Raw genomic sequence first — 57671 nt, 5'->3', positions numbered from 1 at the left:
GAGAATAGCCGGGTCCGGTGACCTGCGATTTTGAAGTGGAGTGTCGCCATGAACCTCCTGATCGTGCTGGCCGCTCTTGTCTTTCTGATGTTTGTCGCCTATCGCGGCTACAGCGTGATCCTGTTTGCGCCGGTTGCCGCTTTGGGCGCCGTGTTCCTGACCGATCCCTCACTGGTCCCGCCGATGTTCTCCAGCGTTTTCATGGAGAAGATGGTCGGCTTCATCAAGAACTACTTTCCTGTGTTCATGCTCGGCGCCGTCTTTGGCAAGGTCATCGAACTATCGGGCTTCTCGAAGTCGATCGTGGCCGCGGTCATCGGGGTACTTGGCCGGGAGCGCGCTGTCCTGTCCATTGTCGTGGTCTGCGCGATCCTGACCTACGGCGGCGTGTCGCTGTTCGTCGTGGTGTTCGCGGTCTATCCGTTCGCAGCCGAGATGTTCCGCCAAGGCAATATTCCCAAGCGGCTCATTCCGTGCACGATCGCGCTCGGCGCTTTCAGCTTCACGATGGACGCCCTGCCGGGAACGCCGCAGATCCAGAACATCATTCCGACCACGTTTTTCAACACGACGACATGGGCCGCGCCCATACTTGGGCTGGTCGGCAGCGTTTTCGTCTTCGGGGTCGGTCTTGCCTATATCGAAAACCGCCGCCGCGCCGCGCAAAAGCGCGGCGAAGGATACGGCACCGAGCTTGTGAACGAGCCCGAGCCGTTCGAAGAAAAGGAGTTGCCGAACCCGTGGATCGCCCTTGCGCCGCTGGTCGTGGTGGGCGTCATGAACTTCGTATTCACGCAGCTGGTGCCTCGCGCCTATGGCGCAGTTCATGAGGTCAACCTCGGCGGCCACGCGATCGTGACGAAGGTCGGTCCGCTGGCAGCCATATGGGCCGTCGAGGGCGCGCTATTGCTCGGCATCCTGACGGTGTTCATCTTTGCCTGGCGTCCCGTGTTGGCGAAGTTCGCGGATGGCAGCAAGGCGGCGGTAGCCGGCGCCCTGCTGGCCTCGCTCAACACCGCCTCCGAATACGGGTTCGGCGGCGTGATTGCGCTGTTGCCGGGCTTCGAGATGGTGGCCGCCGCGCTCCGGGCAATTCCCAATCCGCTCGTGAACGAGGCCGTTACGGTGACGGTGCTCGCCGGCATCACCGGCTCCGCATCCGGGGGCATGAGCATTGCCCTCGCCGCGATGTCCAATGAATTCATTGCCGCCGCGCAGGCCGCCAACATTCCGCTTGAGGTTTTTCATCGGATCGCGGCGATGGCGAGCGGTGGTATGGACACGTTGCCCCACAATGGCGCCGTCATCACGCTGCTTGCCGTGACGGGTCTCACCCACAGGCAGGCCTACGGAGACGTGTTCGTGATCACGCTAACGAAAACCGCCGCGGTGTTTGTTGCGATCGGGTTCTTCTATCTCACCGGGTTGTACTGAACTTGCCACAAACACTGACCTCATCCTGAAAGATTGTGAAGCTATCTGCCCGTCATTGCGAGCGCAGCGAAGCAATCCATCTATCCCTGCGCCGAGATGTGGATTGCTTCGCTGCGCTGGCAATGACGAGGAGGAGCTAACTTCACTCTTCCCCGTCATCCTGAAGAGACCGCGCAGCGGTCGTCTCGAAGGATGGCCGCGAGTGAGATCGGGGCCTCATGGTTCTCCGAGCGACGCGAAGCATCGTCCGGAGACGCACGAAGACGCGCTCCTCACCGTGAGGATTCCACTCAATCCACCATATCGGCCACGGCCTTGCCGCACGCCGTGGTGTCCGCGTTGCCGCCGAGGTCGCGCGTGCGGAGCGTACGTTCGCCGAGGGTGCGCTCGATGGCGCCGACGATGGATTCGGCCGCGGCCTTCTCGCCGAGATGCTCCATCATCATCGCGCCGGACCAGATCATGCCGATCGGGTTGGCGATGCCCTGCCCCGCGATGTCGGGCGCCGAACCGTGCACCGGCTCGAACACGGATGGGAAATTGCCTTCCGGATTGATGTTGCCCGACGGCGCAATGCCGATGGTGCCGGTGCAGGCCGGTCCGAGATCGGAGAGGATGTCGCCGAACAGATTCGAGCCGACCACGACGTCGAACCAGTCCGGATGCAAGACGAAGTTCGCGGTGAGGATGTCGATGTGGTACTTGTCCCACTTCACTTTCGGGTACTTCTTCGCCATCGCCTCCACGCGCTCGTCCCAGTAGGGCATCGTGATCGAGATGCCGTTGGACTTGGTCGCCGAGGTCAAATGCTTCTTCGGCCGCGATTGCGCCAGCTCAAACGCAAATTTCAGGATGCGGTCGACGCCGGTGCGCGTCATCACCGTCTGCTGGGTAACGAATTCGCGGTCGGTATCGGGGAACATGCGGCCGCCGACGGAGGAATACTCGCCCTCGGTGTTCTCCCGCACCACCCAGAAATCGATATCGCCGGGCTTGCGGTTGGCGAGCGGCGACGGCACGCCGGGCATCAGCCGCACCGGGCGCAAATTGACGTACTGGTCGAACTCACGCCGGAACTTGATCAGCGAGCCCCACAGGGAGACGTGATCGGGGATCTTCGCCGGCCAGCCGACCGCGCCGAAATAGATCGCGTCGTGCTTGCCGATCTGCGCCTTCCAGTCCGCCGGCATCATCTCGCCGTGCTTTTCGTAATAGTCCCAGGAGGCGAAATCGAAATGATCGAATTGCACGGATACCCCGTGCTTTTTCCCTGCCGCCTCCAGCACGCGCAGCCCCTCCGGCATCACTTCCTTGCCGATGCCGTCGCCAGGAATGACGGCGATCCGATATTGTTTCTTGGCGCTGCTCATCGAGAGTTTCCTTGGTTACCTTTGCTGAGCCGGCTAATGCCGCTTATTTGATCGCCTTGCAATGGACCAAACCCGCCGCTTGCGCAACGCTGCACTGCAATGTTGACCGCCGTGGCGCCCCAAGCCTAACAATTTCCCGGCCTCCTCTTCCTGCCTCCCTCACCGAAGCGAGACCCCCCATGGATCTGCACCTGCGCGGCAAGCGCGTCCTGATCACCGGCGCCTCCAAAGGCATTGGCGCGGCCGCGGCCGAAGCCTTTGCCGAGGAAGGGGCCGACATCATGCTGGCCGCCCGCAACGGCGAGCAACTCAAGGCCCTTGCCGAACGGCTACGCTCGGCGCACCAGATCGGCGCGACAACCCATGTCGTCGACCTGCGCAAGGGCGAGGACATCGCGCGGCTGGTCAAGGAAGCCGCCGATATCGACATCCTCGTCAACAACGCCGGCGACATCCCCGGCGGCTCGGTCGACAAGATCGACGAGGCAACCTGGCGGCATGCCTGGGAGCTGAAGGTGTTCGGCTATATCAACCTCACCCGCGCGATCTACGCGCAGATGAAGGCGCGAGGGCACGGCGTCATCGTGAACGACATCGGCGCCGCCGGCGAAAAATTCGATGCCAATTATATCTGCGGCAGCGCTGGCAATGCCGCGCTGATGGCGTTCACCCGCGCACTCGGCGGAAAAAGCCTCGCCGACAACATCCGCGTCGTCGGCATCAATCCGGGGCCGGTCGGCACCGACCGCCATGTGACGCTATTGAAGACGCGGGCCAGGAACCAGTTCGGCGACGAAAACCGATACAGGGAATTCCAGAAAGGCATGCCGCTCGGCCGGCCCGCGCATGCGCGCGAGATCGGCGACCTCATGGCGTTTTTGGCATCGGACCGGTCGGGGTATACGTCGGGCGTGATCTTTACCGTCGACGGCGGGCATACGTCGGGCTGGAGTTAGGCGCAGCAGCCTCCACCGTCATTGCGAGCGAAGCGAAGCAATCCATGGCGCCGCAAGTGGCGGCATGGATTGGTTCGTCGCTTCGCTCCCTTGCGCAAACGCTTCGCGTTTGTCGCAGGCAATGACGGGGTCCGCTAGCCCGTCGTCCGCTCAAACAACTGCCGGATCAGCGTCGTGATCCTGCCCTTCGGCGACATCATCTCGTACATGATGGTGAAATGATCAGCGCCGGTGATTTCCTCATACGTCACCGGCAAGCCATATCGCGCGCGGTGGCCGGCGAAATCGGCGGTCTGCTTGCGCAGCAGCGGCAGCTCGGCGCTGCCGACGACCAGTGAGAGCGGCTTTGGCGACCCGTCCTCCTGCATCATCGGCGAGTTGCGGCGCGAGGTTGCCTCATCCGCCCTGAGCTTCTCATTGAGATAGGAGTGTCGGATCGGTTCGAGATCGTAGATGCCTGATATGGCCATGCCCGCCCTCACCTTCGGATGCGACAACGCCATCGAGGTCAGGTGGCCGCCGGCAGACCAGCCCGATACCACGATGCTTCCAGCAGCGGCGCCAAGCGTCGGCAATTGCCCGGTGAGGTAATCGATACCGGCGTGGATTTCGGCGACGATCTCGTCGAGCGCAGCCTCCGGCGCCAGCGTGTAGCCGATCAGCGCGACATTGATGCCATGCGCCATCGGCCCTTCCGCCACGACAGTGAAGACTTCCTTCGCCCGCGCCTGCCAGTAGCCGCCGTGAATGAACAACAGCGTCGGCGCGTTGTCGGCGGCTTTCAGGAAGTCGATCCGGTTGCGCTCGCGCGGACCAGATCGCAGGTCGATATGCCCGGGAAAACGCTTGCGCATGTCGGCGGAGCGCTGTTCTCAGCCGGCCACCATCTCGACGCTGCCTGATACGGCGACGCCGTTATTGAGGCCGAGGTCGAGCGCCTCCCGGCTCAGGGAGCGCCAGTCCAGCGCGGAAAACAGTGTCGTCATGCAATATCTCCGGTCGGCCACAACGTGGGTGCGTTTCCACTTTGCCGGAAAATGTTCTACAGCACCATCTGCGGTCAAGAAAAACCGAAACGGGAGTTATCGAAGTGGCAGATCAGGGGCTGGTGCGTGAGACGGCGGTTGCCATTGTCGGCAAATTGAAAGCGGGCGAGGTTACGCCCCTCGACCTGCTCGACGTGCTGGAAAAGCGGATCGCCGAGGTCGACGGCAAGGTCAACGCGCTGCCGACGCTGTGTTTCGATCGCGCCCGCAAGCACGCCACCGCGCTGATGAAAAAGCCGGCAGCCGAGCGTGGCTTGCTCGCCGGCCTGCCGATCCCGATCAAGGACCTGACCAATGTCGCTGGTGTCCTGACCACGCAGGGCTCACCGATCTACAAGGATGCGATCCCCACCAAGTCGGACATCCTGGTCGAGCATCTCGAAAACAACGGCGGGGTGATCTACGCCAAGTCGAACACGCCGGAATTCGGCGCCGGCGCCAACACCTTCAACGAGGTGTTCGGCGCAACCCGCAATCCTTTCGACACTTCGCGCTCCGCCGCCGGCTCCTCGGGCGGCGCGGCGGCAGCGCTAGCCACCGGCACGGCATGGCTGGCGCATGGCTCCGATATGGGCGGCAGCTTGCGCAACCCCGCGAGCTTCTGCGGCATCGTCGGGCTGCGTCCGAGCATCGGCCGTGTCGCGCACAGCCTGGCAGCCGCGGTCGACCGCAATCTCGGCGTCCAGGGCCCGATGGCGCGCAACGTCGAAGATCTCGCGCTGCTGCTCGACGCCATGAGCGGCGAGCATCGCGGCGATCCGCTCTCGCTGCCGGTGCTGCCGACGTCATTTCTTTCCGCTGCGCGCTCCGGCAGCAGCAAGCCGAAGCGCGTCGCCTATTCGCCCGATCTCGGCATCACACCGGTCGATCCCGAAGTCGCCGCCGTCACCCGCAAGGCGGCGCAGCGCTTTGCGGAAGCGGGTGTCGTCGTCGAGGAAGCCCATCCGGACCTGCGCGAGGCCCATGAATGCTTCCACGTGCTGCGCGCGTTCGATTTCGCACTCTCCAAGGCAGCACTGCTGCGCTCCAAGCGCGACCTGCTCAAGCCTGAGGTGATCTGGAATATTGAGGAAGGCCTCAAGCTGACGGTCGAGCAGCTCGAACGCGCCGAGGCGCAGCGCGTCGCCATGACCGCACGCACGCTGGAATTTTTCGACAAATACGATCTATTGCTGGCGCCGGCGACCATCGTGCCGCCCTTCCCGGTCGAGAACCGCTACGTCGCCGAATGCGCCGGCAAGAAGTTCGACAATTACGTCGAATGGCTCGGCATCGTCTATGCGATCACATTGGTGTGTTGTCCCGCGCTCTCGCTGCCCTGTGGCTTCACCGCCTCCGGCCTGCCGATCGGCCTGCAGGTGGTGGCGCCGCCGCGCGGCGAAGCGCAATTGCTCGCAGGCAGCAAGGTGCTGGAAGACATTCTGGGCGTGCGCGGCACGACGCCGATCGATCCAAGGGCGCCCAAGTAAGCGCGATGTAAGCGCGATCGTCAGGACGACGTCTCCATCCGGCCCAACGCTCGCCGTTTCGTGATCGGGGAACCCGGCATAGCTCGTCGTCGTTTCCCGCCATTGTGCGGCGAATTGATCCGGGACAAAGGGATCGTGCATCGCCCTTTGGAGACGGATCATGACCGATCAAGCCATCAAATCCGCCGACGATCGTTTCGACATCCAGGATATGGAGCGGCGGATCAAGGCGATCTTCATCGGCTCGATCGGCAATCTCGTCGAATGGTACGACTTCTACGCCTACACGGCGTTCGCGCTGTATTTCGCGCCGGCCTTCTTTCCGAACAGCGATCCCGTGGTGCAGCAGCTCAACGCCGCCGTTCTGTTCGCGGCGACTTTCCTGATGCGGCCGCTCGGCGGCTGGCTGTTCGGCTTCATCGCCGACCGCTACGGCCGGCGGCTATCGCTGACACTTTCCGTCGTCTGCATGTGCTTCGGCTCGCTGATCATTGCGGTGACACCGACCTACGCCACCATCGGCTTCGCCGCCCCCGCCATTCTGGCGCTGGCGCGCATCATCGAGGGCTTGAGCCTCGGCGGCGAATACGGCGCCAGCGCGACCTATCTGACCGAGGTCGCCGATCCCAAGCACCGCGGATTCTATTCAAGCTTCCAGTATGTAACGCTGATCGGCGGCCAACTCACTGCGATCATGGTGCTGTTGCTGCTGCAGAAGGTATTTCTCACGCCGGAGCAGCTCAAGGATTGGGGTTGGCGGATTCCCTTCGTCATCGGCGCGCTGCTTGCGATCTTCGCCGCCGTCATGCGCCGCAATCTGCATGAGACCGAGGCGTTCGAGGAAGCGAAGAAGCTGACAAAGCCGACCGGCTCGATCCGAGGACTTCTGAAGTATCCGCGCGAGCTGTTGCTGGTGGTCGGCCTCACCGCCGGCGGCACGGCTGCGTTCTATACCTTCACCACCTACATGCAGACCTTTGTAAAACTCTCGGTCGGCCTCACCGAGGACCAGACCACGACCGTGATCTTCGGCTCGCTGATCTTCGCGACCCTGCTGCAGCCGATCTATGGCGCCCTGTCCGATCGGATCGGCCGCAAGCCGCTGCTGATCTTCTTCGGGGCCGCCGGCACGCTCGCAACCGTCCCGATCCTGACCATGCTGCAGCAAACCAAATCGCCGTTCACCGCCTTCCTGCTGATCTGCGCCGCCTGGATTTTCGTCGCCGGCTACACCTCGATCAACGCGGTGGTGAAGGCCGAACTGTTCCCGACCAATGTCCGCGCACTCGGCGTCGGCTTGCCCTATGCCATCACGGTGTCGCTGTTCGGCGGTACCGCGCCGGCGGTCGCGCTCTATTTCAAGACAATGGGGCATGAGGACTGGTTCTACTATTATCTCAGCGGCATGATCTTCCTCTCGCTCCTCATCTATGCGACCATGCGCGATACCAAACATGCGTCCGCAATGCATCGCCACGAGTGACTGTTAGACATGGACGACGAAACCGAGCCGCCGCCGGAAAGCAAGCTGACGCGCAGCAAGGCGCGCTGGGCGCGCGAGGGGAAGTTTCTCACGGGCAAGATTTCGCGGCCTGAGGAAATGCGCCTGCCGCCCGGTCAGCATTTGACCAGAGACTGGCCAACGCTCGATCTTGGACTGACGCCGAACATCTCGCGCGAGCGCTGGCGGCTCGACGTCTACGGCGCAGTCGAACATCCGATCTTCTGGGATTTTACCCAGTTCACCGCGCAACCGCAGAGCAAGTTCGTATCAGACATTCACTGCGTCACGACCTGGTCGCGCTACGACAATCAATGGGAGGGATTGGCGACCCGCGATCTCCTCGAGGCCTGCCGGCCGCGCGACGAAGCCCGCTTCGTCGTGCTGCATTCGCATGACGGCTACACCACCAACCTGCCGCTGGAAGATTTCGCCGCCGAGGACGCGCTGCTGGCCCATAGCTGGTCCGGCGCCCCGCTGGAGCAGGAGCATGGCGGCCCGGTGCGCCTCGTGGTGCCGCATCTCTATTTCTGGAAGAGCGCAAAGTGGCTGCAAAGCATCGAGTTTCTCGAACACGACGCGCCCGGCTATTGGGAAGTCCGCGGCTATCACAACCGCGGCGACCCCTGGCTGGAACAGCGATATTCCAGCGACTGACGCAACAACACCAAGCGAGGAGAACGCCTGTGCCGACGGAACGCTTCCAATTCACCGGCGAAGGCGGTCATCAGCTTGCCGCCGCGCTGGATACGCCGGATGGACCGGTGCACGCCTACGCGCTGTTCGCGCATTGCTTCACCTGCGGCAAGGACGTGCTGGCCGCCAAGCGCATTGCGACCGCGCTGGCCGCACGGGGCATCGCGGTGCTGCGGTTCGATTTTACGGGCCTCGGCTCCAGCGAAGGCGATTTCGCCAACTCGACCTTCTCTTCCAACGTCGCCGACCTCGTCCGCGCCGCCGCCCATCTGCGGGAAACCCGCGGCGCGCCCACGCTCCTGATCGGCCACAGCCTCGGTGGCGCAGCGATCCTCGCCGCCGCCGGACAGATCCCGGAGGCAAAGGCGGTCGTGACGATCGCAGCCCCTTCCGATCCCGTGCACGTCACGCATCTGTTCAAAGATCGCATCGAGGACATCCGCGCGCAGGGCAAGGTGGAGGTCCAGCTTGCCGGGCGGCCGTTCCACATCAAGCGCGAATTCCTCGACGACATCGCCGAGCACAGCCTGGCGGTGCGCATCGCAAAACTTCACAAGGCGCTGCTGGTCATGCATTCGCCAGCCGATGATACGGTCGGCATCGACAATGCGACAAAGATCTTCGTCATGGCCAAGCATCCCAAGAGTTTTGTGTCGTTGTCGGGCGCGGATCATCTGCTGAGCGGCAAGCGCGATGCCGCCTATGTCGCCGGTGTCATCGCCGCCTGGGCCGAACGCTATATCGAGCCCATTGCCGCTCAGCCTGCAGCGGCCGCAAGCGAGGCGCCGCGCAACGTTGTGGTGCGCGAAACCCGCAACGGCAAATTCCAGCAGATCGTGACCACAGGTCCACATAAGATGCTGGCGGACGAGCCGGTGGCCGCCGGCGGCCAGGACGCCGGACCGGGCCCCTATGATTTCCTGCTCACCGGCCTTGGCGCCTGCACATCGATGACGATGCGGATGTATGCCGACCGCAAATCGCTGCCGCTGGATCGCGTCACCGTGACGCTGAAGCACAGCAAGATCCACGCAAGGGATTGCGAGGAATGCGAAACGCGGGAGGGCATGCTGGATCAGATCGACCGCGTGATCACGATCGAAGGCGCGCTCGATGCCGACCAGCGCGCGCGGCTGATGGAAATCGCCGACAAGTGCCCGGTGCACCGGACGCTGAAATCGGAGATCCGGATCGTGACGAAGGCGGCGGATTAAGCCGCCGCCAGCGGGCGGACGCGCAGTGCGCCGCGCAAGCCCGCGGCAGTGCCGACGAGGATGCCGGCGAAGGCGATCAATGACGCCAGCGCCAGCGTCGAAAATCCGGTCAGGCCCTGCCCGATCGAGCAGCCGAATGCCATCACGCCGCCTGCGCCCATCAGCGCGGCGCCGCCGCCCGAGCGCAGCATGTGGCGCGGCGACTGAAAGCCTTCGAGCTGGAAGCGGCCGGTCAACAGTGCCGTTGCGAGACTGCCGGCGAACACGCCGAACACCGTGACGATACCGAAATTGAGCGTCGATCCCGTCGAGAGCATGACATATTGCAAGGCATCCGCGATCGGCGCGATGAAGGTGAGCGAAGTCACCGGCACGGGGTTGAAATCATCGGCGCCGAGATAGCCGGTGGCAAACCAGCCTGCGGCCACCAGCAGGCCGATCACGAGGCCGGCGGCGATCTGGCCCGGCGACCGCCGGAACGCCGGATGCGCAAAGGCAAAAATGATCAGGGCTGCGGAGATGATCGAAGCGGCCAGCATGCGCGCGGCTGTGGCACTCAGGCCCATGCCGGCGAGCAGTGCCGGCACCGAGTTCTCGGTGGTCGTGGTCTGTGAGGCGCCGACCATCGCGATGCGCGACGGCGCGATCAGGCCTTTCAATGTCATCTGGGCGAAAATCGCCAGCACGACCACCACCACGAAGGAACGGAGATTGCCGCGCCCGAGCAGCACCAGCGCACGCGAGCCACAACCGTTCGACAGCACCATGCCGTAGCCGAACAGCAGCCCGCCGAAGAACATCACCGGCACGGAGAAGGACGGCTGCAGATAGATCGACTTGCCGATATCGACGAACCCGCCCGCGGCCAGCAACTGCGTCATGGCAACCGCCACGCCGATTGCCAGCGCATAACTGCGGACCAATCGTCCGTCGCCTTCGGCCCAAAAACCCCTGAGGCTGCTGAGCAGGCAGAACCCGCTCAACAATCCCACCGATCCATAGACGAGGCCGATCAGCAATCCGCTGATCACGACGATATTGGCACTGTCCAGCACGGGCGTTTTCCTGTTCCCTCGCGGCCGATCCAGCCGTCACCGCTCAAATAGGAAGCAATTTCAGCCGTTGCTAATATGTTGGAAAGCTGCGCGCGTCCACGTACCAACGATCCGGAGAATAAATTGATCGCCGGGATCGACGACAGCAGAACAAAATCCTTGCACGAGATTGGAGGACGGCAGGTTCATTCCCCATGAGAAATTGGCGGAATCCCACGCTTGCAGCGAATGCCTGCCTTCAAGGCCGCAGGATTACCCGATCCCGCGACGAGCCGGCCACGGCGATGAAGGCAGCCTTTGCCTGTTCCAGTGGAAAGATCGCACTCGCCTTGATCGGGAACGGCTTGAGATGGCCGCCGGCGAAGCCGGGAGCGAGTTCGCGCAGCACCGCACCCGTCGCGACCGACGACAGTCCGAGCGTATCGATGCCCACATAGGTGTGCTGGCCGCGATAGAACTCCAGGATGTTGAACTGCACGATGCGATCGACCGCGGCGATCAGGATCTGGCGACCGCGCAAGCCGAGCGACTTGTGCGCGGCCTCAAAATAGGGATCGCCGACCGTATTGAACACGATATCGGCGCCCTTGCCGCCGGCGAGTTCGCGCACGCGCGCCGCGACGTCGGTGGCGGAGGCATCGACGACTTCCACCTTCGAATTGGCGTGGCCTTCGTAAGCCTCGGCCTTGCGCACGACGCCGATCGCGCGCGCCCCGTGCCAGGTCGCGATCTGCACCGCGGCCTGCCCGACCTTGCCGTTGACGCCCATCACCAGCACGGTCTCGCCCGCTTTCGGGATGCCGGCGCGGCGCAGGCCTTCCATCGCGGTAACAAAGGGCACGCCGATGCCGGCGGCCTCCTCCCATGAAATGCTTCTGGGTTTCTCCACCACGGCGTCGGCTTCGACCACGAGATGCGTCGCATGCGTGCCGTCGCGGCGAATGCCGAGATCGCCGGAGGAGCCGAACACCTCGCGCCCGATCCAGCCCTGCGGCCCATCGATCACGACACCCGCATAATCGCGGCCCGGCGTTCGCGGAAAGACGGCGTAAGGCATCAGGCCGGTAGCTGCCTTGACGTCAGACGGGTTGACGGCTGCGGCCTTGATCTCGATCAGCAGATCGTTTTCGCCGCGCGACAGCGCATGCGTCTCGATCACAGGCGTCAGCGAAGCGGCATCGGCAACCTTCGCCGGCAGGCGGACGCAGCGGGCCTGGACCGTGGCCGGTCGAGCATCGGACTTTTCGGTAGCAGACATCAGGCATTCCCGCTGGCTTCCAGGCAGCAGGAGTTACCCTTTCGGCCGCTTGTCGTAAACCCGTTTCGCCTTGCCGAGCGAACGCTCCAGGGTGTTCGGGGCGACGGCCTTGATACGGGCGGTGATGCCGATGGTGTTCTTGATGAAGACCGCGACCTTTTCGGCGTGTGGCAACAGCCCGCTGCCGTCCCAGCTTTCGGGGCGGGCTTCGGCGAGCACGGTCATCTCGTCCATCCGCCCCTCGCGCGTCAGCTCGATGATGAAATGGCCGCCGCACCAGTCGGTGGCGAGCAGCGCTTCCTCGATCTGGGTGGGAAAGACGTTGACTCCGCGCAGGATGATCATGTCGTCGGAGCGTCCCGTCACCTTCTCCATGCGCCGCATGCCGGGGCGCGCAGTGCCGGGCAGCAATCGCGTCAGGTCGCGGGTGCGGTAACGGATGATCGGAAAACCCTGCTTGGTGAGTGAGGTGAAGACCAGTTCGCCCCTCTCGCCGTCGGGCAGCACCGCGCCGGTCTCGGGATCGATGATTTCAGGGTAGAAATGATCCTCCCAGATGTGCAGGCCATCCTTGGTTTCCACGCATTCCTGCGCGACACCGGGACCGATCACTTCCGACAGCCCGTAGATGTCGGTCGCGTCCATGTCAAAAGCCTGCTCGATCTCGGCGCGCATCGCGTTGGTCCAGGGCTCGGCGCCGAAGATGCCGAACTTCAGCGACGATTTTCTGGGGTCGAGGCCCTGCCGCTTGAACTCATCGAGAATGGCCAGCATGTAGCTCGGCGTCACCGTGATGATGTCGGGTCTGAAATCATTGATCAGTTGCACCTGCCGCTCGGTCATGCCGCCGGAAACCGGCACCACCGTGCAACCCAGTTTCTCGGCACCGTAATGCGCGCCGAGGCCGCCGGTGAACAGGCCATAGCCGTAAGCGTTGTGAATGATCATGCCGGTGCGGCCGCCGGCGGCGCGGATCGAGCGCGCCATCACGTCCGACCAGATGTCGATGTCGCCCTGCGTGTAGCCGACCACGATCGGCTTGCCGGTCGTGCCGGAGGACGCGTGAACGCGGACCAGTTTTTCGCGCGGCACCGCGAACATGTTGAAGGGATAATTGTCGCGCAGATCGGTCTTCACCGTGAACGGGAATTTGGCGAGATCGGAAAGCGCTTTGAAATCGGACGGATGCACGCCGCCGGCATCGAACGCTTTTCTGTAATGCGCGACGTTGTCGTAGGCGTGCTTGAGCGACCAGGCGAGACGCCTGGTCTGCAGCGCCATGATCTCGTCGCGCGAGGCGCGTTCGGCCTCGTCCAATTCAGCGCTGTAACCGCTTCCGCTGGATTTCAATCGTGCCATGGCCATGGTGCGTTCCCCTTGGTCTGTACTCTTAACCGGCCTCGTTGCCCGCTACCGGCAGCCATGTGCCGGCGATGGTGCGGGAATGGCCGCGGAATTCGGCGATCACGACATCGCCGGCGGTGACGCGAACGTCATAAATGCCGGATCGGCCGTTGCGCGAAATTTCCCGCGCGGTCGCGATCAGCACGTCGCCGAGCTTGCCCGGCCGGATGAAGGCGATGTCGCATTGCGCGGCGACGGCGCGCTCATTGCGCGAGTTGCAGGCAAAGGCGAAGGTGGAATCGGCGAGGAGGAAAATGAAGCCGCCATGGGCGATGCGCTGACCGTTGACCATGTGCGGCTGCACCGTCATCGTCAGCGTCGCAAAGCCGGGTTTTACCTCGACAATCTTCATGCCGAGGCCCTTGCTGGCGTCGTCTTCCTTCCACATCGCATCCGCGCAGGCGCGGGCGATCTCGTCGGGCGAAAGCGCGACGTTCATAGCGGGTTGTCCGCGCAAGACGGTTTCACGACGTTCTCTCCCTGTTGCCGGGCTCGTTATCAAGCCTCGTTACGTAGTCGTTCAGTCTGCGGACGAAGCACCCAAGGTGTCAACGATCCCTAATCTCTAGCTTCCGTCATTCCGGGATGGTGCGTAAGCACCAGACCCGGAATCTCGAGATTCCGGGTTCGCGTCTGCGACGCGCCCCGGAATGACGTCATGGTCACACATGGTCGTAGTCCACCACGACCCTGTCCGAACATGGCCGGGCCTGACAGGTCAGGATGAATCCTGCCTTCAGCTCCCACGGCTCCAGCGAATAATTGAGCTCCATCTGCGCATCGCCCTCGACCAGCTTGGCGCGGCAGGTCGAGCACATGCCGCCCTTGCAGGCGAACGGCAGGTCCATGCCGGCACGCAGCGCTGCATCGAGGATGGATTCCTCCTCGGCGACCGGCACCTCGCGGCGCTTGCCATCGATGATCAGCGACGCCACAGCCTTGGGCGGAGCAGAAGCTTCAATAATCTTCTTCGGACGCGGCTTGCCGCCGAACTCCGAGACGAAACGCTCGACGTGAATGCGCTCCTCGGCGATCCCGATCTCGCGGCAGGTCGCCTCGATATCCTCGCTCATGCCCAGGGGGCCACAGACGAAGACGTGATCGACGCTTGCCGCAGGCACCAGCGAGCGCAGCAGCACGCGGACCTTCTCGCCATCGAGCCGGCCGTGCAGGATCGGGATGTCCTGCTCCTCACCCGAAATGACGTGGAACAGCGACAGCCGCTGCATGAAGCGGTCCTTCAGTTCCTCCAGCTCTTCGAGGAACAGCATGCTCGTGGTCGAGCGGTTGCCGTAGAACAGGAAGAAGCGGCTGTTCGGCTCGCGCGCCAGCACGCCCTTGACGATCGACAGGATCGGCGTGATGCCGCTTCCGGCAGCGAAGCCCACATACACACGTGCCTCCCCGGGCGCATGCGCGACGCCGAAGCGCCCGGTCGGAGTCATCACGTCGAGTTCGTCACCGGGCTTCAGTTCGTCCGCCGCCCAGTTCGAGAACGCGCCGCCATCGACCTTCTTCACCGCGATGCGGAGCTCGCCGTCGTCGGGGCCGGAACAGATCGAATAGGAACGGCGCACTTCCTCGCCGTCCATCCTCGTGCGCAGGGTAAGGTATTGGCCCGGCGTAAAGCTGTAGTCGTCTTCCAGTTCCTTCGGGATGACGAATGTCATCGATACGGCGTCAGCAGCTTCGCGACGCAGATCGTTGACGGCCAGACGATGAAAGCGCGGTGCTACAGACATGATCAATGACACTTGAAATAATCAAAGGGTTCGCGGCAAGCCTTGCAGCGCCACAGCGCCTTGCAGGAGGTCGAGCCGAATTCGGACAGCAGCTCGGTATTGTCAGAGCCGCATTGCGGACAGGTCACCTGCTGTTCCCCGAACAGCGCGCGACGTGAACTTGACGCTTGCGGCGGCGCGATGCCGTACTCGCGCAGCTTGTTGCGGCCGTCCTCGCTCATCCAGTCGGTGGTCCAGGCCGGCGACAGCACGGTGCGAATGGTCGGCCGCGCGATGCCGGCGCGCTCCAGCGCCAATTCGATCTCGAATGCGATCATGTTCATGGCGGGGCAGCCGGAATAGGTCGGCGTGATCGCGACCTCGACGCGGCCGTCACGGACCTCGATATCGCGCAGCACGCCGAGATCGGCGATGGTGAGCACGGGGATTTCAGGATCGACCACCTGCGCGGCCGCCTCCCAGGCACGCCGGCGCAAATCGGTATCGCTGAGAGCCACTGTCACCATGTCGCCCCCGGAAACGTCCGCTGCATCGATTGCAACTCGCTGAGAAGATGGCCGAGATGCTCACTGTGTCGGCCGCTGCGGCCGCCCTGCTGCATCCAGTCGCTCTTCGGTAGCGCGAGCGTCGCCTCGCTGACGACGCTGGACACCGTTTTGAGCCACTGCGGGCGCAACGCTACCGGATCAACCGCAATACCGGCGTCGATCAGGCCGCGCTCGCTGTCATCAACGGCGAACATCTCGCCGATGAAAGCCCAGAGTTCATCGATGGCCGATTGCGTCCGGTGGTGGCTTTCCTCGGTGCCGTCGCCGAGGCGAACGATCCACTCCGAGGAATGGCGGACGTGATAGGCGCTTTCCTTTTCCGATTTCGCCGCAATCGCCGCCAGCGTAAGATCGCTGGAGCGCATCATCGCGCGCCAGTAGAGATCGGCAAAGGTCGCATAGAAGAACTGCCGCACCATGGTGCGCGCAAAATCGCCGTTGGGCTGTTCGAGCAGCAGGAGATTTCGGTACTGCCTGACATCACGAAGGTAGGCGAACTTGTCCTCGTCGTTGTCCCTGCCCTCAACCTTTGCGGCGTAGGAGTAGAGTTCGCGGGCCTGACCGAGCAGGTCCAGTCCCGTATTGGCGAGTGCCATGTCCTCTTCCAGCATCGGCGCATGGCCGCACCATTCCGACAGGCGGTGGCCGAGGATCAGCGCGTCGTCGGCGCGGCGCAGGGTGTAGAGCACCAGCGGGGTTTCGGAGACGGAGATGTTGGCGACGGTCATAACGGCTTCCACCTGTGTCCACTTGCTCAAACCTCATCCTGAGGAGCGCCGCAGGCGCGTCTCGAAGGATGGGCCGCGGGCCCCATGGTTCTCCCGGCGATGCGAAGCTTCGTCCGGAGACGGCGCTTGCGCGCCTCCTCACCATGAGGGGAGAAAGAGTTACATATGCCCGACTTCATCCGGCACATCGTAAAACGTCGGATGCCGATAGATCTTGGATTCCGCCGGCTCGAACATCATGCCCTTTTCCGACGGATCGGACGCCGTGATCGCGTTCGACGGCACCACCCAGATCGAGAGGCCCTCGCCACGGCGGGTATAGATATCGCGGGCTGCCTGCAGCGCCAGCGTGGCGTCGGTCGCGTGCAGCGATCCGACATGCTTGTGCGCGAGGCCATTGCGGCTGCGGATAAAGACTTCCCAGAGTGGAATGTTCGGCGTCGCCATTGCTGCTCTCCCTACTCTGCGGCCTGCAAGGCGGCGCGCTGCTTGCGCTTCCCGGCATAAGCCATCGCGGCCTCGCGCACCCAGGCGCCATCGTCGTGCGCCTTGCGCCGCGCCGCGAGGCGATCGCGATTGCACGGGCCATTGCCTGATAGCACCTGCTTGAACTCTTCCCAGTCGATCGCGCTGTATTCCCAGTTTCCGTTCGCGTTCTGCTTCATGCCGGGATCGGGAAAGGTCAGCCCCAGGAATTGCGCCTGCGGCACGGTGGCATCGACGAATTTCTGGCGCAGCTCGTCATTGGAGAAGCGCTTGATCTTCCATTTGGTCGAGGTGTCCGAGTGCTGGCTGACCTGGTCGGGCGGACCGAACATCATCAAGACCGGCCACCACCAGCGGTTCAGCGCATCCTGCGCCATTGCCTTCTGCTCGGCGGTGCCGCGGCACAGCGTCAGCATGATCTCAAAGCCCTGGCGCTGGTGGAAGGATTCCTCCTTGCAGACGCGGATCATCGCGCGTGCATACGGACCATAGGAGCAGCGGCACAGCGGGATCTGGTTCATGATCGCCGCGCCGTCGACCAGCCAGCCGATGGTGCCGATATCGGCCCAGGTCAGCGTCGGATAGTTGAAGATCGAGGAATATTTTGCTTTCCCTGCCAGCATCGCATCGACCAGTTCTTCGCGCGATGAGCCGAGCGTTTCGGCGGCGGCGTAGAGATAGAGCCCGTGGCCGCATTCGTCCTGCACTTTTGCGAGCAGCGCGGCCTTGCGGCGCAGCGACGGCGCGCGGGTGATCCAGTTGCCTTCGGGAAGCATGCCGACGATTTCGGAATGCGCGTGCTGGGAAATCTGCCGCGTCAGCGTCTTGCGATAGGCCGCCGGCATCCAGTCGTTCGGCTCGATGCGCTCGTCGGCATCGATGCGCGCCTGAAACTGCGTGGCACGTTCGGCGTCCTCAACGTGGCGTTCGTCGCCGTCGGACGTATTGAGCGCCTGCGTGTACATGGCGGACCTCCCTGAATTTGTTGGGAGGCAATATATAACACAAATTACGATATGCAATATAATTCTGTAACATATTTACGGATCGCCAAAGCGCTTCGAAAGTTCCGCGCCGGGCTTTGGCAAGGGTCCACTTTCGTTGGTGGCATGGCGGTCAAGCCATTGTTCGGATACGGGAAGCAGCGCGCGATAGATCTCGCCGCAGAGCGTCCGGGCCGCCCTGCCCGGCCAGTCCGCGGGCAGCAGCGCGGTCGGCAGTAACGGATCGCGCAGCACGACGCGGCGGTAATGGTGGATCAGCAGCACGCGCGCGGTAAAGGCATCGGCTTCCGTCAGCCGCTCGCCACGGCCGATCCACTCCCGCAATGGCGCGAAGGTTTTCATGAATTTCTGATAGGCGTCCGCGGTGCGATCGAGCGGCCAGCTTTCGCTGAGCAGGCGCCGGCCGCTGTCGTCTTCAGCCGAGACTTCGAGGCGAATGGCGCCAGCGGCTTCTTCCGGCACCGGCACGCCCGATGGCGCGACCCACACGCCCGGCAGCGGACTGCCGAAGCCAGCATTCTTCAGCGCCTCGCGCGAAGCGTCGCGGTCCTCGCCATTGCCGATCAGCAGCAGTTCGAAGCGCCCGGTCCAGTCGGAGGCCGGCGGACCGTAGATGTGTTTTGTCGCGATATCAAAGGTTTGCCGCCCGCTCTGCACCAGGCGATAGAAGCTGTTGCGGCCAATTTTATTTCGCTCGAACCAACCATCGGCAGTGAGCCGCGACATCGCGGTGCGCACCACGCTGGCGTCAATGTCGAGCTGCTCGAAGAATTCCAGCAGCGTGCCGAGCCAGACCGAGCCGCCGCGCGGCACGATGGCGTCACCGAACACGGTGATGACGATGGAGCCGGTGCGCGAGGGTTCGCGCTTCAACTGCTGAATGATGCGGGCAAGCGGCGGCGACATGCGTCAAGGCATAGCGCGTTTTTCGGGATAGCGACAATGTGGGGTGGTCTTCCCTCTCCCCGTCCTTCACGGGGAGAGGGTCGGGGTGAGGGGCTGCTTCCGCAAATTCGATAGAACGGAGTACGCGGAGAGCCCCCTCATCCGCCGCTGCGCGTCGGCCTCTCCCCGCAGGCGGGGCGAGGCTGTCGGAGTTCGCGGCCCGCGCCTCAGCGATGCGGGTTCGGATACACCAACGCGCGCCAGCCGCTTCGATCGAACGGCGCCCACTCGCCTTCCCGCTGCGCCAGGCGATCGGCGACCGCGTAGACGACGGCGGGATGATGGCCCATGCCGCAATGGCTGCTCTCGACCTCGATGCTCTCCGAGGTCGCCGAGGTCTTCTCCATGCAGCCCTGCCAGGCGCAGATGCCGTCGGTGCGGCTGAAGATGGCGGTGGTCGGCACCGGCGGCGTCGAAGACAGCGCGCCGCCGAAACGGTGGTCCTCCTCGTCGGCGCGGCGGCCGCTTGCGATCTCGTAAACACGCCAGGCGTTGGTTGCCTTCGGGCCCGACGCAAACGGGCTGCCGAGCGTGATCACCGAGCGCACGCGCTCCGGCATCATCTTGGCGAGCTGGCGCGCGTAGAGACCGCCGAGGCTCCAGCCGACCAGCGAGACCTTGCGGCCATGGGTATCGTTCAACTCCTGCACCAGATCGACCATCGCGTTCTGCACGCCATGGCGCAGACCGAGATTGCGTCCCTGGCGCCAGCCTGAGACGGCGTAGCCGCGATTGCGCAGGAAAGTCCGCAGCGGCCGCGTCGAGGTATCGGAAGCAACGAGCCCGGGCAGCACCAGCACCGGATGACCGTCACCACGCGGGGCGAGGCTCAGCAGCGGCAACGCGCCGAGAAAAGCACCCAACTCGGAAATGGCACGGCCCTCCAGAAACATCAGGGTCCTGGACGGCGGCGCAAGCGTCTGTGTAGCAACGGACATCATGTCTCCTCTCGGGTCGGCCCCTTACGTCTCGGCAGCCAGGCCACTGGTTCAGTTAGACGCAACGCAGCAGAATCGTTCGCAACGCAACATTGTTCCATAAAAAGCTAGGGAACCGGTTTTGCTCTTGCAAGCGGCCCAGATCACACTTGGGAAAAGTAAAAGCGTTGACGTGATCAATTAGTCACAGCAGCCGCAGCAGGTATTCGAGCGTGTAGAGCGCCAGCCCCGCAAGCCCGCCGATCAGCGAGCCGTTGAAGCGGATGTATTGCAGGTCGCGGCCGATGTTGATCTCGATGAGCGAGATCAGCTGCCCCATGTCCCACGACTTGACCTGGTCGGAGATGAAGGTGGAGACGCCACTCTTCTGTTCGGCAACGACCGTGCGCAGCACCGCGACGAGACCCTGGTTGATTTCGGCGCGCAGTTCGGCGTCGCTGGCCAAGGCCTCGCCTGCTGTTACGAACATGCGCACGAGATACTGTTCCAGTACCTGCGTTTCGCCGGAGGCGCTGCGCTCGAAGAAGGAGCGCACGTTCGCCCAGATGTGGCGTGCAAGACCGGTCAGTTCGGGACGCGCCAGCAGGTCGCGCTTCAGGCCGGCGATCTTCTCGGCATATACCGGATCGGTGCCGAGGCGATCGACGAAGGTCAGCACCATCCGGTCGAACTCGCCGCGGAACGGATGCGCGGGATCGTTGCGGACTTCCTCGAAGAAGGCGGTGGCGGAAGCCACGATCTTGTTCACCAGAAACTTGTCGGCGCGATAGAGCTTCAAGAGCGTCGGCAATTCGGCGCGGATCTTCTCGCGGATCATCGCCATGGTCTCGGCCTGCGTCATCGTCTCATGCACGCCGCGCAGGAGATCGTCGAGCAGGCCCTGATGGCGGCCCTCCTTCACGAAGGTACGCAAGGTGCCGGCGGCCAGCGGCGCCAGATCGATCGCCATCAGTTGCGCGGTGATGCGGCGGCTGACGAAGGTCATCAGCCCCGAGTTCTCGGTCGCGGCTACCGCTTCGGGCAGCAGCCGCAGCGCAAAGCGCGCGAGATCCTCGCTGCGTTTGCGGTCGCGCAGCCAGTCGGCGATGAACGAACCGAAATCGATCTCCCGCAGCTTGGCTTCGACGGGCGCGGCTTCCAGGAAATGCTGTTCGATGAATTCGCCAAGCTTGTCGGCGATACGGTGCTGGTTGCTCTGGATGATCGCAGTGTGCGGGATCGGCAGGCCCAGCGGCCGTTTGAACAGCGCGACCACGGCGTACCAGTCGGCGAGACCGCCGATGGTCGCCGCCTCGGCAAAAGCTGCGATGAAGCCGAATACCGGATGTACCGGCACCAACGCCTTCGCGCCAAGGAAAACGACAAACGTCGCCGCAAGCACCCCCGTCGCCAGCAACTTCACGCGCCGCAATTCGGCGGCGCGCGCGGCGTCGCCGGGCGTATCGATGACGAAGGTGGCGGGAAGCGTCATGACGGCTTTCGAAGGAGATTCGCGCCTGCGTCAGCCTACTCCGTCATTGCGAGCGCAGCGAAGCAATCCACCTCACCGCGGGCGGAAAGCTGAGGTGGATTGCTTCGTCGCTTCGCTCCCTTGCGCAAACGCTTCGCGTTTGTCGCAGGCAATGACGCAGGAGGATGCAGCATTGATCTATGCCGACCCCCGACAAAAAGAAGGCCCGCTAGGCGGGCCTTCGAATTGGACAGTTGTCAGCGGATCGCGATCAGGCGGTCTTGGAATAGACCTTGGAGAAATTGTCCTGCGCGGTCTTGGCACCGTCGGCGACGAGCTTGCCGAGATACTCGGTGGAGGCCTTCGCCCGCGACACGAGCACTTCGCCACGCGCACGGACCAGGTCCGACTGGATCTGGGCGGCTTCGCTCAGCGACTTGGCCGAAGCGAGCTTGTCGATGCCGGCGAAGAACGCTTCCGCGTCCTGGTACAGCGCCTGCTGGATGTTGCGGCTGATCTTGGCGGCCTCGGCGACCGAACCGGCAACGGCGGTCTCGACGGCAGCAGTGACCTTCTCGGAACCGGCATGGAAGTCGGCAGCGCGAACCTTCGCGGTCTCGGCCTGCTTCTTCACGAACTCACGGGCGGCTTCCGGAACTTCCAGGTTCTGGAGCTTGGTGAACGCCTCGGTGACGGGGGCGAAGGCTTCCTTGACGGTGTTCAGCACGGAATTGGTTTCGGTGGTCATTGGGGGTCTCTCCATCCTCAGGTTTGAGCAACGGGGCTCACCCCGTCCGGTTTGGCCCGGGGCACGAGTGTTGTGCCATAGTTAATGGTGCGACGCAACATCAATGTTGCATCGCGATATCACGAAATCGTGAAGAGCCTGCCAAATGAGCGCTTTGCCGCGCGAACCGGCAAAATTCCACTTTGGTCTAATGCCGGGCCCCCGCCCGGCCTACTTTGCATGGGGTTGTTTTGCGAGTTTTTGTCCGGGCTCTGGCACCGCTAGTGCTGGACCGCCCCGGGGACCCCATAGGCCTCGAGCTGTGCCCGAACCTGCGCCACGTTGTGCCCGAGCACAACGATGTCGTGCTTCTTGCCGTCGATGTCCCGAACATGGTCCCGCAGCAGGGCCTCGGCCTTGAAGCCGAGGCTCTCGAACAGGGCGATCGCCGCCTGCTGGTCGACCGTCATCTGCACCGTCAGCCTTTCCAGCCCGGCACCAAGCGCCAGCGCGAAGGTCTCCTGGGAGAGCGCCCGGCCGACCCCCTGCCCGCGGACATCAAGCGACACCACCATCCTGATCCCGCCGACATGGGGCGACCAGGAATGCGGGTCGCACACCAGCGTGCCGCAACCGACCACCGTCCCGTTCTTCACCGCCAGCAGGCTCGTGATAGCGCCGCGCTCGATCTCGTTGACCCAGGCCGACAGCACTTTGGGCTGGCTGATATTGCGCGGCAGGAACAGCAGATCATGCGTCGGAAGTTTTTGCGCAAACGCCAGCACCGCCGGCTCATCGGCGCGCGCCATCAGTCGAAATTCGATGTCGCCCGCGTCGGTCTTGACGTGGCGCGGATAGGAACGTGTCTCGCTCATGTTGATCTCTTACCTAGCCAGGAATCCAGTTTCGGCCACAGCCGCTTGATGGCGTTGGCGCCGGCGACGACGCTGACGTGACCGCCCTTCAGCACCACCTCTTCCTTGTCCGATGAGCCGATCTTGGCGATCAGATGCTTGGCGGCGTCATAGGGCACGATGTGATCGTGCTCGGCGACCGCATGCAGGATCGGCACCTTGATGTTCGCAAGCTTTGCCTCGCGCCCGCCAACCGTCATGGTGTCGTTGTAGAGCTTGTTGTCCCACATCAGGTCCTTGGTGATGGCGCGAAAGTACTCGCCGGCCAGCGGCAAGGTATCGGTGCCCCAGCGATCCATCATCCGGTAGGCCTTGACGTATTCGTCGTTCCAGATGTTGTCCCAGAGCTGTACCTGGCTCGCGACGCGCGAGCCCGGCCGCAGCATCTCGAACGACTGCAGGATCAGTTCGGGCGGCATGTTGCCGGTGGTGTCGATCAGGCGGTCGACATCGAAATAGCGGCGGTCGGAGAAGTTCGAGAACAGCTTCATTTCGCGGAAATCGATCGGCGTGGTGAAGCAGATCAGGTTCTTCATCGGCCCGTCGTGGAAGATCGAGCCATACAGAAGCGACAGCACGCCGCCGAAGCAATAGCCGATGATGCTGACGTCCTTTTCGCCGGAATCCTGCTGCACGCGGCGGATGCAGTCCGGAATGAAGTCGAGGACGTAGTCCTCCATCCGCAAGCTCTTCTCTTCCGGCTTCGGCGCGGTCCAGTCCAGCATGTAGACGTCGTAGCCGCGCTTCAGCAGAAACTCGATGAAGCTCTGGCCGGGCACCATGTCGAGGATGTAGCCGCGGTTGGTGGTGGCCATCACGATCAGGATCGGGACGCGGTAGATTTCATCCGCAACCGGCCGGTAGTGATAGAGGTTCATGGTGCCGCGGACGGCCAGGATGTCCTTTGGCGTCGAGCCGAGCGAGGGGCCGGACGAGGAAAAATATTCGACGCCCTTGATGCTGCGCTGGATCGCGCGCTGCACCTCGGACTGGACCCGCTCCGAGATGGAGGCGAAATCGAGACCGGTGGGAGCGTTCATTTTTGCTCTCCCTCCGATGGCGGACGCTTGGTGCGCGGCGGCCGTGGCGTGCCGTAGCCGCTGTCCGGCGCCAGCGAGTTGTGGTGCACCTGCTGCAGCAGCGCCTTGATCTCGTTGAGCTGGCCTTCGATCGCCTGGATGCGCTCGGCCATGCCGACCATCTGCGCCCGGCTCGGCAGGTTCATCGCCAGGAGATACTTCTCCATCAGTTCGCCAAGCTGTTTTTGCGCGCCTGCGGTCGCGCCGCCGACCTGGTTCATTACCTTGGAGAACTCCGGCGACGTCATCGCCTGGTTGGCAAAGGAGTTGAACCCCTTCTCCATCTCCCCGATCATGGTCTGCCAGATCACGGCAGGATCGTTGCCTTTGTCGGCCATAGGCGCCCTCTCCCTCACGGTTACGAGCGCTTGCCACGCTTCGCTTGTATTTGGCCCATACCACACCGTTGCGGCGGGCCGGTCAACCGCCGCCAAGCCTTCTGCGGTGCGGGAAACCGTGCCATAGTTACTCCGGTATCACTTGAGGGAAGACACACGCGATGCTTGCCCATCAGCCGCCACAGATCGCCCACGCCAACGGCATCGACATCTGCTACGAGATCTTCGGCGATCCGGCCGCGGAACCGCTGCTCCTGATCATGGGGCTCGGCGCCCAGATGATCCATTGGGATGACGATTTCTGCCGCCAGCTCGCCGGGCGCGGCTTTCGCGTCATCCGCTTCGACAATCGCGACATCGGCAAATCCTCGCACCTCACCGGTGGCAAGCGGCTGACGCCGTTCGAACTACTGAAGCAGCGGTTCCTGAAGATCCCGGTGGCGTCGACCTACAGATTGATCGACATGGCCAAGGATACCGTCGGCCTGATGGACGCGCTCGGCATCCAGTCGGCGCACCTCGTCGGCGCCTCAATGGGCGGGATGATCGCACAGGAGATTGCACTCTCATTCCCGCAGCGGGTGCGCTCGTTGACCTCGATCATGTCGACCACGGGCAATCCCAAGATCCCGGCGCCGACGCGCGAGGCCGCCGCCGTGCTGATGGCGCCGCCGCCGACATCGAAGGAAGAATACTTCGCGCGGTTCGCCAAGACCTGGAAAGTGCTGCGTGTCGGCTCCTTCCCCGAAGACGAGGCACTCGATCCGGCGCGCGCCGCGCGCACCTATGAACGCGGCCTCAACCCTGCCGGCGTCGGCCGGCAATTGCGGGCGGTGCTGGCCTCCGGCAGCCGCAAGGAGCGCCTCGCCCAGGTGAAGACACCGACGCTGGTCATTCACGGCACCGTCGATCCGCTGGTGCGGCCCGAAGGCGGCAAGGACACGGCGGCATCGATACCAGGCGCAAAGCTGCTGATGATCGAGGGCATGGGTCATGCGCTGCCGATCCCGATGTGGCCACAGATCATCGATGCGATCGACAAGCACGCGCATGGCGCGGCGGCGAAGGCGGCGTAGGTTAATCGGTGGAAGTGGTGGGCACGCTGCGCTTTGCCCACCCTACCTTTCTAACTTTTCGTCGCGATCCAGATGATGTGACGCACGCCGCGGCCTTTGCCGGTGGCGCGGATGTTGACTTCGTTGACGTCGAAGCGTGCGCTGCGTAAGCGCTTTGCGAATGCCGCGTTAGGCCCCGAAGACCACACCGCCAGCACGCCGCCCGGCCGCAGCGCCGCGCGCGTCGCGTTCAGCCCGACTGAATCGTAGAGCGCATCGTTGGCCTTGCGGGTGAGCCCTTCGGGGCCGTTGTCGACATCGAGGAGAATGGCGTCGAATGCGCCGCGATGCGATCGGATGATCTCGGCGACATCGCCTTCGCGAATGTTCACGCGAGGATCGGCGAGACTATCGCCAAAGATCTCCGCCATCGGTCCCCGCGCCCAGGCGACGACCGCCGGAACAAGCTCTGCCTGCACGATCTGCGCCTTGCTTCCGAACACGGCAAGCGCGGCGCGCAACGTAAAGCCCATGCCCAATCCGCCGATAAGCACGCGCGGGCCGGCGACCTTCTCGATCTTCCTCGCCGCAAGGGTTGCCAGCGCCTCCTCGGAGCCCGAGAGGCGGCTGTTCATCAGCTCGTTGGAGCCGAGCTTGATGGAGAACTCCTTGCCGCGGCGCATCAGGCGGAGGTCGTCGTCGGTACCGGGAATGCGGGCGGTGTCGATTTTTTCCCAGGGAATCATGCGGGGGCTTTTAGCATGATCAGCGGCATGCGAAGAGCCGTAGGGTGGGCAAAGGCGCGCAAGCGCCGTGCCCACCATTCTGCCGTCTGGCGCAAGCGATGGCGGGCACGCTTCGCTTTGCCCACCCTACAATTTATCCGCCCGCCCACACGTCCAGCACGTAGCGGTTCTTGGTGCCGAGATCGTCGATCCAGCGCGAACCCGCATCGGCATCCGCACCCGACTTTTCGCGATAGATCGCAACCAGCGCCGCCTTGACGTCAGGCTCCATCTTGCCGCCGTCGCCACAGACATAGACGATCGCGCCCTGCTCGATCAGGTTCCAGACGCGGTCCTTCTGTGCGGCCACCTGATGCTGCACATAGGTCTTCGGTCCGTCGGCGCGCGAGAAGGCGGTGTGCAGCTCGGTGATGCCGTCGGCGGCGAAGGCCTTCAAATCATTCGCATAGAGGAAATCCTGTTCGGGATGACGGCAGCCAAAGAACAGCATCGCCGGGCCGAGATTGGCGCCCTGCGCCTTGCGATGCGCGCGCTCCTGCAGGAAGCCGCGGAACGGCGCCAGCCCTGTACCGGGGCCGATCATGATCACAGGCACCGACGGATCGTCGGGCAGACGGAAGCCGGCCTTGGTCTCGCGCACGGTCGCATGCACGCTGTCGCCGACGCGACGGCCGGAGAGATAATTGGAGCAGACGCCCTTGTAGACACCGCGTCCCGAGCTCGCCGGCGCTTCCACCACGCCGACGGTGACGCTGCAGCGCGTCGAGTCGAGCGAGGGAGAGGATGAGATCGAGTAATAGCGCGGCGCCAGCAGCGACAGCATTTCGAGATAGGCGTGGAACGGCAATTCGCAGGCCGGATGTTCCTCCAGCAGATCGAACACCGATTTGCGCTTGGCGAGGACATCCGAGCGATAAAGCTCGGTGGACGCGGCATCGTCACCGACATAGGCGAGCAGCTTCGGCTTGGTGACGGGGCAGCGCGTGTGTTCCGACATGATCTGGATCTGCTTGCGGGTCGCGATCTGCTGCAACTCCACGAACTCGGTCAAGAGACGCCCGACCGAGACGGCATCGCCGACCGGCAATTGCGCGCGGCGGCCCTCGGCGACCTGCAGCCGGATCTGATCGGCCGGCAGGAAACCGAAACGGCGCGCAACGGAATCCACCAGCGCCGGATCGTTGCGCGGCACCACGCTGAGATGGTCGCCGACGCGGTAGGCGATGCCGGGCGGCAATTCCACCTCGATATGCCGGGTCGAGCGGTCGGATGGATTGGCGCCGGCCTTGTTCTGCAGCTCGGAATTGACCAGCACCTTCATCGGCGCGACGCCGCCCTGGGTCACGATGGTGTTGACGGCGGAAGGCGCCACCGGCTCGATCGAGTAGAGCGGCGCGTCGTCGGCGCTGCGCGCGAAACTGGAATCGACGCCCAATTCCTTCATCGCCGCGGGCGCTGCCGCCGCGAACCATTTTTCGAACTGGCCGTCGAGATCGCTGCGGGCATCGCCCTCGCCGCGGCCATAGAGGCTGCGCGCGCCATGCGCCGCCAACTGCTCGTCGATGATCCGCGGCACCGACTGATAGGTCGCGGCCCAGTCGCTGTTGCCGCAGCCGAACACGGCGTAGCGCACCTTGGCGAACGCATCCTTCGGCAGGCCGCTGTCCAGCCATTTAACGAACTGCGTGGCGTTATCAGGAGCCGCGCCGTTGTAGGACGCGCAGAAGACCATCAGCGCGCCCTCTTCCGGCAGCTTGCCGATGTAATCGTCGAGCGCGCCGAGCCTGGTCGAGAAGCCGTTGACCTCGGCGAGGTCGGCAACCCGTGTTGCCAGTTCTTCTGCAGTACCGAGGTTGGAGCCGTAGAGCACGAGCAGCGGCGTGTTATGTCCCGGGCGGGTTCGTGCCTGCGGCACCGCTGCGCTCGAGGCGGCCGCCGCTACCGCAGCACGGCCGGCGAAGGCGCCGCGGTCCTTGTCGGCGCGCGGCCGCACCTTGATCTTGAAACCATCCGGCTTGACGGTGAGCGTTTCCTTGAGGTGCATCTGGTAGCGGTGATGGTCGATCAGCTTGAAGCGCTGCAGGATCATGCCGATCGCCAGCGCCGCCTCATGCATCGCAAAGCCACGGCCGATACAGGCGCGCTGGCCGTTGCCGAACGGCTTCCACGCATTGATCGGACGTTTGGCCTCCGCCTCGCGGCTGAAATTCTCGGGATCGAACACATCGGGATTCGGGCCCCAGACGCTGGGGTCGCGGTGCAGCGCCATCACCAGCACGGTGATGAACGTGTTCTTCTTCAGCTTGTACTTGCCGCCGCCAAGGGTCTCGTCCTGCAGCGGCGTGATGCCGTAGGCCGGCGCCGGCGGCCACATCCGCAGCGCTTCCTTCAACACCTGCGTGATGTAGGTGAGCTGGGTGACCTGCTGATAGGTCGGCTTTGCGTCGATGTCGGGGCCGAGCACCCGGTCGACTTCCTCATAGGCCTTCTTGAGGATTTCCGGATGCTTGAGCAACGCGTAAATCGTGCAGGACAACAGGCCGCTGGTGGTCTCGTGGCCCGCGATCAGGAAGGTGTTGATCTGGTAGCGGATGTTGACGTCGTCGAGTTGCTCGCCGGTTGAACGGTCGACGCCGGTCATCATGGCGCCCAGCATGTCCTTCTTGGCATCAGTGGCTTCCGCGTTGCCGCGGCGCTCGGCGATGATCTCGTCGACCATCTTGTTCATGAAGTGGACATCCTGGGCCAGCGTCTTGCGTCGCTTCTGCATCCAGAGATTTTCCAGCGGCAGGCCGCGGGTCATCATGATGGTCTCGAGCGAGCGCACCAGCGATTCCACGAACGGGTGATAGTCGCGGCGGTAGAACGAATTGAAGCGATAGTCGAAACCGCAGAGACCAATGGTGTCGAGCGTCAGCGCCGTCATGTCCTGCACGACGTCGATTTCGTCGTCGGGGTTGAGCCGCTCCCATTTTTTCACGAGCTGCTCGGCGATGTCGACCATGCTCGGGTGATAGGACTGCATCGCGCGGTTGCCGAATGGCTGCAGCAGGATGTTATGCGCTTTGCTCCAGTTCGGCTCGGTCGTATCTGCGGTGAAGAGCCCGTCGCCGCCGACGGCGCGGACGCGGCGCAGCGAGCCGCGCACGGTCTTGTCAAAACGCTTCTCGTCGGAAAGCTCGTCGATCAGGTCGTGGCCGGAGGCGATGACGAGCGGCGCGCCCATCATGTCGAGCCAGAAGATCGGCCCGAGCTCCTTGGAAAGCTTGACCAGGTGCTGCACCGGCGCGTTGGGGTCCAGCGACAGCATGTTGCCGACGACGGGTTTTTTCGGCGGATGCGGGATCGGGTTCAGTTTGTTGCCGGACGCCATTGTCGAAGTTTCTCCTACCCTTCCCACTCACCCGTCATTCCGCGATGGTCCGAAGGACCAGACCTCAGATGCGCAATTGCGCATCGGGGAATCTCGAGATTCCGGGTTCGATGCTTCGCATCGCCCCGGAATGACGTGTCACCCAAACCTTTTTCTACGCCATTCGATCAGCTTGGCGCTGACCTCGTCCGGCTTTTCCTGCTGCGTCCAATGGCCGCTGTCGCGCACGAGATACTTCTCGAGATCGGGCACCAGCTTCTCCATGCCCACGGTGGCCGACGGCGGCAGCACCCCGTCGTTCTCGGCCATGATCATCAGCGAGGGCACGCGCACCGTATGGTCGAGCCCTTCCGAGCGCTGCCAGTTGCGCGAAAAATTGCGATACCAGTTGATGCCGCCGGTGAAGCCCGTTCTGGTGAAAGTATCGACGAACACCTTCTTTTCTTCCGCCGACAGGATCGGCGTGCGCGGATCGTGCCTGGCATCGTAATTCGCGATCATCTGCGGAAACGCCAGATTGAGCCGCGCCGATGCGCCGACGCCGGCAATCGGCTGCTCCTCCGGCGTGCCGGGGGGCCGCGCCACCGGCTTGCGCATGAACGCGTCAAAGGTCTGCTCGACCCGGCTGCCGAAAATCCTGTCCGGCTCGCGGGCAGGATCCTGAAACTGCACGATATACATGCTGTCGCCGAAACGCTTTCGAAACAGCTCGATCGGGTCGGCCGGCGCGCGATCCCAATGCGGGGTGTTGACGCCGACCACGCCGGCGACGCGGTCGATATGGCGCAGCGGCATCTGCCAGACGATGAAGCCGCCCCAGTCGTGGCCGACGAAGATCGCCTTGTCGATCTTGAGATGGTCGAGCAGACCGACGAGATCGCCGGTCAGGTGCTCCATGTCGTAGTCCTCGACCGGCTCGGGCCGGTCGGTCGCGCCATAACCACGCTGGTCCGGCGCAATCACCCGGATGCCGGCTTCGCTCAGCGCCTTGATCTGGTGACGCCAGGAGAAAGCGATTTCCGGCCAGCCGTGGCACAGCACGACCGGCGGCTTGTCGGATGCGGGCCCCGCCTCATAGAAGCCCATGCGAATGCCGTTCACCTCGGCAAATTGCAGCGGCGGCATTTCAATCATGGCGACTTCCTATTCAGCCGCGCTGGTCATGTTCGGCGGCGGTGCGTATGCCGCCTCCAGTGCTTCAAATTCCTGCGGGAGCATGTCGCAGAGAACCTGGACATGCGGAATGATGTTGGCACCGGAGATGAAGCCAAAATCGAGCTGGTCGCGATAGCTCTGCACGGTGATGTTGAGCGCAATGCCATGCGTCGAGATCGAGACCGGGAAGATGTGCAGGAGTTCGGCACCGGCCGCATACAGCGTCTGTCGCGGCCCGGGGACGTTTGAAACGGTGATGTTGGCGGCCGGCGGCAGCACGTCGGAGAGGTTGGAGCGGCTGTAGAGCAGCGCCAATATCTGGGTCACGATCGGCGCGCCCAGCATCGAGAGGTTGGAGACCTGCGGCATTAGCGCCCGCAGCGGATGCGACATCTCCTTCGACTTGGTGGATTGCGCGATGATGGTTTCCAGCCGCCCCTTCGGATCCTCGATATTGGTGGCGATCGAGCAGATCATGCCGAACACCTGGTTATTGGCGTCGGCATTGCCCTCCTCTCGCAGCGAGATCGGCACCGCCGCCGTCAGCGATTTGTTCGGCAGACCGCCCTGGCTGATGAGATAGCGCCGCACCACGCCTGACGATAGCGCCAGCACGACGTCGTTGAGCTTGCCGCCGGACGCTTTCGCCAACGCTTTGGCACGCGACAGCGAGATCGAGACGCCGGCGAAGCTGCGCTCCGACGAGATGGTCTTGTTGAGAATGGTCGGCGGCGAGGCCATGCTGGCCAGGCTGTCGCGCGATTTGGGATCGGCAACCTTGCCGACGACGTCGGAGAGGCTCTTCAGCACCGTCGGCACGCTGCTGGCGAACTTCACCGCGGATTCGATCTGGAACATGGCGTTGTCGAACAGGATCGAACCGAGATCGCTTTTTCCCGTGCGCGGCAGTTCGAGGGTCTTCGGCGCCGCCTTGGCGTCGAACGGCTGCGTCCAGAGCTGCTGGTAGGAATCGATCAGGTTGGCGGCGATGTCGCGCGGCTCCTGCGCTACCTTGGGCGCGGTCGGCGGCTCGACCTGACGCGGCACCGGCGTGATGTCATAGATCATGCTGGTCAGCGCCGCGCCGGCGCCGCCATCAATGCAGGCATGGTGCATCTTGGAATAGAGTCCGATCTCGTTGTCCTTCATACCTTCGAAGACATAGAACTCCCAGAGCGGACGGGCGCGGTTGAGCAGTTTTGCATGCATCCAGCCGACGATACGTTCCAGCGTCGCGCGATCGCGCGGCGCCGGCAAACTGGCGCGGAAGATATGGCGATCGATGTCGAACTGGTCGTCCTCGACCCAGGAGGGATGGTCGATGTCGAGCGGCGCCTTCTCCAGGCGCGCTTTCAGGATCGGCGCGATGTGCAGCCGCGAGGCGATCATCGCCTTGAACTCTTCGAAGAAGTCGCCCTTGTAGCCCTCGGGCAGGCGGAAGATCGCCATGCTGCCGACATGCATCGGCATCTCCGGCGTTTCCAGATACAGAAACGACGCGTCCAGCGAAGACAGTTTCTTGGCGTCCGCCATGCTTTTCCTCCCGCAGTAGATAACGCGGCGCCTTGGCGGCGCTTCTGGCGTCAGGAATGTCTTTATTATTGGAGCATATCCGAAAACCGCTAGCTATCCCGCATCAATTGCAGGGCGGGAAGTTTCGGGATCATGCCCTTTGGCTCAGGGCGTTGACTTACGATTGTGCATTTTCCGGGGGGCCGTAGGCAATGGCAAATGGTCCTGATCGGTCAAAATGCTTAAATTCGCCCTCCGCCTGCGCCAGGCGGTCGGCCACCGCCCATAAGGCCGCGGGATTGACGCCGAGCCCGATATGGCTGGCGAAGTACACCTCGATATTTTCGGCTGATACGGAGGGACGCAACAGGCTGGTGTGCCAGTTCACGATGCCGTCGGTCCGCGAATAGATCGAGGTCGCCGGCACCGGCAGGTCACCGGCGATCGCCTGGAGGATTTCCGGGTTGTCGTCGACGGTCTCCCCCGACAGCGCCTCATACAGACGCGTGGCGTTGGTCGCCCGGATGTCGTTGGCAAACGGGCTGCCGAGCGTAATCACGGAACGCACCATCTCCGGCATCTGCAGCGCAAGATCGCGCGCATAAACACCGCCGAGACTCCAGCCGACCAAACTGACCTTGCGGCCGGTCTGGTCATGAATGCGCTGCAGCAGTTCGCGCAACGCACTGCGCTTGGAAACGACGCCGCCGAAATTGCGGCCCATGTTCCACGCATAGGCGTCGTAGCCGAGTTCTTTCAGGTAGCGCCGCATCGGCGCCATCGAAAGATCGCTGGCAAGAAAGCCCGGCAGCGTCAGCACTGGATGTCCGTCGCCCCGCGGCGCGCGCATCAGGAGCGGCGACAGCAACAGGCTCGAGTTCAGTTCGAACAGCGCCCTCGTCTCGGCCAGCATCAGAAACAGGCTGGGTGGCCGAAGCCTTTGCTCCTCCGTCGCAGCCGCGCTCTCCGCGACCGTCACTTACTTGTCCTTCTTGGTCATGCCGCCAAGACCGGCCATGGTCACGAACATATCCTGGAATCGCTCGGCGATCTTGGGATCGAACGTGAACCAACTCTGGATCAGCGACTCCGGTGAGACCTTTTCGATGTTGGCCATCACCTGCTGCTGCATCTTGTCCATCACGGCGGTCTGCATCGGCGAGACGTCCGGCAATCCGAAGAACTGCCTGGCCTCCAGCGGCGTGCAATCGATTTCGACGTTAACTTTCATGACCGCTCCTCTTGCTGGTTCCTTGCAGTATCGCCACGATGGCCCTGATGACGCAAGGACAAGAGCCGGTCCCCCGGCTCCCTATGCCCGATATGGTCAACCAAACCGTTCGATGGCAAACGGCCTGACATCGGCAAACGGGGTCTCGCCGGTCATCATTTCGGCCAGCAGGCGGCCGGTCGCGGGGCCGAGCGTCAGGCCATGGTGCTGGTGGCCGAAATCGAACCACAGCCCGTCATGGCGGGGGGCCTTGCCGATCACCGGCAGCATATCGGGCAGACAGGGCCGTGCGCCCATCCATGGCTTGGCGTCGACCGGCTCGCCCAGCGGGAACAATCGGTGCGCCCGCGGCAGGGCCCGCTCGACCTGGACCGGCGTCGGCGGTCGATCGCGGTGGGCAAACTCGGCACCGGTGGTCAGGCGAATGCCACGGTTCATCGGCGCCAGCAGATAGCCGAGATCGGTATCCAGCACGGGATGATGCAGGACCGCATTGCCGCGCGGCTTGAGATGCAGGTGATAACCGCGCTTGACCTGCAGCGGGATCGAATAGCCAAGCGGCCGGAGGACCTGATCCGACCACGGCCCCATCGCCACCACGACCTCACGCGCCGTAACAGAGCCTTCCAGTGTCGCCACCCGCCACCTTCCGCCCGATGGTTCGAGCGTTCGGGCATCGCCGATCAGATAGCGCCCGCCCTTGCGGCCGAACAATGCGGAATAGGCCTTGGCCAGCCCGCCGGGGTCGGGCACAAACCCCGGCGTGGGAAAATGGATGGCGCCGGAGAATTCGCCGGTCAGATGCGGCTCGCGCGCGATAATCGCAGGCCCGTCCAGCACCTCGCCGGTGACGCCATGCTGCCCGGCGCGCTTGAGATCCTGCACGGCACCCGCAAACGTCGCCTCAGAGCGAAACAGCTTGATCCAGCCGGTCCGCCGCAACAGTTCCGGCACATTGGCTTCCGTAATCAGCGCCTCATGCTCGATCAGGCTGCGCTGGATCAGCGGCAATTCGGCCATCGCGCTGTGCAGTGCACGCTTGGGTGACGAGGCGAGGAAATACCGCGTCAACCACGGCAGGAAGGACGGCAAGTCCCGGAAATGATAGCTCACTTGGGGCGCGCGAAGGAACGCGTAGCGCAGGATCTGCCCCACGTCCCGCGGAAACATATAGGGAAAAACCGAGGCGCACTCGATCAATCCGCCATTGCCGTAACTGGTCTCCTCGCCGGCAGTGCCGTGCCGGTCGATCAGAACCACGTTCCGGCCGCGCTTCTGCAGGTGCAAGGCGGCGCTGACGCCGACCATGCCCGCACCCAGGACGAGAACGTCGGCCTTCAGTTCCGCCATCCAGCACTCCGAAAGTTTAATGTAACGGGCTTACGCGCACGTCCTATGGTGAACCTACTCATTGCCGCACCGCCGCGCAAACCGGCACGCAGTGCGGGATAATGATGCTTTGCGCGGCGGCTGGACTTTGGCAACATGGCTCGGCAATATCCGCGCTAATTGCAGAAATTGCCGATCAATGCGGGGGAATCGAACAATGTCGGTACGTCACACTTTGCTTGCAGCGGCCACGGCCTCCATCCTCGCCTTTGCAATAGCGCCGGCATCGGCCCAGACCCTGCGCTATGCCAACCAGGGCGACCTCAAGTCGCTCGACCCCTACACGCTGAACGAAAGCACCACCCACGCCCATCTCGGGCACGTCTTCGAAGGCCTCGTCGCCCGCGACAAGGATCTGAAGATCATCCCCGCGCTCGCGGAAAAATGGGAAACGCCGGAGCCCACCCGCTGGCGGTTCCATCTGCGCAAGGGCGTGAAATTCCACAATGGCGACCCCTTCACCGCCGACGACGTGGTCTTCTCGGCGGATCGTGTCCGCAAGAAGGGCTCGAACCTGCAGACCCGCATTCCCACCGACGCCAAGGTCGTGAAGATTGACGACCACACGGTGGATTTCATCCTGACCTCGCCCAATCCCATCCTCAATTCGCAATGGGATACCTGGTACATCATGGACAAGAAGTGGGCCGAGGCGAACAACGCCGTCGAGCCCACACCGGCCGCGGCAACGACACCGAGCTTTGCCTCGCTCAATGCCAACGGCACCGGCCCCTTCACGGTCGAAAGCCATCAGCCGGGCGTCAAGACCGTCTACAAGGCCAATCCGAACTGGTGGCGCAAGCCCGAGCATAACCTCAAGGAAATCGTCTTCACCCCGATCGGCTCGGACGCCACGCGCGTCGCCGCACTGCTGTCGGGCGAAGTCGACGTCATCGAGCCAGTTCCGATCCAGGACATCACGCGGGTCGATTCCAGCCCGAACGCCCAGGTGCTGAAGGGACCGGAACTTCGCACCATTTTCCTCGGCATGGATCAGGTGCGCGACGAGTTGCTCTACTCCAACGTCAAGGGCAAGAATCCGTTCAAGGACATCAAGGTGCGCGAGGCCTTCTTCAAGGCCGTCGACATCGAATTGATCAAGACCCGCGTCATGCGCGGCCTGTCGACGCCCTCGCCGCTGATGATCGCACCGCAATTGTTCAAGCTGTCCGGCGACTTCACGCGCCCGAAATTCGATCCTGATGGCGCCAAGAAGCTCCTGACCGAAGCCGGCTACCCCGACGGCTTCGAAGTCACGATGGACTGCCCGAACGACCGTTATGTCAACGACGCCGCGATCTGTCAGGCGGTCGTCGGCATGCTGGCGCGCATCGGCGTCAAGGTGACGCTGCTGGCCCAGCCCAAGGCGCAGTATTTCGCCAAGGTGCTGAAGCCCGGCGGTTACCAGACCTCGTTCTATCTGCTCGGCTGGACGCCCGGCACGCTCGATTCGCACAACGTCCTGTTCGACATCATGGGTTGCCGCGACGATCCGAAATCGGCGCGCGGCGAGGGCAATCTCGGCGGCTACTGCAACAAGAAGCTCGACGAACTCACCGACAAGGTGTTGCAGGAGTCCGACATGAGCAAGCGTGATCTCCTGATCAAGGACGCCTACGCGATCGGCGCCAAGGACTTCGGATACATCCCGCTGCACCAGCAGGCGCTGGCCTGGGGCGTATCGAAGAAGGTCAAGCTGAGCCAGCGCGCCGACAACCAGGTCCTGCTCTACTGGGCAACCAAACAGGACTAATCGGCTTCAACACAGGTCCCGGCGGCTTATGGCTTCCGGGACCTTTCTTTATCGAGGCGACAGCGACGTCCGCCGCCGCATCTAAAGAGCAGTGAAAGGAATTCATGCTCGCTTTCACTCTTCGCCGCGCTATCCAGGCCATCGGCGTCATGATCGCGGTCGGCGTCATTGCCTTCTCGATGTTCCGTTTCGCCGGCGACCCCGTCAATCAGATCGTCTCGCTGGATACGCCGGCCGCCGAGCGCGAGGCGGTGCGCAAGTCGCTCGGGCTCGATGATCCCGTGCCGGTGCAGTTCGTGCGCTATTTTACCAACGCCGTGCAATTCAAGTTCGGGGTCTCCTATCAATTTCGCCAGCCGGTCTCGAACCTTCTGATGGAGCGGATGCCGGCGACGCTGGAACTCGCGGCCTGTGCCACCGTTCTCGCCATGGTGTTCGGCATTCTGATGGGCGTCTATTCGGCGCTGCGGCGCGATACGATTCTCACAAAATTCTTCCAGGCGGTGTCGCTGATCGGCATCTCGCTGCCGACCTTCCTGATCGGCATTCTCCTGATCTATCTGTTCTCGGTGACGCTCGGGTGGCTGCCTTCATTCGGCCGCGGCGATGTGGTGCGGATCGGCTGGTGGACCACCGGCCTGCTCACGCTGTCCGGACTGAAGGCGCTGATCATGCCCTCGATCACGCTCGGTCTGTTTCAGATGACCCTGATCATGCGGCTGGTGCGCGCTGAAATGCTTGAAGTGCTCCGTACCGATTACATCCGCTTCGCCCGCGCCCGCGGCCTGACGACGCGTGCCATCCATTTCGGCCACGCGCTGAAGAACACACTGGTTCCCGTGATCACCGTAGCGGGGCTGCAGTTTGGCTCGGTTATTGCATTTGCCATTATCACCGAGACCGTCTTCCAGTGGCCGGGTATGGGATTGTTGTTCGTGCAGGCCGTGCAAAACGTCGACATCCCGATCATGGCCGCCTACCTGCTGATGGTGTCGCTGATTTTCGTCACCATCAATCTGGTGGTCGATATTCTCTACACCATCGTCGATCCGCGCCTGCGCTCGACCATCAGCCGTCCGGCATAAGCGAGCGACCAGATGTCCGATGCCGTCGTACCACACCGAGTCGAGCCGAACGCAGCGGCGGCGCGTTCCGGGACAAGCTGGCTGAAGCGTGCGCTCGACAGCGATATTTTCTATTCGTTCCGCCGTTCCCGCATGACGATGGTCGCGGCCGCCATCACCGTCCTGTTCTTCCTGCTCGCGATCTTTGCTTCGCAATTGTCGGTGCAGAACCCGTTCGATCCGGCACAGCTGCAACTGATGAACTCCCGGATCTCGCCGCTGTGGACCGCCGAAGGCCAGAGCCCGTTCCTGCTCGGCACCGACGAACAGGGCCGCGACGTGTTTTCGGCCATTCTCTACGGCTTGCGGATATCGCTCGTGGTCGGCGTGCTCGGCGTCATCCTGGCCGGCACGCTCGGCATCACGCTTGGCCTCATCGCGGGCTATGTCGGCGGCGCGGTCGACGGGCTGATCATGCGCATCGCCGACGTGCAGCTCACCTTCCCCGCCATCCTGATTGCGCTATTGGTCAACGGCGTTGCCAAATCCGTGCTCGGCAACCGGCTGGACGCCATGAGCACGCTGGGCGTGCTGGTGATCGCGATCGGCCTGAGCTTCTGGGTGCAATATGCCCGCACCGTGCGCGGCTCGGTCATGGTCGAGAAGAGCAAGGATTATGTCGCCGCCGCGCAACTGATCGGCCTGCCCGCGCCCAAGATCATGCTGCGGCACGTGCTGCCGAATACGATGGGGCCGATCCTCGTGATCGCGACCATCAACCTCGCACTTGCCATCATTACCGAAGCGACGCTGTCGTTCCTCGGCGCCGGCATGCCCGACACCATGCCCTCGCTCGGCACGCTGATCCGGATCGGCAACAACTATTTGTTCGCTGGCGAATGGTGGATCGTCGCCTTCCCCGGCATAGCGCTGGCGGGGCTGATCCTCTCCATCAACCTGCTCGGCGACTGGCTGCGCGACGCGCTCAATCCAAAACTCCGATGACCGCTCCTGTCCTCTCCGTGCGTAACCTCGAGGTGGAATTCCTCACCCGCCGCAGCACGCTGCGCGCGATCAACGGCGTGTCCTTCGACATCGCCAAGGGCGAGGTGCTCGGCGTGGTCGGCGAGTCAGGCGCCGGCAAATCGGTCACGGGACTAGCCGTCATCGGGCTGATCGATCCGCCCGGCCGCATCGCCGGCGGCGAGATCTATCTGTCGGGAACGCGGATCGACCATCTGCCGACCGAAGAAATCCGCCGCATCCGGGGCAAGCGGATCGGCATGATCTTTCAGGATCCGCTGACCAGCCTCAATCCGCTGTACCGGGTCGGCGACCAGATCGTTGAGACGATCAGAACCCACATGAACTTGTCGGAGACCGCGGCGCGCAAGCGTGCGATCGATCTTTTGGCCGAGGTCGGAATTCCCGCACCGGAAAAGCGCATCGACGCCTATCCGCACGAATTCTCCGGCGGCATGCGCCAGCGCGTCGTGATTGCGCTTGCGATCTGCGCCGAGCCGGAACTGATCATCGCCGACGAGCCGACGACGGCGCTCGATGTCTCCGTGCAGGCGCAGATCATCTCGCTGATCAAGCGGCTCGGGCGCGATCACGGCACGGCCGTCATGCTGGTCACCCACGACATGGGCGTGATCGCCGAAACCTCGGACCGCGTCGCGGTGATGTATTCCGGCCGGATCGCCGAAATCGGCCCGGTGCAGGACGTCGTGCAGAACCCGCTGCATCCCTACGCCAAGGGGTTGATGGGCGCGATCCCGACGCTCGCGGGCGAAGAGAAGCGGCTGGTGCAAATTCCAGGCTCGATGCCGCGGCTGTCGGCGATCCCGCCGGGCTGCTCGTTCAATCCGCGTTGCGCCTTTGCGTTCGACCGCTGCCGCGTCGAACGCCCCGAACCGCTCAAGCAGGGGTCGCATGCGGTCGCCTGCCATCTCTATGATCCGGCGCCCAACGAAACCGCGAAGGAGAGCGCGGCATGACGGCCTCCTATGTCGACGTGAGAAATCTGCGCCGCGTATTCGACGTATCAAAACCGTGGCTCAACCGCGTGCTGGAAGGCGGCCATCTGGAGTTTCTGAAGGCCGTCGATGGCGTAACCTTCGACATCAGGAAGGGCGAAACATTCGCGCTCGTCGGCGAGTCCGGTTCGGGCAAGACCACCGTGGCGCGGATGGTGGTGGGATTGCTGCCGCCGAGCTCGGGCGAAGTCGTCATCGACGGCGTGTCGATGACGAATCCGAGGCAGGCCCAGGCACGTCAGCGGCTGCGCCGCCGCATCCAGATGATTTTTCAGGATCCCTATGCGAGCCTCAATCCGCGCTTCCGGGTCGATGCCATCGTCTCCGAGCCGATCCGCGCCTTCGACCTGATCCAGGGCGAGCGCGACATCCGCTCGCGCGTCGGTGAACTATTGAGTCTCGTCGGGCTGCATCCGGACGACGGGCTGAAGTATCCGCATGAATTCTCCGGCGGCCAGCGCCAGCGCATCGCGATTGCGCGCGCGCTGGCATCGGACGCCGAGTTCATCGTCTGCGACGAGCCGACCTCGGCGCTCGACGTATCCGTGCAGGCGCAGATCCTCAATCTGATGCGCGACCTGCAGGACAAGTTCGGCCTGACCTATCTCCTCATCAGCCATAACCTCGCCGTGGTCCGGCACATGGCGACGCGCATCGGCGTGATGTATCTCGGGCGTATTGTCGAGATCGCCGAGGGGCGCGAATTGTTCGCCAATCCGCGGATGCCCTACACCAAGATGCTGCTCGGCGCCGTCCCTGATCTCGCGATGTCCGGCCGCCAGCGGATTCCGGTGAAGGGCGAAATCCCCAACCCGATCGACCCGCCGCCCGGCTGCGCCTTCAACCCGCGCTGCCCGCTGGCGTTCGATCTGTGCCGGAAGGAAGCCCCCGCCCTGATCAACGGCGTCGCCTGCCACGCCGTCAACCATCCGGTTGAGACTGCCGCCGCGGTATGATCACAGGGATGGGTGCAATGCGTGGCATGCCAACGGTTGGCATTCGGCCTCGCCTGTGGTCAAGTGCACCGGCATCGCGATACCAGCACGGCATTGGACTCCCATGAGCAACATCAATCCCGATCCCTTCACCACAAGGCCGGAAATCGAAGGCACCTTTGGCGTCGTCACCTCGACGCACTGGATCGCGACCGCGGTCGGCATGGGCATTCTGGAAAAGGGCGGCAACGCATTCGATGCCGGTGTTGCCACCGCGTTCACGCTGCAGGTGGTGGAGCCGCATCTGAACGGCCCCGGCGGCGACGTGCCGATCATCGTGCATGACGTCAAGCGCGGCCGCACCGAGGTGATCTGCGGCCAAGGCCCTGCACCGGCGAAAGCCACCATCGCACATTACAAGAGCGAAGGGCTGGAGATGGTGCCCGGCACCGGACTTCTAGCGGCCTGCGTCCCCGGCACGTTCGAATCCTGGATGCTGCTCTTGCGCGATTACGGCACGATGCGGCTGCGTGACGTGCTGGAGCCCGCAATCGCCTATGCCGGCAACGGCTACCCGCTGGTCGAGCGCGCCTCCGCAACGATCCAGGTGGTCGAGAAACTATTCCGGCAGCACTGGACGACGTCAGCGGCTGTCTATTTGCCGAACAATGAAGTGCCCCGGCCGGGCACGCTGTTCACCAACACGAAACTCTCGGAAACCTACGCCCGTATTTTGAAAGAGGCCGAGAGCGCAGGCGGCGACCGCGTCGCGCAGATCGAGCGCGCGCGACAATCCTGGTCGCAGGGTTTTGTCGCGGAGGCGATCGATAAATTCTGCCGCACACAGGACGTGATGGACGTCTCCGGCTCACCACATCGCGGTGTGCTCTCCGCCGACGACATGGCGCGCTGGCAGCCGACCGTCGAGGCGCCGCTTACTTATGACTATGGCCGCTATACCGTCTGCAAACCCGGGGTGTGGAGCCAGGGCCCGGTGATGCTGCAGCAGCTCGCGTTGCTGAAAGGCTTTGAACTCGACGGGCTCGATCCGGCCGGTCCGGAGTTCATCCATCTGCAGATCGAATGCGCCAAACTCGCCTTTGCGGACCGCGAGAAGTTTTATGGCGATCCCAAGTTCACGGATATCCCGATCACGACGTTGCTGTCGGACGCCTACAATGATGAGCGCCGCAAACTGATCTCGAGGGACGCGGCCTCGCTGGATTTCATCCCGGGTTCGGTGGAAGGTTTTGGTTCGGTGGTCAAGCTGCGTCGCGCCGAGGGCCACCGCGAGGCGGTCGGCGCCATGGGCGCGGGCGAGCCGACCGTCGGCCGCTTCGGCGAGGTGCGCGGCGACACCGTGCATTTCGACATCATCGACCAGGCCGGCAACATGGTCTCGGCAACGCCGTCCGGCGGCTGGCTGCAATCCTCGCCGGTCATTCCGGAACTCGGCTTCTGCCTCGGCAGCCGCGCGCAGATGTTCTGGCTGGAGGAAGATCATCCGGCAGCACTGGCGCCCGGCAAGCGCCCGCGCACCACGCTTTCGCCGACGATGTGCTATCGCGACGGCGAGCCCTACATGGCCTGGGGATCGCCCGGCGGCGACCAGCAGGACCAATGGACCACGCAATTCTTCCTGCGCCATGTCCACGCCAAGCTGAACCTGCAAGAAGCGATCGACGCGCCGGCCTGGCACTCCGAACATTTCCCGATCTCGTTCTGGCCGCGCACTGCACGCCCCGGCGTGCTCGTGCTCGAAAGCCGCGTGCCGAAGGCGACGGTCGATACGCTGAAGGGTCGCGGCCATGTCGTCGAGATCGGTCCCGAATGGTCGGAAGGCCGCCTCACTGCAGCCTCAAGGGTCGGCCGCCGCCGCCGCGCCGCCGCCAATCCGAGGGGCATGCAGGGCTACGCGGCGGGAAGGTAATTCAGAGGGGACAAGACAAGATGACCTGGTCGATCATCGCCCGTGATCCCCTTACCGGCCAGATTGGCATTGCGGTAGCGACCCGGTTTTTCGCGGTCGGCGCGCGCGTGCCGCATATCGCCCCCGGCATCGGCGGCATCGCAACGCAAGCGCTGGTCAATCCCTATTACGGTATCGACGGCGTCAAGCTGCTGCACGAAGGGCGCAGTCCGCGCGAGGTGATCGATACGCTGATTGCCATTGATGACGGCCGCGAGGCCCGCCAGCTCCACGTCATGGATATCAAGGGCCGCATCGCCACGCATACCGGCCGCGAATGCATCGACTGGTGCGGACATATCCAGGGCGACGGCTTTTCCCTCGCCGGCAACATGCTGGCCGGCGCCGCCGTGCTCGACGACACCGCGAAAGCCTACGCCGCCAACGCCACCCTTCCCTTTGCGCAACGGCTGATCGCCGCGATGAAGGCGGGCGAAGCCGCCGGCGGCGACAAGCGCGGCAAGCAATCGGCGGCACTATTGATCCATAGCGAGGAGGAATGGTCCGATCTCGACCTGCGCGTCGACGACCACACCGATCCGCTGGCCGAACTCGAACGCCTGGAACAAGTGAGCCGCGAGCGTTGGGTGCACTTTCGCCCCTTCCTGCCGACGCGGAAGAACCCGGCGGGGATCACCGACCGCGCGGTCATTGACGCCAGCGTTCAAGCCGCGACGACGGGCAAGGCATGACCGCGGGCCCGCTGATCGAGATCGAGAAACTACGCGTCGTCTTCCATGGCGACGACGGCCGCACCACCCACGCAGTGGACAGTGTCGATCTCAGCGTCGCCAATGGCGCCACGCTCGGCCTTGTCGGCGAATCCGGCTGCGGCAAGAGCGTGACCTCGCTCGCCATCATGGGGCTGCTGTCAAAGCGCTCCGCCGAGGTCTCGGGCTCGATCCGCTTCGACGGTTTTGACCTGCTCGACGTTCCCGACGACACATTGCGCGACCTTCGCGGCAACCGGCTCGCGATGATCTTTCAGGAGCCGATGACCTCGCTCAATCCGAGCTTTACGATCGGCGATCAGATCATCGAGACGATCCTGCGCCATCGCGGCGGTTCGCGGCGGCAGGCGCGGGAGCGTGCCATCGAGCTGTTGCGTCGTGTGCACATCCCCTCGCCCGACAAGCGGATCGATGAATATCCGCACAAGCTCTCCGGCGGCATGCGCCAGCGCGTGATGATCGCGATGGCGTTGGCCTGCGACCCGCGCCTGTTGATTGCGGACGAACCGACCACCGCGCTTGATGTCACGCTGCAGGCGCAGATCCTCGACCTGATGCGCGAGCTGAAGGCTGCCAGCGGCGCTGCGATCATCCTGATAACCCACGATCTCGGCGTGGTCGCCGAAGTCTGCGACGAGGTGGCGGTGATGTATGCCGGCGAAATCGTCGAACGGGCGCCGGTCGACGAGCTCTTTGCCAATCCACAGCATCCCTACACCGTCGGCCTGCTCGGCTCGATCCCGCGGCTCGATCGCCGCGCGTCGCATCTGGCGACGATCGAGGGCATGGTGCCGAACATGGCGAACCCGCCGCCCGGCTGCCGCTTCGCCGCGCGCTGTCCGTTTGTCGTCGACCCCTGCACCGCCGCGCCGCCACCGCTGGCAATCGTGAGTCCGGGCCACGCCTCGCGCTGTATCCGCGCGCCGCTGGAGCGGCTGGTGTCATGACGTCCCTCCTCGAAGTCGAAGGCCTGGTGAAACATTTCGTCGCCGCGCGCTCTGTGTTCGGCCGGCCCACCGCCCATGTGAAGGCGGTCGACGGCGTCAGCTTCACCGTCGAGGCCGGCAAGACGCTGGCGCTGGTCGGCGAATCCGGCTGTGGCAAATCCACCGTGAGCCGGCTGGTGCTGCGGCTGATCGAGCCGGATGCGGGCACTGTTCGCTTTGAAGGCCGCGACCTCGGCGCACTAAACGCCAATGAATTGCGTGCCTTCCGCCGCGATGCGCAGATTATCTTTCAAGATCCTTATGCATCGCTCAACCCGCGTATGACCGTCAGTCAGATCCTGAGCGAGCCGCTGGCGTTGCACGATCTGGTGCCGGCCAAGCGGCGGCGCGAGCGCGTTGGCGAGTTGCTGCGGCTGGTCGGGCTGGAGCCGCGCTTTGCCCGCCGCTATCCGCATGAGTTTTCCGGCGGCCAGCGCCAACGCATCGCGATTGCGCGGGCGCTTGCCGTGGAGCCGAAATTGATCATCTGCGACGAACCGGTGTCGGCGCTCGACGTTTCGATCCGCTCGCAGATCCTCAATCTGTTGCGCGACCTGCAGGACCGGCTCGGCCTCGCCTATATCTTCGTCTCCCACGATCTTGCGGTCGTAAAGCACATCGCCGACCGCGTCGCCGTGATGAATCTCGGTGGCATCGTCGAGACTGCGCAGGCCGATGCGCTGTTTGCCGCGCCCCGGCACCCTTATAGCCGTGCGTTGCTGTCGGCGATCCCCGTACCCAAGCCGCAGGCCAAGCGCAGCCGCATCGTGCTGGAGGGCGAGATGCCGAGCGCGCTTCATCCGCCTTCCGGCTGCCGCTTCCATACCCGCTGCCCCTACGTCATCGCGCGCTGCCGGACCGAAGTTCCGCCGCTGCTCGCGGACGGCACGGGACACGCCACGGCATGTCACCGCACAGCCGAGCTGCCGGCATCCGAATCCATCGTTCCGGCCGATGGCGACTTTTCGCCGGTGCTGGAAAAATTGGTCGCCGCCTTCAGCGGCGGCACGGAAGGCGCAGGCCGCGCCGGGGTTGATCTATCAAGGACACGGCCAATTGATCGTGGATAAGGGGATGGCAGCATGAAAATCATTCGTTACGCAGTTACCGCGGCGGCGCTGCTGCTGTCGCTTCCGGCAAATGTTCAGGCCCAGACGACGCTGCGGATCGGGCTTGCCGAGGACCCTGATATTCTCGACCCGACCATGGCCCGCACTTATGTGGGCCGGATCGTATTCGCCTCGTTCTGCGACAAGCTGTTCGACATTGATGACAAGCTCAACATCGTGCCGCAGCTTGCGTTGAGCCATGAGACCTCGGCCGACGGCAAGGAAGTCACCATCAAACTGCGGCCCGGCGTCAAGTTTCACGATGGCGAGGAATTCAACGCGGAAGCCGCCAAGTTTTCGCTGGAGCGCCATTTGACATTCCCGGGCTCGTTCCGGAAGCCGGAGCTGGCAGCGGTCGAACGCATCGACGTGGTCGATCCCCTCACCATCAAGCTGGCATTGAAGGCGCCCTACTCGCCGCTGGTCGCGCAGCTCACCGATCGTGCCGGGATGATGGTTTCTCCCAAGGCAGCGAAAGAGGCCGGCGACAAGTTCGGCCTGCGCCCGGTTTGCGCCGGTCCCTACAAATTCGTCGAACGCGTGCAGCAGGACCGCATGGTGTTCGAGAAGTTCGCCGATTACTGGAACAAGGATAACATCCATATCGACCGCATCGTCTATCTGCCGTTGGTGGACGCGACGGTTCGTCTTGCCAATCTGAAATCCGGCGGCCTCGATTTGATCGAGCGTCTGCTTGCGACCGACATCAAGGAAGTCAAGGGTGACGCAAAACTCAAACTGTCGAGCGCCATCGAGCTCGGCTATCAGGGCGTGACGCTGAACGTCGGCAAGGACAAGGCCAAGGGACCGCTCAGCCAGTCCGCCAAGGTGCGCCAGGCGCTCGACCTCTCGCTCGACCGCGATGCGATCAGCGAGGTGGTGTCCAACGGTGAGTTCAAGCCCGGCAACCAGTGGGTCAATCCGGATCATCCCTATTATCAAAAGGCCTTTCCGGTGCCGAAGCGCGACGTCGCCAAGGCCAAGGCGCTGTTGAAGGAGGCTGGCGTCACGACGCCGGTCAGCGTCGACTTCATGGTGTCGAAGGGCGCCGAAACCGAAGCGGCCGCGCAGGTGATCCAGTCGATGGCGGCGGAGACCGGCTTCGACATGAAGCTCCGGGTCACCGAGTTCGCGACGTCGCTGAAGCAGGCCGAGGCCGGCGAATACCAGGCCTATCTGCTGGCCTGGAGCGGCCGGATCGATCCGGACGGCAATTCCTACATCTTCCAGAAGACCGACGCGCCGCAGAACTACAGTGCCTGGTCCAACAAGGACGCCGACAAGGCGCTCGATGAAGGCCGCCTGGTCACCGATCAAGCGCAGCGCAAGGCGATCTATGAGAAGCTGGCCAAGATCGTGCTCGACGAGAAGCCGCTGCTCTACATCTATCACCGCCGCATCCTGATCGCGCATACGACCAAGCTCGAAGGCTACAAGCAGATGCCGGACGGGCTGGTGCGCGTGGTCGGGTTGAAGTTGAAGTGAGCGAAGGACGACACGGGTAGCGCCATGCTGAACTTCCTCGCGCGGCGTCTCGTCCAGCTCATCCCGACGCTGTTCTTCGTATCGGTCCTGATCTTCTCGCTGCAGCAATTGCTGCCGGGCGATCCGGCGCTGGTCATGGCGGGCGAGGAACGCGACCCCGATGTCATCGCGCAGATCCGCGCGCAGTATCGGCTCGATCAGCCGGTGCCGGTACAATATGTCTACTGGGTCAAGGGCGTGCTGTCAGGCGATTTCGGCGAGTCGCTGCGCAACAAGGTGCCGGTGCGCGAACTGATCGCGCAAAAACTACCGGTGACGATGCAGCTGGCGTCGATGGCGATCGTCATTGCCTTCCTGATCGGCATTCCCGCCGGCATCGTCTCGGCGGTGAAGAAAGGCACGGCCTGGGACTATGGCGCCAACTTCTTCGCGCTGTGGGGGATCTCGACGCCGAATTTCTGGCTCGGCATCATGTTGATCTTTCTGTTCTCGATCCAGCTCGGCTGGCTGCCGGCGTCGGGCTATGTGCCGCTGACCGAGAACTGGCGCGCCAGCATCGCCTCCACCATCATGCCGGCATTCGTGCTGGGCAACGCGATCGCCGCGATCCTGATGCGCCATACCCGCAGCGCCATGCTGCAGGTGCTCGAAAGCGACTACGTCCGCACCGCCCGCGCCAAGGGCCTTCTGGAACGCTCGGTCATTCTCAAGCACGCCATGCGCAACGCGCTGACGCCGGTGATCACGCTCGGCGCGCTCGAACTCGGCACGCTGCTGTCAGGCGCAGTGCTGACCGAGCAGATTTTTTCGATTCCCGGCTTCGGCAAGCTGATCGTCGACGCCGTGTTCAACCGCGATTATGCCGTCGTGCAAGGCGTGGTGCTGACGACGGCGACGATTTACATCACGCTCAATCTCATTGCAGATATCGCCTATGTGCTCGTCAATCCGCGGCTGAGGGCCTAGGCCATGGCCGACGCGACGCTCAATGCACTGCCAATTGCCGCTTCCGATGAACTCGAGAGCCCGGCGCGACGCGCGCTGCGCCGGCTGTTCAAGCGCAAGGGCGCGGTAGCGGGCCTCGTCGTGATCGGCGCTTTCGTATTGCTCGCGCTGTTTGCGCCGCTGATCTCGCCTTACGAACCGATCGCGACGAGCTGGTCGCTGGTGCGCAAACCGCCTTCCGCACTGCACTGGTTCGGGACCGACGAGCTCGGCCGCGACATTCTTGCGCGAGTGATCTACGGCGCGCGGGCGTCGCTGCTGGCCGGCGCGATCTCGGTCGGCATCGCGTTGTCGATCGGCGTACCGCTCGGCCTGTTGTCGGGCTATCGCGGCGGCTTCATCGACGCCCTGATCAGCCGCATCACGGATGCGATGCTGGCCTGCCCGTTCCTGATCCTCGCGATTGCACTGGCCGCGTTCCTGGGTCCCAGCCTCGGCAACGCCATGATCGCGATCGGCATATCGGCGACGCCGATCTTCGTGCGGCTGACCCGCGGCCAGGTGATGAGCGTCAAGGTCGAGGATTATGTCGAGGCCGCGCGCGCGATGGGCAACCCGCGCTGGCGCATCGCTCTGTTTCACATCCTGCCGAACATCATGCCGGCGCTGCTGGTGCAGGCGACGCTGTCGATCGCCGCCGCCATCATCGCGGAGGCCGCGCTATCCTTCCTCGGCCTCGGCCAGCAGCCGCCCGCCCCCTCCTGGGGCAGCATGCTCAACGCCGCGCAGCGCTTCCTCACCAATGCGCCATGGATGGCGATCTGGCCGGGACTGGCGATTTTCCTTGTCGTGCTGTCGTTCAACCTGGTCGGCGACGGGCTGCGCGACGCGCTGGATCCGAGGGAGAGGTAGGCGCATCGGTCAAATCGCAACCTCGAAGTGCATGATTTGTTTACGGAAAGCGGCGACCTTCTGCATGGCCGGTTGCAGCTTTCCGTGGGGCATCTCATGCGCATCGTCATAGCGTCGATCCTGATCTGGGGATCGGCCGTGCTTGCCCACGCCGCGGAGCTGGACCTTCCCAACAGCAAGCTAATCACGACTAGTGATCCTTGCCGGGTGAAAATCTCCGCAAAGCCAGTTGCGCCGCTTCAGATCAGCCGCCGCGGTGCGGTCTATGTGATCAAGCATGTTCACAACGCCTGCCGCCTCCTGGCCAGTGCTGGCGATGAAGGCTCGCGATCCGACTCTATTCGTGCCGATCTCTACGACAGCATCATCGGCCCGATCTATCGCGCCCATCCGAACATTGCGCTTGCCTCGCAGCGGCAGGCCATTGCGAAGACATTCCACGCGACACCACGCGATATCGAACGAATACCCGCCATCCGACTCAACGACGAGATAGCTCGCCTTCAGAAAGACATCGCCAAACTCGGTGGGGACAGGGTTGACCGGTCCGTCGATCAGAGCGCCGCCACGAAAGCACTGGAGCCATTCATCGATGCTGCCGCCGAACTCTCATTCGCAAGCCAGGTCGCGCTCGACGCCTATCCTGACCTGTTTGCGAAGATGCTGGAAGCGGTTCCGGAGCAGCCCCGCGCGGCCGAGAGCGACGCAGCCTTCCGCAAAGGGGCCCCGCCCCAAGGCTCGGTAAGGCTGAGCGATGCTGCGCTCGCGCTGGTTCAGTCGTTCATGCGGGAAGTACGTCGCATACCGGGGAACGAGCAGGTCGCGCACATAGGCTGGACACGGGAACAAAAGTCAAAGCGCCCCGGCGACCGGGAATGGTCCAACAGCGGTGCCGGCTGGTACCTTGGCGCTTTCCGGAAGACCGAGGTCCCTCCCGATGTCATCGACACGGTCCGAGGTATCGAGATCATCTTCACAGCCGAGGACCCGGCAGCGATTGCGGGCAAGACCTTTGATGCAACAAAGCGGGGGCTTTTCGTTCATGACTGAACGGCGGCTGACGCGCTAGCAATAGCCGACGCCCTTGTTCGGCTAAACCACCATCTCCCTCATCACCCTCCGGCAATCCATCTCATACTCAAGATCGATCACCGGCGGCCGGGCAAAATGCCAGCTCAACCCCGAACGCGCGGCGCCGCGGCGAACCAGTGCATCGGCGAAGACGTGATGGAAATCGTGGATGGTATAGGTCTGCACAGCAGTCGCATCCTTCCAGCCGACCCCGAACTCGCCCATGCGCCGCTCCATCACGCCGGCGACGTAGCGGACCTTCTCGGCAATGCCCTCGGGGCTGATGTCGCGGTAACGGACCGTACGCTCGGCGTAGCTGGCGTTGCCCTCCTGCGATTCGCCACTGCCTGCGATCACGAAGCTCGGCGTCGTGCCCTGGCTCGGCCGCGTGAATGAAAAGGCATGGAACGACGGCTCGGCGGGCGGCTCTATCTCCGGGCAGACATTGCTGCGCGCCACCGGGTTGGTCGTGCCGTCGTATATGCCCCACTCCGCCAGCGTCTTGACGTAGTGCAGGTTGAAATTGCGAAAGCCCTCGTCGGTGAAGGCGGCCGGCGATCGGAGCTCGCAGGCGCAGAATGAGGTCAGCGGCCGCCCCGCCGCCTGAATGTATTTTGCGATCTGCGCAAATCCCTCGGCGAGCGGCACCCATTTATCGAAGCGCACCCGCTCGATTTCATACCCGGGATTGGCGGCTACCCCACCGGAGTATTGAAACACGGCTGGAATGAAGCGGTAGTTTCCGGCTGCAAAGTCACTGGTCATGCTGGCTCCCTTTTTTCTAGTTTCCTAGCATGGAGAGCCGACGGCGTCGCCGGAGTTCCATCCCCGACATAAAAAAGCGACGGCAGCGATTTCCGCTGCCGTCGCCCGCGATCGTTCCCGGCGAAAAAGCTCAGGTCGGCTTGAGCCCCTGCGTGCCGAGGTCGAAATCGGCGATCTCCTTGTTCCGCTGCGAGTCGGCACTCGCCTGGTGGTCCGTGGCCATCCAGACATAGACCGCCGGCAGCACGAACAGCGTGAACAGCGTGCCGATCGACATGCCGGATACGACGACAAGGCCGATCGAGAAACGGCTGGCGGCGCCGGCGCCGGTTGCCGTCAGCAGCGGGATCAGGCCGGTGACCATCGCCGCCGTCGTCATCAGGATGGGACGCAGCCGGATGCGGGCCGCCATCTCGATCGCCGAACGCTTGTCGAGGCCTTCCTTGAGCTGCAGTTCGTTGGCGAACTCCACCATCAGGATGCCGTGCTTGGTAATCAGCCCGACCAGCGTCAACAGTCCCACCTGGGTGTAGATGTTGATGGTCGCCACGCCGAAGAACAGCGGGATCAGCGCGCCGACGATCGCCATGGGCACGCTGATCATGATCACCAGCGGATCCCGCAGACTTTCGAACTGCGCCGCCAGCACCAGGAAGATGATGATCAGCGCGAAGCCGAAGGTGATCGCAAGCTGGTTGCCTTCCTGCACATATTGGCGGGAGTCGGCCAGATAGTCGTGACTAAAGCCGGCGGGCAGCTTCTTGGCTTCGCCTTCCAGGAAGTCCACCGCCTGCCCGACCGTCACGCCCGGCATCGGCACCGCCTGGAAGGTCGCGGAATTGAGCTGATTGTAATGCGTCAGCGAGTTCGGATCGGTCGCCGTCTCGATCGACACGATGGTCGACAGCGGCACCAACTGCCCGGTGTTGGTCGGGACATAGTAACCGCCAAGCGATTCCGGCGACAGCCGCATGCCGCGCGGCACCTGCGGGATCACCTGATAGGACCGTCCCTCGAGGTTGAAGCGGTTGACGTAGTTGCCGCCCAGCAGCGTCTGCAGCGTGCTGCCGACCTGCGCCATGTTGATGCCGAGGTCGCTCGCCTTGGAACGGTCGATGGAGACGCGCACCACCGGCTGGTTGAACTCGAGGTCGCTGTCGGAGACGATGAACATGCCGCTCTTGCGCGCGGCCTCCTTCAGCTTCGCCATTTGCTCATAGACAGCCTGGAACCCGGCAGTCGAATTGATCACCATCTGTATCGGCAGGCCGCCCGGCCCGCCCGGAAGCGGCGGCAGGTTGAACGCGAATGCCTGGACGCCTTCGATCTTGCCGATTTCAGCCTGCACCAGCGGCTTCAGCTGGATCGAGGAACGCTTACGCTCGTCCCACGGCTTGAGCAGCATGCCGGCAATGCCGCCCTGCGGCCCGTTGATACCATTGAGGACGAAAGTCAGGTCGGTCTCGGGAAACTTCTGGAACGCCTTGTCGAGCTTGTCGCCATAGAAGTCGACATAGTCGATGTTGGCGTATTTCGGCGCCTTGGTCACCGAGAACACGATGCCCTGATCCTCTTCCGGCGCCAGCTCCTTGGAGGTGTTCATATAGAGGAAGCCGACCAGACCGAGGATCGTCAGCGCGAACAGCCCGGTGATCGGACGATAGTCGAGGGAACGGTCGAGCTGACGGCCGTACCAGCGCGTCATCGCACCGAACACCCGGTTGACGAGCCTGGCGAACCGTCCCTCATCCGCACTCTTGAGAAGCACCGAGCACATCATCGGCGACAGCGTCAGCGCGATCACACCCGACACGATCACCGAACCCGCCAGCGTGAAGGCAAATTCGCGGAACAGCGAACCGGTGAGGCCGCCGAGAAAGCCGATCGGCGCATACACCGCCGCCAGCGTGATCGTCATCGAGATCACGGGACCGACGATTTCGCGCGCGCCCTGCAGCGACGCTTGCACCGGCGTCTTGCCCTCCTCCAGATGTCGATGGATGTTCTCGACCACCACGATGGCGTCGTCGACCACCAGGCCGATCGCCAGCACCATCGCCAGCAGCGTCAGAAGATTGAAGCTGAAGCCCAGCGCCAGCATCAGGCTGCAGACGCCGATCAACGACAGCGGAATCGTGACCACCGGAATGATGACGGAGCGGAACGAGGCCAGGAACAGGAAGATCACGACCACGACGATCAGCACCGCCTCGATCAGCGTGTGCTGCACCTCGTCGATCGACGACTGAATGAACTTGGTGGAGTCATAGGCCACCTTCATCTTCATCGAAGGCGGCAGGTTGCGTTCGATCTCCGGCATCAGCGCGCGCACGCCCTTGACCAGCGTCAGCGGGTTGCCTTGCGGCGTCGCCTGCACGCCGATGAAGATCGCGCGCTCGCCGCTGAAGGCGACGCTCGCATCCGAGCTCTGGGCGGCAAGCTCGACGGTTGCGACATCCTCGATCCGCACGAAGCCGCCGTCCTTGGATTTGACGATCATCTTCTTGAACTGCTCGAGGTTCCGCAGGTCCGTGTTCGTCTGAACGTTCGAGACGATGAAGTAGCCCTTGGCTTGCCCCGCCGCGGCCTGGAAGTTGTTGGCGGCGATCGCCGCCGAGACATCGCTCGGCGAGACGCCGCGGCCCGCCATCTTGACCGGATCGAGCCATAGGCGCATCGCGAATGTCTGCCCGCCGAGAATGTCGGCCGACGCCACGCCGTCGACCGTCGACAGCACCGGCTGCACCACGCGCGTCAGGTAGTCCGAGATCGCCGAACCCGAGAGCTCGTCGCTGGAGAATCCGAGATACATCACGGCCGTGGTCTGACCGGTCGTCTTGACCACGATGGGATCGTTCGATTCCTTCGGGATCAGATATTTGACCGAGTTCACCTTGGCGAGCACTTCGGTCAGCGCCTGGTTCGGGTCAAAATTCAGCTTGACGTAAACCTGGATCGTGCTGGTGCCCTGCACCGACGACGACGTGATGTAGTCGACGCCCTCGGCCGAGGCGACCGCCTGCTCGATCGGCGTGGTGATGAAGCCCTGGATCAGGTTGGCCGATGCGCCCGGGTACACGGTGGTGATGGTGACCACGGTATTCGACAGCTTCGGATACTGCCGGATCGGCAATACGCTGGCGGCCCGCAGACCGATCAGCAGGATCAGCAGGCTGACAACGACCGACAGGATCGGACGCTTGATGAAAATATCGGTGAAGGCCATCTGTGGATCATCCCGCTGAGTTCAGCATTTCGGGCGCGGCCTCATTCGAGAACACCGCTGCCCGTCTTTTGTCCGCGCGCCCCCCCCTGGGCCGCGCGATCGTCGGTTACCAGGCGCGTCAGTAGCGCGGCGGCTTCGCCGGAATCGGCGGCACCGGATCGCTCGAGACCGTCACCGCCGATCCCGATTGCAGCTTGAGCTGGCCCACCGCCACGACGCGGTCGCCGTCCTTCAGCCCTTTCAGGATTTCGGCGCGTCCTTCGATGCGGTTGCCGGTCTGCACGAAGGTCCGCGTCACCGTGAGGCTGGTCTTGCCATCCTCTTCCTTCTTCTCGCTGACGAGGTAGACCGAGTCGCCATAGAGCGTGTAGTCGACCGCGGTTTCGGGCACGGTGACCACCGGCGGCTTGTCGGGCAACACCACGGTGGTCGTCGCGAACATGCCGGGCTTGAGGATCTTGTCCGGATTCTGGATCGTCGCCTGCACGCGAATGTTGCGCGTTTCGGTCGCGATCTGCGGCTCGATGGTGGTGATCTTGCCTTCGAACGGGCGGCCCGGATAGGCATCGACCGCGATACGGACGATCTGGCCGACCTTGAGCTGGCCGGAATCCTTTTCCGTCACGGTGAAGTTCGCAAACAGCACCGACAGATCGGTCAACGAGACGATCTGCGTCCCGGCGGTCAGATATTGTCCGACCTCGACTCTGCGAACGCCGAGTTCACCATCGAAAGGAGCGCGCACCAGCTTTTGCGAGATGATGGCTTCCGTCTTGGCAATACCGGCGCTGGCCTGATCGAACACAGCCTGGGCGTTGTCCACCGTCGCCTGCGGTCCGACCTGGCGCTCGGCCAGTTGCTTGGCGCGGTCCAGCGATATCTGCGCCACGCGCTGCTGTGCCTTGTAGTTGGCGAGGTCGCCCTGCTCGGGGCCGTCGAACAGCTGCACCAGCGGCGTACCCGCCTTCACGCTGGCGCCCGCCTTGAACTGGATGTCGGTGATGCGGCCGTTCACGTCGGAGGTCACGTTGACCTGATGCACGGCGGCGAGATCGCCGACCGCGGTCAGGAGGTTCGGAATGATCTCAGACTTCGCCGTGGCAATATTGACGCTGGTCGGGGGCGGCTTCATGCTGGCGAAGAACTGCGCGATCATCTTGCCGCGGAAGTAGTTGAACCAGACCAGGCCGCCGGCCAGCAGAGCCAGCAGCGTTCCGATGATGATGAACCAGCGCACCATCCGGACCGGCCGCTTGTGCGGTTTGTCGGTGAACGGCTTGCCCGAAAGTTTGGGTTCAGTCGCGATATTCATGTCATGCACTTTCCGCAGTTACCGATTGTCCCGAATTCGGTGACAGCCCGCCGTCCAGATGAGAAGCAATTGCGGCCTCGGTAAGTCCGATGCCGCGCAGGATGAATTGAGAGAGTTGTCGCTCCAGATCGGGAGCGTTGCCGTAGGAGAGACAGGGCACGGCCGGAAGCCGCGTCAGCGCTGCCATCAGCACGGTGTGATGCGCGAACCAGAACAGGTTGAGCGGATCGCTGCCGATCCGCGCAGCGTCGCCAGACGCGATCGCGCTTTCGATCGATGCGGTGAACACCGGCCCGATCAGCCCGCTGATCTTGTCGTAGAGCAGGCGCGCGAACTCGCCATCGTCGAGATGGCTGGTCGTCATCAGCCGCAGCCGCTGCGCTTCTTCCTGATCCGAACCATTGGATACTTCGATGAAATGGCCAACCATGCCCTTGACCAATTCAACCAGTGTGGCAGTTGACGGCTCCTGACCGAGCAGGTGCGCGAAGTCAGGATCAGCCTCGCACTCCTCGGCGAGAATTTCGGCATAGAGCGCAGCCTTGGACGGGAAGTGCTTGAACAACAGCCCTTCCGAAATAGCCGCGGCGGCCGCCACGCTCTTGGTCGTGGTGCCGGCAAAGCCGTTACGGGCAAAGCATCGCTTGGCGGCGCTCAGGATCAATTGGCGCCGCAAGTCACTGGTCATACGCAGGCTGGACATGAGGGCGTGAGTAATCACTCACCTTGATGAAGTCAAGGATCTATTGCAGCGCACCAAGCGGATTCTATTCCGAGGTGGCGTCAAAGGCACAGCCTCATCGCCTTGTTTAACCACGGTTTTCCTCAGAAGTTCAGCACGCATCCTTTCGGCTCATTCCGGATAGGCCGCAACCTCAACGCGCTGCTGACGCGTGAGGCTGGAACCAGCGCTCCGGCTTGACGCCTCCGGGACGGCAACTAAGATAGTTGCACATGCGACTAATTTGCCGACTTATCCCGACTCCCAACGAGCACGGCGAGCCATGAACCCGAATACGCGCGAACTGGCGGCGACCTTCGACCTCGAAAAGCTGACGCCGGATTTCTATGCGGATCCCTACCCTACCTATCGCGCGCTGCGAGAGAACGAGCCGATCAAGCGGATGCCGAACGGCTCATATTTCCTGACCCGCTACGACGATCTGGTCGCAGCCTACAAGAACACCAAGGCGTTCTCGTCGGACAAGAAGAAGGAGTTCTCGCCGAAGTACGGCGACTCCCTGCTCTATGAGCATCACACTACCAGCCTCGTCTTCAACGATCCCCCTGCCCACACCCGCGTGCGCCGCCTCATCATGGGCGCGCTGTCGCCGCGCGCGATTGCCGGCATGGAGCCCGATCTGATCAGGCTGGTGGACCGGCTGCTCGACACCATCGCAGCGAAGGGCAAGGTCGACCTGATCGAGGATTTTGCGACCGCGATCCCGATCGAAGTGATCGGCAATCTGCTCGACGTTCCGCAGGAAGAGCGCGGCCCTTTGCGCGACTGGTCGCTCGCCATCCTCGGCGCACTGGAGCCGGTGATTGGCCCGGAGGCCTTTGCGCGCGGCAACAAGGCGGTGAAGGATTTCCTCGCCTATCTGGAAGTGCTGGTGGCGCGGCGGCGGGCCAAGCCCGGCAACCCCGACCGCGACGTGCTGACCCGGCTCATTCAGGGCGAAGACAATGGCGAGCGGCTGACCGAAAAGGAGCTGCTGCACAATTGCATCTTCCTGCTCAATGCCGGCCACGAGACCACCACCAACCTGATCGGCAACGGGCTGGTGGCGCTGCTGCATCACGCCGGCGAGAAACGGCGGCTGATCGAGGACCCTACGCTGATCAAGACCGCGGTCGAGGAAATGCTGCGGTTCGAGAGCTCTAACCAGCTCGGCAACCGCATGACCGTCGAGCCGTTCGAGCTCGGCGGCATCGCGATGCCGGCAGGCACGCCGGTGACGCTGTGCATCGGCGCGGCCAACCGCGATCCCGCGCAGTTCGCCGATCCGGAACGTCTTGATGTCAGCCGCACGCCGAACCGGCACCTCGCCTTCGGCACCGGCGCGCACCAATGCGCCGGGATGGCGCTGGCGCGTCTGGAAGGCGCGATTGCGATCTCGCGTTTCCTCGCGCGCTTTCCGGATTATGCGCTCGACGGCGAACCGGTCCGCGGCGGCCGGGTGCGATTCCGCGGATTTCTGAACGTACCCTGCGTGGTCAGCTAGGACTGCCGACGAAGGGCACCAGTCCCGCGTCACAAGACCGCAACGCAAGCCATGAATCCTGAGCGAACGATTTTTACACTGGCGCGTTAAAATTTCCGGGCGACGAAGCACGAGGGAGTTGCGATCATGCTTCCGCTCGGCGTTCGCGTTGCAATATTCCTCGTCGGTGTCTCTGCGATCGCGCTGAGCACCGGTTCATTCGCCCAGGATAGAGGAGGCCATGGCCGAGGTGGCATGGCTGCGCCAGCAGCACCGCCGGCAATGGCTCGGCCTGCGGCACCTCCACCGGCGATGGCCCGCCCAGCGGCGCCTCCTCCAGCCATGGCCCGGCCTGCGGCACCTCCGGCAATGGCGCGGCCCGCTGCGCCGGCGATCCGTGCG

51 protein-coding genes (1 of these 51 running past the window's edge) are annotated in these 57671 nt (G+C 63.5%); 22 read left to right on the top strand and 29 right to left on the bottom strand.

Annotated features, from left to right (window positions below; all coding sequences use genetic code 11):
- Together CQ12_RS33425 and CQ12_RS33420 are read left to right on the top strand one after the other, a co-directional pair.
- A protein-coding gene (locus tag CQ12_RS33425; protein ID WP_083519582.1) for a CBS domain-containing protein crosses the window boundary here: on the top strand, window positions 1-2 show a 2-nt sliver of it. Its footprint begins 478 nt before the window's first position; only 2 of the gene's 480 nt are visible here; the start codon falls outside the window, past its left edge; only part of the stop codon is in view: it crosses the left edge, with 2 bases visible at window positions 1-2.
- A 46-nt stretch (window positions 3-48) separates the two neighbouring features.
- The gene (locus CQ12_RS33420; RefSeq protein WP_057839537.1) at window positions 49-1434 is read left to right on the top strand and encodes a GntP family permease; all 1386 of its coding nucleotides are present in this window, start codon (window positions 49-51) and stop codon (window positions 1432-1434) included.
- A gap of 290 nt (window positions 1435-1724) precedes the next feature.
- Here the strand turns inward: CQ12_RS33420 and CQ12_RS33415 are convergent, their stop codons facing one another.
- The gene (locus tag CQ12_RS33415) at window positions 1725-2804 is read right to left on the bottom strand and encodes a tartrate dehydrogenase (RefSeq protein ID WP_057839536.1); all 1080 of its coding nucleotides are present in this window, start codon (window positions 2802-2804) and stop codon (window positions 1725-1727) included.
- A 179-nt stretch (window positions 2805-2983) separates the two neighbouring features.
- On the opposite strand from CQ12_RS33415, the gene CQ12_RS33410 reads away from it, so the two are divergent.
- Window positions 2984-3760 (top strand): SDR family oxidoreductase, encoded by a 777-nt coding sequence (locus tag CQ12_RS33410; protein ID WP_057839535.1) that lies wholly within the window; start codon window positions 2984-2986, stop codon window positions 3758-3760.
- Between the two features lie 134 nt (window positions 3761-3894).
- Here the strand turns inward: CQ12_RS33410 and CQ12_RS33405 are convergent, their stop codons facing one another.
- Complete coding sequence (locus CQ12_RS33405) at window positions 3895-4614, bottom strand: alpha/beta hydrolase (protein WP_245310273.1); 720 nt, start codon at window positions 4612-4614, stop codon at window positions 3895-3897.
- Between the two features lie 236 nt (window positions 4615-4850).
- Between CQ12_RS33405 and CQ12_RS33400 the strand changes: the two genes are divergently transcribed.
- From CQ12_RS33400 to CQ12_RS33385, 4 genes are all read left to right on the top strand, one after another.
- Window positions 4851-6275, top strand: coding sequence for an amidase (locus tag CQ12_RS33400; RefSeq protein WP_057839534.1), 1425 nt, complete (start codon window positions 4851-4853; stop codon window positions 6273-6275).
- 160 nt (window positions 6276-6435) lie between these two features.
- Window positions 6436-7758 carry an MFS transporter gene (locus tag CQ12_RS33395; RefSeq protein WP_057839533.1) on the top strand — a complete coding sequence of 441 codons (1323 nt, stop codon included), beginning with the start codon at window positions 6436-6438 and terminating at the stop codon, window positions 7756-7758.
- A 9-nt stretch (window positions 7759-7767) separates the two neighbouring features.
- Entirely contained in the window at window positions 7768-8433 is a 666-nt protein-coding gene (locus CQ12_RS33390; protein WP_057839532.1) for a sulfite oxidase-like oxidoreductase, read from the top strand.
- A gap of 29 nt (window positions 8434-8462) precedes the next feature.
- Entirely contained in the window at window positions 8463-9686 is a 1224-nt protein-coding gene (locus CQ12_RS33385) for a bifunctional alpha/beta hydrolase/OsmC family protein (RefSeq protein WP_057839531.1), read from the top strand.
- Here the strand turns inward: CQ12_RS33385 and CQ12_RS33380 are convergent.
- The 16 genes from CQ12_RS33380 to CQ12_RS33305 form a co-directional block, all read right to left on the bottom strand.
- A complete protein-coding gene (locus tag CQ12_RS33380) occupies window positions 9683-10741 on the bottom strand; it encodes a YeeE/YedE family protein (protein WP_198164321.1) in 1059 nt (352 codons plus the stop codon). The two genes, CQ12_RS33385 and CQ12_RS33380, sit on opposite strands and share 4 nt — an antisense overlap.
- A 238-nt stretch (window positions 10742-10979) precedes the next feature.
- The gene (locus tag CQ12_RS33375) at window positions 10980-11999 is read right to left on the bottom strand and encodes a quinone oxidoreductase family protein (protein ID WP_057839530.1); all 1020 of its coding nucleotides are present in this window, start codon (window positions 11997-11999) and stop codon (window positions 10980-10982) included.
- Window positions 12000-12032: 33 nt separating this feature from the next.
- Window positions 12033-13364, bottom strand: coding sequence for a phenylacetate--CoA ligase PaaK (gene paaK, locus CQ12_RS33370; RefSeq protein WP_057839529.1), 1332 nt, complete (start codon window positions 13362-13364; stop codon window positions 12033-12035).
- A 25-nt stretch (window positions 13365-13389) separates the two neighbouring features.
- Window positions 13390-13842, bottom strand: a complete 453-nt coding sequence (gene paaI, locus CQ12_RS33365; protein ID WP_057839528.1) for a hydroxyphenylacetyl-CoA thioesterase PaaI — start codon at window positions 13840-13842, stop codon at window positions 13390-13392.
- 223 nt (window positions 13843-14065) lie between these two features.
- Window positions 14066-15145 (bottom strand): 1,2-phenylacetyl-CoA epoxidase subunit PaaE, encoded by a 1080-nt coding sequence (paaE, locus tag CQ12_RS33360; protein WP_057839527.1) that lies wholly within the window; start codon window positions 15143-15145, stop codon window positions 14066-14068.
- 2 nt (window positions 15146-15147) lie between these two features.
- A complete protein-coding gene (gene paaD, locus CQ12_RS33355) occupies window positions 15148-15651 on the bottom strand; it encodes a 1,2-phenylacetyl-CoA epoxidase subunit PaaD (RefSeq protein WP_057839526.1) in 504 nt (167 codons plus the stop codon).
- A complete protein-coding gene (gene paaC / locus CQ12_RS33350) occupies window positions 15645-16421 on the bottom strand; it encodes a 1,2-phenylacetyl-CoA epoxidase subunit PaaC (RefSeq protein WP_057839525.1) in 777 nt (258 codons plus the stop codon). The genes paaD and paaC overlap by 7 nt, the downstream gene beginning before the upstream one ends.
- A 159-nt stretch (window positions 16422-16580) precedes the next feature.
- Window positions 16581-16868 (bottom strand): 1,2-phenylacetyl-CoA epoxidase subunit PaaB, encoded by a 288-nt coding sequence (gene paaB, locus CQ12_RS33345; protein ID WP_027539035.1) that lies wholly within the window; start codon window positions 16866-16868, stop codon window positions 16581-16583.
- Window positions 16869-16879: 11 nt separating this feature from the next.
- Window positions 16880-17872, bottom strand: coding sequence for a 1,2-phenylacetyl-CoA epoxidase subunit PaaA (gene paaA / locus CQ12_RS33340; protein ID WP_057839524.1), 993 nt, complete (start codon window positions 17870-17872; stop codon window positions 16880-16882).
- 75 nt (window positions 17873-17947) lie between these two features.
- Entirely contained in the window at window positions 17948-18817 is an 870-nt protein-coding gene (paaX, locus tag CQ12_RS33335; RefSeq protein ID WP_057839523.1) for a phenylacetic acid degradation operon negative regulatory protein PaaX, read from the bottom strand.
- A gap of 206 nt (window positions 18818-19023) precedes the next feature.
- Window positions 19024-19794 carry an esterase/lipase family protein gene (locus CQ12_RS33330; protein ID WP_057839595.1) on the bottom strand — a complete coding sequence of 257 codons (771 nt, stop codon included), beginning with the start codon at window positions 19792-19794 and terminating at the stop codon, window positions 19024-19026.
- A 184-nt stretch (window positions 19795-19978) separates the two neighbouring features.
- Window positions 19979-21265, bottom strand: a complete 1287-nt coding sequence (locus CQ12_RS33325; protein WP_057839522.1) for a DUF445 domain-containing protein — start codon at window positions 21263-21265, stop codon at window positions 19979-19981.
- Between the two features lie 250 nt (window positions 21266-21515).
- The gene (locus tag CQ12_RS33320; RefSeq protein WP_057839521.1) at window positions 21516-21992 is read right to left on the bottom strand and encodes a phasin; all 477 of its coding nucleotides are present in this window, start codon (window positions 21990-21992) and stop codon (window positions 21516-21518) included.
- Between the two features lie 260 nt (window positions 21993-22252).
- Entirely contained in the window at window positions 22253-22846 is a 594-nt protein-coding gene (locus CQ12_RS33315; protein WP_057839520.1) for a GNAT family N-acetyltransferase, read from the bottom strand.
- The gene (locus CQ12_RS33310; protein WP_057839519.1) at window positions 22843-23925 is read right to left on the bottom strand and encodes an alpha/beta fold hydrolase; all 1083 of its coding nucleotides are present in this window, start codon (window positions 23923-23925) and stop codon (window positions 22843-22845) included. Before CQ12_RS33310 ends, CQ12_RS33315 begins: the two co-directional genes overlap by 4 nt.
- Complete coding sequence (locus CQ12_RS33305) at window positions 23922-24302, bottom strand: hypothetical protein (RefSeq protein WP_057839518.1); 381 nt, start codon at window positions 24300-24302, stop codon at window positions 23922-23924. Before CQ12_RS33305 ends, CQ12_RS33310 begins: the two co-directional genes overlap by 4 nt.
- Window positions 24303-24463: 161 nt before the next feature.
- Between CQ12_RS33305 and CQ12_RS33300 the strand changes: the two genes are divergently transcribed.
- Window positions 24464-25378 carry an alpha/beta fold hydrolase gene (locus CQ12_RS33300; RefSeq protein ID WP_057839517.1) on the top strand — a complete coding sequence of 305 codons (915 nt, stop codon included), beginning with the start codon at window positions 24464-24466 and terminating at the stop codon, window positions 25376-25378.
- Window positions 25379-25428: 50 nt separating this feature from the next.
- Here the strand turns inward: CQ12_RS33300 and CQ12_RS33295 are convergent, their stop codons facing one another.
- The 7 genes from CQ12_RS33295 to CQ12_RS33265 all read right to left on the bottom strand — a co-directional run bounded on the left by CQ12_RS33295 (window position 25429) and on the right by CQ12_RS33265 (window position 34724).
- On the bottom strand, window positions 25429-26103 hold the full coding sequence (locus CQ12_RS33295) for a spermidine synthase (protein WP_057839516.1): 675 nt from the start codon (window positions 26101-26103) through the stop codon (window positions 25429-25431).
- 133 nt (window positions 26104-26236) lie between these two features.
- Window positions 26237-29476, bottom strand: a complete 3240-nt coding sequence (locus tag CQ12_RS33290) for a bifunctional cytochrome P450/NADPH--P450 reductase (RefSeq protein WP_057839515.1) — start codon at window positions 29474-29476, stop codon at window positions 26237-26239.
- A 138-nt stretch (window positions 29477-29614) separates the two neighbouring features.
- Window positions 29615-30610 (bottom strand): alpha/beta fold hydrolase, encoded by a 996-nt coding sequence (locus CQ12_RS33285; RefSeq protein WP_057839514.1) that lies wholly within the window; start codon window positions 30608-30610, stop codon window positions 29615-29617.
- Between the two features lie 9 nt (window positions 30611-30619).
- Window positions 30620-32164, bottom strand: a complete 1545-nt coding sequence (locus CQ12_RS33280; RefSeq protein ID WP_057839513.1) for a WS/DGAT/MGAT family O-acyltransferase — start codon at window positions 32162-32164, stop codon at window positions 30620-30622.
- 157 nt (window positions 32165-32321) lie between these two features.
- Window positions 32322-33056, bottom strand: a complete 735-nt coding sequence (locus CQ12_RS33275; RefSeq protein WP_245310277.1) for an esterase/lipase family protein — start codon at window positions 33054-33056, stop codon at window positions 32322-32324.
- 66 nt (window positions 33057-33122) lie between these two features.
- Window positions 33123-33374: a DUF6489 family protein gene (locus CQ12_RS33270; protein ID WP_057839511.1), complete on the bottom strand. Its 252-nt coding sequence runs from the start codon at window positions 33372-33374 to the stop codon at window positions 33123-33125.
- Window positions 33375-33470: 96 nt separating this feature from the next.
- Window positions 33471-34724 carry an NAD(P)/FAD-dependent oxidoreductase gene (locus CQ12_RS33265; RefSeq protein WP_057839510.1) on the bottom strand — a complete coding sequence of 418 codons (1254 nt, stop codon included), beginning with the start codon at window positions 34722-34724 and terminating at the stop codon, window positions 33471-33473.
- A gap of 196 nt (window positions 34725-34920) precedes the next feature.
- On the opposite strand from CQ12_RS33265, the gene CQ12_RS33260 reads away from it, so the two are divergent.
- From CQ12_RS33260 to CQ12_RS33200, 13 genes are all read left to right on the top strand, one after another.
- Window positions 34921-36516 (top strand): ABC transporter substrate-binding protein, encoded by a 1596-nt coding sequence (locus CQ12_RS33260; protein WP_057839509.1) that lies wholly within the window; start codon window positions 34921-34923, stop codon window positions 36514-36516.
- Between the two features lie 104 nt (window positions 36517-36620).
- Window positions 36621-37601: an ABC transporter permease gene (locus tag CQ12_RS33255; protein ID WP_057839508.1), complete on the top strand. Its 981-nt coding sequence runs from the start codon at window positions 36621-36623 to the stop codon at window positions 37599-37601.
- 12 nt (window positions 37602-37613) lie between these two features.
- Window positions 37614-38585: an ABC transporter permease gene (locus tag CQ12_RS33250; protein WP_057839507.1), complete on the top strand. Its 972-nt coding sequence runs from the start codon at window positions 37614-37616 to the stop codon at window positions 38583-38585.
- Window positions 38582-39580: an ABC transporter ATP-binding protein gene (locus tag CQ12_RS33245; protein ID WP_057839506.1), complete on the top strand. Its 999-nt coding sequence runs from the start codon at window positions 38582-38584 to the stop codon at window positions 39578-39580. The genes CQ12_RS33250 and CQ12_RS33245 overlap by 4 nt, the downstream gene beginning before the upstream one ends.
- Complete coding sequence (locus CQ12_RS33240; RefSeq protein WP_057839505.1) at window positions 39577-40575, top strand: ABC transporter ATP-binding protein; 999 nt, start codon at window positions 39577-39579, stop codon at window positions 40573-40575. The genes CQ12_RS33245 and CQ12_RS33240 overlap by 4 nt, the downstream gene beginning before the upstream one ends.
- Window positions 40576-40678: 103 nt before the next feature.
- Window positions 40679-42484: a gamma-glutamyltransferase family protein gene (locus CQ12_RS33235; RefSeq protein ID WP_057839504.1), complete on the top strand. Its 1806-nt coding sequence runs from the start codon at window positions 40679-40681 to the stop codon at window positions 42482-42484.
- 20 nt (window positions 42485-42504) lie between these two features.
- Window positions 42505-43215: a DUF1028 domain-containing protein gene (locus tag CQ12_RS33230; protein ID WP_057839503.1), complete on the top strand. Its 711-nt coding sequence runs from the start codon at window positions 42505-42507 to the stop codon at window positions 43213-43215.
- Window positions 43212-44201, top strand: coding sequence for an ABC transporter ATP-binding protein (locus tag CQ12_RS33225; RefSeq protein WP_057839502.1), 990 nt, complete (start codon window positions 43212-43214; stop codon window positions 44199-44201). The genes CQ12_RS33230 and CQ12_RS33225 overlap by 4 nt, the downstream gene beginning before the upstream one ends.
- Window positions 44198-45310, top strand: a complete 1113-nt coding sequence (locus tag CQ12_RS33220; protein WP_057839501.1) for an ABC transporter ATP-binding protein — start codon at window positions 44198-44200, stop codon at window positions 45308-45310. The genes CQ12_RS33225 and CQ12_RS33220 overlap by 4 nt, the downstream gene beginning before the upstream one ends.
- A gap of 12 nt (window positions 45311-45322) precedes the next feature.
- On the top strand, window positions 45323-46834 hold the full coding sequence (locus tag CQ12_RS33215) for an ABC transporter substrate-binding protein (protein ID WP_057839500.1): 1512 nt from the start codon (window positions 45323-45325) through the stop codon (window positions 46832-46834).
- A 24-nt stretch (window positions 46835-46858) separates the two neighbouring features.
- Window positions 46859-47800, top strand: a complete 942-nt coding sequence (locus tag CQ12_RS33210) for an ABC transporter permease (protein ID WP_057839499.1) — start codon at window positions 46859-46861, stop codon at window positions 47798-47800.
- A gap of 3 nt (window positions 47801-47803) precedes the next feature.
- Window positions 47804-48691 carry an ABC transporter permease gene (locus tag CQ12_RS33205; protein ID WP_057839498.1) on the top strand — a complete coding sequence of 296 codons (888 nt, stop codon included), beginning with the start codon at window positions 47804-47806 and terminating at the stop codon, window positions 48689-48691.
- A gap of 27 nt (window positions 48692-48718) precedes the next feature.
- Window positions 48719-49741 (top strand): hypothetical protein, encoded by a 1023-nt coding sequence (locus CQ12_RS33200; RefSeq protein ID WP_057839497.1) that lies wholly within the window; start codon window positions 48719-48721, stop codon window positions 49739-49741.
- Window positions 49742-49783: 42 nt separating this feature from the next.
- On the opposite strand, the gene cnbZ is transcribed toward CQ12_RS33200, so the two are convergent.
- From cnbZ to CQ12_RS33180, 4 genes are all read right to left on the bottom strand, one after another.
- Window positions 49784-50527 carry a 2-amino-5-chloromuconate deaminase CnbZ gene (gene cnbZ, locus CQ12_RS33195; protein ID WP_057839496.1) on the bottom strand — a complete coding sequence of 248 codons (744 nt, stop codon included), beginning with the start codon at window positions 50525-50527 and terminating at the stop codon, window positions 49784-49786.
- A 130-nt stretch (window positions 50528-50657) separates the two neighbouring features.
- Window positions 50658-53753: a MexW/MexI family multidrug efflux RND transporter permease subunit gene (locus tag CQ12_RS33190; protein WP_057839495.1), complete on the bottom strand. Its 3096-nt coding sequence runs from the start codon at window positions 53751-53753 to the stop codon at window positions 50658-50660.
- A 118-nt stretch (window positions 53754-53871) separates the two neighbouring features.
- Window positions 53872-55065, bottom strand: coding sequence for an efflux RND transporter periplasmic adaptor subunit (locus CQ12_RS33185; RefSeq protein ID WP_057839494.1), 1194 nt, complete (start codon window positions 55063-55065; stop codon window positions 53872-53874).
- A gap of 1 nt (window position 55066) precedes the next feature.
- On the bottom strand, window positions 55067-55768 hold the full coding sequence (locus CQ12_RS33180) for a TetR/AcrR family transcriptional regulator (protein ID WP_057839493.1): 702 nt from the start codon (window positions 55766-55768) through the stop codon (window positions 55067-55069).
- A gap of 301 nt (window positions 55769-56069) precedes the next feature.
- Here CQ12_RS33180 and CQ12_RS33175 point away from each other — a divergent pair, with 301 nt between their 5' ends.
- Window positions 56070-57290, top strand: a complete 1221-nt coding sequence (locus CQ12_RS33175; protein WP_057839492.1) for a cytochrome P450 — start codon at window positions 56070-56072, stop codon at window positions 57288-57290.
- Window positions 57291-57671 lie beyond the last annotated feature (381 nt).

It is taken from the genome of Bradyrhizobium jicamae (assembly GCF_001440395.1).
In the GTDB taxonomy this organism is placed as follows: Bacteria; Pseudomonadota; Alphaproteobacteria; order Rhizobiales; family Xanthobacteraceae; genus Bradyrhizobium; species Bradyrhizobium jicamae.
The sequence above is the reverse complement of the archived record's forward strand: the minus strand, read 5'-3'. Positions and strand labels throughout refer to the sequence as shown.

Excerpts from the sequence above, each read along its gene's own strand:
- CQ12_RS33420 (WP_057839537.1), top strand. The coding sequence starts at position 49 with ATGAACCTCCTGATCGTGCTGGCCGCTCTTGTCTTTCTGATGTTTGTC.
- CQ12_RS33415 (WP_057839536.1), bottom strand. The coding sequence starts at position 2,804 with ATGAGCAGCGCCAAGAAACAATATCGGATCGCCGTCATTCCTGGCGAC.
- CQ12_RS33410 (WP_057839535.1), top strand. The coding sequence starts at position 2,984 with ATGGATCTGCACCTGCGCGGCAAGCGCGTCCTGATCACCGGCGCCTCC.
- CQ12_RS33405 (WP_245310273.1), bottom strand. The coding sequence starts at position 4,614 with ATGCGCAAGCGTTTTCCCGGGCATATCGACCTGCGATCTGGTCCGCGC.
- CQ12_RS33395 (WP_057839533.1), top strand. The coding sequence starts at position 6,436 with ATGACCGATCAAGCCATCAAATCCGCCGACGATCGTTTCGACATCCAG.
- CQ12_RS33390 (WP_057839532.1), top strand. The coding sequence starts at position 7,768 with ATGGACGACGAAACCGAGCCGCCGCCGGAAAGCAAGCTGACGCGCAGC.
- CQ12_RS33375 (WP_057839530.1), bottom strand. The coding sequence starts at position 11,999 with ATGTCTGCTACCGAAAAGTCCGATGCTCGACCGGCCACGGTCCAGGCC.
- paaK (WP_057839529.1), bottom strand. The coding sequence starts at position 13,364 with ATGGCCATGGCACGATTGAAATCCAGCGGAAGCGGTTACAGCGCTGAA.
- paaI (WP_057839528.1), bottom strand. The coding sequence starts at position 13,842 with ATGAACGTCGCGCTTTCGCCCGACGAGATCGCCCGCGCCTGCGCGGAT.
- paaE (WP_057839527.1), bottom strand. The coding sequence starts at position 15,145 with ATGTCTGTAGCACCGCGCTTTCATCGTCTGGCCGTCAACGATCTGCGT.
- paaD (WP_057839526.1), bottom strand. The coding sequence starts at position 15,651 with ATGGTGACAGTGGCTCTCAGCGATACCGATTTGCGCCGGCGTGCCTGG.
- paaC (WP_057839525.1), bottom strand. The coding sequence starts at position 16,421 with ATGACCGTCGCCAACATCTCCGTCTCCGAAACCCCGCTGGTGCTCTAC.
- paaB (WP_027539035.1), bottom strand. The coding sequence starts at position 16,868 with ATGGCGACGCCGAACATTCCACTCTGGGAAGTCTTTATCCGCAGCCGC.
- paaA (WP_057839524.1), bottom strand. The coding sequence starts at position 17,872 with ATGTACACGCAGGCGCTCAATACGTCCGACGGCGACGAACGCCACGTT.
- paaX (WP_057839523.1), bottom strand. The coding sequence starts at position 18,817 with ATGTCGCCGCCGCTTGCCCGCATCATTCAGCAGTTGAAGCGCGAACCC.
- CQ12_RS33330 (WP_057839595.1), bottom strand. The coding sequence starts at position 19,794 with ATGTCCGTTGCTACACAGACGCTTGCGCCGCCGTCCAGGACCCTGATG.
- CQ12_RS33325 (WP_057839522.1), bottom strand. The coding sequence starts at position 21,265 with ATGACGCTTCCCGCCACCTTCGTCATCGATACGCCCGGCGACGCCGCG.
- CQ12_RS33320 (WP_057839521.1), bottom strand. The coding sequence starts at position 21,992 with ATGACCACCGAAACCAATTCCGTGCTGAACACCGTCAAGGAAGCCTTC.
- CQ12_RS33315 (WP_057839520.1), bottom strand. The coding sequence starts at position 22,846 with ATGAGCGAGACACGTTCCTATCCGCGCCACGTCAAGACCGACGCGGGC.
- CQ12_RS33310 (WP_057839519.1), bottom strand. The coding sequence starts at position 23,925 with ATGAACGCTCCCACCGGTCTCGATTTCGCCTCCATCTCGGAGCGGGTC.
- CQ12_RS33305 (WP_057839518.1), bottom strand. The coding sequence starts at position 24,302 with ATGGCCGACAAAGGCAACGATCCTGCCGTGATCTGGCAGACCATGATC.
- CQ12_RS33300 (WP_057839517.1), top strand. The coding sequence starts at position 24,464 with ATGCTTGCCCATCAGCCGCCACAGATCGCCCACGCCAACGGCATCGAC.
- CQ12_RS33295 (WP_057839516.1), bottom strand. The coding sequence starts at position 26,103 with ATGATTCCCTGGGAAAAAATCGACACCGCCCGCATTCCCGGTACCGAC.
- CQ12_RS33290 (WP_057839515.1), bottom strand. The coding sequence starts at position 29,476 with ATGGCGTCCGGCAACAAACTGAACCCGATCCCGCATCCGCCGAAAAAA.
- CQ12_RS33285 (WP_057839514.1), bottom strand. The coding sequence starts at position 30,610 with ATGATTGAAATGCCGCCGCTGCAATTTGCCGAGGTGAACGGCATTCGC.
- CQ12_RS33280 (WP_057839513.1), bottom strand. The coding sequence starts at position 32,164 with ATGGCGGACGCCAAGAAACTGTCTTCGCTGGACGCGTCGTTTCTGTAT.
- CQ12_RS33275 (WP_245310277.1), bottom strand. The coding sequence starts at position 33,056 with ATGCTGGCCGAGACGAGGGCGCTGTTCGAACTGAACTCGAGCCTGTTG.
- CQ12_RS33270 (WP_057839511.1), bottom strand. The coding sequence starts at position 33,374 with ATGAAAGTTAACGTCGAAATCGATTGCACGCCGCTGGAGGCCAGGCAG.
- CQ12_RS33265 (WP_057839510.1), bottom strand. The coding sequence starts at position 34,724 with ATGGCGGAACTGAAGGCCGACGTTCTCGTCCTGGGTGCGGGCATGGTC.
- CQ12_RS33260 (WP_057839509.1), top strand. The coding sequence starts at position 34,921 with ATGTCGGTACGTCACACTTTGCTTGCAGCGGCCACGGCCTCCATCCTC.
- CQ12_RS33255 (WP_057839508.1), top strand. The coding sequence starts at position 36,621 with ATGCTCGCTTTCACTCTTCGCCGCGCTATCCAGGCCATCGGCGTCATG.
- CQ12_RS33250 (WP_057839507.1), top strand. The coding sequence starts at position 37,614 with ATGTCCGATGCCGTCGTACCACACCGAGTCGAGCCGAACGCAGCGGCG.
- CQ12_RS33245 (WP_057839506.1), top strand. The coding sequence starts at position 38,582 with ATGACCGCTCCTGTCCTCTCCGTGCGTAACCTCGAGGTGGAATTCCTC.
- CQ12_RS33240 (WP_057839505.1), top strand. The coding sequence starts at position 39,577 with ATGACGGCCTCCTATGTCGACGTGAGAAATCTGCGCCGCGTATTCGAC.
- CQ12_RS33235 (WP_057839504.1), top strand. The coding sequence starts at position 40,679 with ATGAGCAACATCAATCCCGATCCCTTCACCACAAGGCCGGAAATCGAA.
- CQ12_RS33230 (WP_057839503.1), top strand. The coding sequence starts at position 42,505 with ATGACCTGGTCGATCATCGCCCGTGATCCCCTTACCGGCCAGATTGGC.
- CQ12_RS33225 (WP_057839502.1), top strand. The coding sequence starts at position 43,212 with ATGACCGCGGGCCCGCTGATCGAGATCGAGAAACTACGCGTCGTCTTC.
- CQ12_RS33220 (WP_057839501.1), top strand. The coding sequence starts at position 44,198 with ATGACGTCCCTCCTCGAAGTCGAAGGCCTGGTGAAACATTTCGTCGCC.
- CQ12_RS33215 (WP_057839500.1), top strand. The coding sequence starts at position 45,323 with ATGAAAATCATTCGTTACGCAGTTACCGCGGCGGCGCTGCTGCTGTCG.
- CQ12_RS33210 (WP_057839499.1), top strand. The coding sequence starts at position 46,859 with ATGCTGAACTTCCTCGCGCGGCGTCTCGTCCAGCTCATCCCGACGCTG.
- CQ12_RS33205 (WP_057839498.1), top strand. The coding sequence starts at position 47,804 with ATGGCCGACGCGACGCTCAATGCACTGCCAATTGCCGCTTCCGATGAA.
- cnbZ (WP_057839496.1), bottom strand. The coding sequence starts at position 50,527 with ATGACCAGTGACTTTGCAGCCGGAAACTACCGCTTCATTCCAGCCGTG.
- CQ12_RS33190 (WP_057839495.1), bottom strand. The coding sequence starts at position 53,753 with ATGGCCTTCACCGATATTTTCATCAAGCGTCCGATCCTGTCGGTCGTT.
- CQ12_RS33185 (WP_057839494.1), bottom strand. The coding sequence starts at position 55,065 with ATGAATATCGCGACTGAACCCAAACTTTCGGGCAAGCCGTTCACCGAC.
- CQ12_RS33180 (WP_057839493.1), bottom strand. The coding sequence starts at position 55,768 with ATGTCCAGCCTGCGTATGACCAGTGACTTGCGGCGCCAATTGATCCTG.
- CQ12_RS33175 (WP_057839492.1), top strand. The coding sequence starts at position 56,070 with ATGAACCCGAATACGCGCGAACTGGCGGCGACCTTCGACCTCGAAAAG.